The organism is Alienimonas sp. DA493 (assembly GCF_043951915.1).
GTDB lineage: Bacteria > Planctomycetota > Planctomycetia > Planctomycetales > Planctomycetaceae > Alienimonas.
The window spans coordinates 1-43,258 of record NZ_JBINJD010000029.1; the positions used below are offsets into that span (position 1 = coordinate 1).

32 protein-coding genes are annotated in these 43,258 nt (G+C 72.5%); 14 read left to right on the plus strand and 18 right to left on the minus strand.

What is annotated here, in order from left to right; all coding sequences use genetic code 11:
• Window positions 1-404 precede the first annotated feature (404 nt).
• From ACG2DA_RS06630 to mntR, 10 genes are all read left to right on the plus strand, one after another.
• Window positions 405-1,538 (plus strand): NAD-dependent epimerase/dehydratase family protein, encoded by a 1,134-nt coding sequence (locus tag ACG2DA_RS06630; RefSeq protein ID WP_395254707.1) that lies wholly within the window; start codon window positions 405-407, stop codon window positions 1,536-1,538.
• 55 nt (window positions 1,539-1,593) lie between these two features.
• Window positions 1,594-2,763, plus strand: a complete 1,170-nt coding sequence (locus ACG2DA_RS06635; RefSeq protein WP_395254708.1) for an NAD-dependent epimerase/dehydratase family protein — start codon at window positions 1,594-1,596, stop codon at window positions 2,761-2,763.
• Window positions 2,760-3,761, plus strand: coding sequence for a zinc-binding dehydrogenase (locus tag ACG2DA_RS06640; RefSeq protein ID WP_395254709.1), 1,002 nt, complete (start codon window positions 2,760-2,762; stop codon window positions 3,759-3,761). The genes ACG2DA_RS06635 and ACG2DA_RS06640 overlap by 4 nt, the downstream gene beginning before the upstream one ends.
• On the plus strand, window positions 3,761-4,957 hold the full coding sequence (locus tag ACG2DA_RS06645) for a glycosyltransferase family 4 protein (protein WP_395254710.1): 1,197 nt from the start codon (window positions 3,761-3,763) through the stop codon (window positions 4,955-4,957). Before ACG2DA_RS06640 ends, ACG2DA_RS06645 begins: the two co-directional genes overlap by 1 nt.
• Window positions 4,957-6,075: a glycosyltransferase gene (locus tag ACG2DA_RS06650; RefSeq protein ID WP_395254711.1), complete on the plus strand. Its 1,119-nt coding sequence runs from the start codon at window positions 4,957-4,959 to the stop codon at window positions 6,073-6,075. The genes ACG2DA_RS06645 and ACG2DA_RS06650 overlap by 1 nt, the downstream gene beginning before the upstream one ends.
• Window positions 6,076-6,098: 23 nt before the next feature.
• Window positions 6,099-7,211: a glycosyltransferase gene (locus ACG2DA_RS06655; protein WP_395254712.1), complete on the plus strand. Its 1,113-nt coding sequence runs from the start codon at window positions 6,099-6,101 to the stop codon at window positions 7,209-7,211.
• Window positions 7,211-8,296: a glycosyltransferase gene (locus ACG2DA_RS06660; protein ID WP_395254713.1), complete on the plus strand. Its 1,086-nt coding sequence runs from the start codon at window positions 7,211-7,213 to the stop codon at window positions 8,294-8,296. The genes ACG2DA_RS06655 and ACG2DA_RS06660 overlap by 1 nt, the downstream gene beginning before the upstream one ends.
• Before the next feature lie 27 nt (window positions 8,297-8,323).
• Complete coding sequence (locus tag ACG2DA_RS06665) at window positions 8,324-9,172, plus strand: DUF1698 domain-containing protein (protein ID WP_395254714.1); 849 nt, start codon at window positions 8,324-8,326, stop codon at window positions 9,170-9,172.
• 143 nt (window positions 9,173-9,315) lie between these two features.
• The gene (locus ACG2DA_RS06670) at window positions 9,316-9,810 is read left to right on the plus strand and encodes a hypothetical protein (protein ID WP_395254715.1); all 495 of its coding nucleotides are present in this window, start codon (window positions 9,316-9,318) and stop codon (window positions 9,808-9,810) included.
• Window positions 9,811-9,856: 46 nt separating this feature from the next.
• The gene (gene mntR / locus ACG2DA_RS06675) at window positions 9,857-10,306 is read left to right on the plus strand and encodes a manganese-binding transcriptional regulator MntR (protein WP_395254716.1); all 450 of its coding nucleotides are present in this window, start codon (window positions 9,857-9,859) and stop codon (window positions 10,304-10,306) included.
• Window positions 10,307-10,333: 27 nt separating this feature from the next.
• Here mntR and ACG2DA_RS06680 read toward each other — a convergent pair whose 3' ends face one another.
• The 7 genes from ACG2DA_RS06680 to ACG2DA_RS06710 all read right to left on the minus strand — a co-directional run bounded on the left by ACG2DA_RS06680 (window position 10,334) and on the right by ACG2DA_RS06710 (window position 21,188).
• Window positions 10,334-11,668 (minus strand): metal ABC transporter permease, encoded by a 1,335-nt coding sequence (locus ACG2DA_RS06680; protein ID WP_395254717.1) that lies wholly within the window; start codon window positions 11,666-11,668, stop codon window positions 10,334-10,336.
• Window positions 11,665-13,125 (minus strand): iron chelate uptake ABC transporter family permease subunit, encoded by a 1,461-nt coding sequence (locus ACG2DA_RS06685; RefSeq protein ID WP_395254718.1) that lies wholly within the window; start codon window positions 13,123-13,125, stop codon window positions 11,665-11,667. Before ACG2DA_RS06685 ends, ACG2DA_RS06680 begins: the two co-directional genes overlap by 4 nt.
• Complete coding sequence (locus ACG2DA_RS06690) at window positions 13,122-13,931, minus strand: metal ABC transporter ATP-binding protein (RefSeq protein WP_395254719.1); 810 nt, start codon at window positions 13,929-13,931, stop codon at window positions 13,122-13,124. The genes ACG2DA_RS06685 and ACG2DA_RS06690 overlap by 4 nt, the downstream gene beginning before the upstream one ends.
• The gene (locus ACG2DA_RS06695; protein WP_395254737.1) at window positions 13,928-14,932 is read right to left on the minus strand and encodes a metal ABC transporter solute-binding protein, Zn/Mn family; all 1,005 of its coding nucleotides are present in this window, start codon (window positions 14,930-14,932) and stop codon (window positions 13,928-13,930) included. Before ACG2DA_RS06695 ends, ACG2DA_RS06690 begins: the two co-directional genes overlap by 4 nt.
• Window positions 14,933-15,097: 165 nt before the next feature.
• Window positions 15,098-17,173 (minus strand): TolC family protein, encoded by a 2,076-nt coding sequence (locus ACG2DA_RS06700; protein WP_395254720.1) that lies wholly within the window; start codon window positions 17,171-17,173, stop codon window positions 15,098-15,100.
• A gap of 97 nt (window positions 17,174-17,270) precedes the next feature.
• On the minus strand, window positions 17,271-18,746 hold the full coding sequence (locus ACG2DA_RS06705; RefSeq protein WP_395254721.1) for an HlyD family secretion protein: 1,476 nt from the start codon (window positions 18,744-18,746) through the stop codon (window positions 17,271-17,273).
• A gap of 150 nt (window positions 18,747-18,896) precedes the next feature.
• Entirely contained in the window at window positions 18,897-21,188 is a 2,292-nt protein-coding gene (locus tag ACG2DA_RS06710) for an ATP-binding cassette domain-containing protein (protein WP_395254722.1), read from the minus strand.
• 203 nt (window positions 21,189-21,391) lie between these two features.
• Between ACG2DA_RS06710 and ACG2DA_RS06715 the strand changes: the two genes are divergently transcribed.
• The gene (locus ACG2DA_RS06715; RefSeq protein WP_395254723.1) at window positions 21,392-22,789 is read left to right on the plus strand and encodes a hypothetical protein; all 1,398 of its coding nucleotides are present in this window, start codon (window positions 21,392-21,394) and stop codon (window positions 22,787-22,789) included.
• 15 nt (window positions 22,790-22,804) lie between these two features.
• On the opposite strand, the gene ACG2DA_RS06720 is transcribed toward ACG2DA_RS06715, so the two are convergent.
• From ACG2DA_RS06720 to ACG2DA_RS06770, 11 genes are all read right to left on the minus strand, one after another.
• Window positions 22,805-23,935: a hypothetical protein gene (locus tag ACG2DA_RS06720; RefSeq protein ID WP_395254724.1), complete on the minus strand. Its 1,131-nt coding sequence runs from the start codon at window positions 23,933-23,935 to the stop codon at window positions 22,805-22,807.
• Between the two features lie 57 nt (window positions 23,936-23,992).
• Entirely contained in the window at window positions 23,993-25,090 is a 1,098-nt protein-coding gene (locus ACG2DA_RS06725; protein ID WP_395254725.1) for a hypothetical protein, read from the minus strand.
• Between the two features lie 86 nt (window positions 25,091-25,176).
• Window positions 25,177-26,217, minus strand: coding sequence for a DUF1559 domain-containing protein (locus tag ACG2DA_RS06730; protein ID WP_395254726.1), 1,041 nt, complete (start codon window positions 26,215-26,217; stop codon window positions 25,177-25,179).
• Window positions 26,218-26,548: 331 nt separating this feature from the next.
• Entirely contained in the window at window positions 26,549-27,820 is a 1,272-nt protein-coding gene (locus ACG2DA_RS06735; protein WP_395254727.1) for a DUF1552 domain-containing protein, read from the minus strand.
• 50 nt (window positions 27,821-27,870) lie between these two features.
• Complete coding sequence (locus ACG2DA_RS06740; protein WP_395254728.1) at window positions 27,871-30,294, minus strand: DUF1592 domain-containing protein; 2,424 nt, start codon at window positions 30,292-30,294, stop codon at window positions 27,871-27,873.
• A 96-nt stretch (window positions 30,295-30,390) separates the two neighbouring features.
• Complete coding sequence (locus ACG2DA_RS06745; RefSeq protein ID WP_395254729.1) at window positions 30,391-31,656, minus strand: polysaccharide pyruvyl transferase family protein; 1,266 nt, start codon at window positions 31,654-31,656, stop codon at window positions 30,391-30,393.
• 89 nt (window positions 31,657-31,745) lie between these two features.
• Entirely contained in the window at window positions 31,746-32,582 is an 837-nt protein-coding gene (locus tag ACG2DA_RS06750; RefSeq protein WP_395254738.1) for an ion transporter, read from the minus strand.
• 137 nt (window positions 32,583-32,719) lie between these two features.
• Complete coding sequence (locus tag ACG2DA_RS06755; RefSeq protein ID WP_395254730.1) at window positions 32,720-34,348, minus strand: DNA-directed RNA polymerase subunit alpha C-terminal domain-containing protein; 1,629 nt, start codon at window positions 34,346-34,348, stop codon at window positions 32,720-32,722.
• A gap of 216 nt (window positions 34,349-34,564) precedes the next feature.
• The gene (locus ACG2DA_RS06760; protein ID WP_395254731.1) at window positions 34,565-35,185 is read right to left on the minus strand and encodes a hypothetical protein; all 621 of its coding nucleotides are present in this window, start codon (window positions 35,183-35,185) and stop codon (window positions 34,565-34,567) included.
• Window positions 35,182-35,481 (minus strand): hypothetical protein, encoded by a 300-nt coding sequence (locus tag ACG2DA_RS06765; RefSeq protein ID WP_395254732.1) that lies wholly within the window; start codon window positions 35,479-35,481, stop codon window positions 35,182-35,184. Before ACG2DA_RS06765 ends, ACG2DA_RS06760 begins: the two co-directional genes overlap by 4 nt.
• A gap of 129 nt (window positions 35,482-35,610) precedes the next feature.
• Entirely contained in the window at window positions 35,611-37,248 is a 1,638-nt protein-coding gene (locus tag ACG2DA_RS06770; protein WP_395254733.1) for a TROVE domain-containing protein, read from the minus strand.
• A 681-nt stretch (window positions 37,249-37,929) separates the two neighbouring features.
• Here ACG2DA_RS06770 and ACG2DA_RS06775 point away from each other — a divergent pair.
• From ACG2DA_RS06775 to ACG2DA_RS06785, 3 genes are all read left to right on the plus strand, one after another.
• The gene (locus ACG2DA_RS06775) at window positions 37,930-38,796 is read left to right on the plus strand and encodes an HAD family hydrolase (protein WP_395254734.1); all 867 of its coding nucleotides are present in this window, start codon (window positions 37,930-37,932) and stop codon (window positions 38,794-38,796) included.
• A gap of 114 nt (window positions 38,797-38,910) precedes the next feature.
• Complete coding sequence (gene dapA, locus ACG2DA_RS06780) at window positions 38,911-39,798, plus strand: 4-hydroxy-tetrahydrodipicolinate synthase (RefSeq protein WP_395254735.1); 888 nt, start codon at window positions 38,911-38,913, stop codon at window positions 39,796-39,798.
• A 316-nt stretch (window positions 39,799-40,114) separates the two neighbouring features.
• A complete protein-coding gene (locus tag ACG2DA_RS06785; RefSeq protein ID WP_395254736.1) occupies window positions 40,115-43,216 on the plus strand; it encodes an autotransporter domain-containing protein in 3,102 nt (1,033 codons plus the stop codon).
• Window positions 43,217-43,258: the final 42 nt, after the last annotated feature.

Here is a 43,258-nt window from a genome sequence, read left to right on the forward strand (position 1 = left end):
CCTGCTGCACCTGCTGGGCTTGGACGACAACCGCCTGACCTATTTCCACGCCGGCCGCCACAAGCAGCTCAGCCAGTTCGGCGGCGAGGTGATCCGGGACCTGCTGGCCTAACGCCTGTGAGGAACGGTCGCGGAGAACGCGGCCGGGCAGGAGGCCGGCGCAGGCCAGCCGGCGGAACCGGCCCGATCGGCATCAGGCCCCCGCCCGACCGCGACGCCGACGGGCCGCAGGTCGGTCCGCTGATCCACCATGGCGGCGCAGGCGAGCGGCACGGTGCTCCCCCCTATCGACCGCACGTGATACCCCCTGCTCTGAATCCTCTCCCGGGGGCTAGCCTTCTCGTTCGGCGTCTGCTGCTGCGGCCGTCGTCGTTCGATTCGCTACTTCCCCGAGGAGCCCCCCCTTGCCAGTCCGCACGTTGATCACCGGGGGGGGCGGGTTCATCGGGTCCCACCTCTGCGACCAGTTGTTGGCGGAGGGGCAGGAAGTCCGGGTCCTCGACAATCTCGACCCGCAGGTGCACGGCGAGGGGGCCGCCGAGCGGCGGCGCCGGCCGGACTACCTGGACGACCGCGTCGAACTCCGCGTCGGCGACGTCCGCGATCGGGCCGCCGTGGACGAGGCCCTGAAGGACTGCGATCGCGTGGTGCACCTCGCCGCGGCGGTGGGCGTCGGGCAGAGCATGTACGAGGTCGCCCGCTACACCGAGGTGAACAACCTCGGCACGGCCGTGCTGATGGAGGCGCTGATCGAGCGCCCGGTCGAGTCGCTCGTGGTCGCCAGCAGCATGAGCGTCTACGGCGAAGGCGCCGTGCGGACCGCGGACGGGCGACCGGCCCAGGCGTCGCCGCGGTCGGTCGAGCAACTGCGGGCCGGGGAGTGGGAACTGCACGACGCGGACGGCCGCCCGCTCACGCCGATCCCGACGGACGAACGCACCCCCACGGAGGCGACCAGCGTCTACGCCCTCTCGAAATATGACCAGGAGCGGCTCGGGCTGATCCTCGGGGCGGCCTACGACATCCCGACGGTCGCCCTGCGGTTCTTCAACGTCTACGGCCCGCGGCAGGCCCTGTCGAACCCGTACACGGGCGTGCTGGCGATCTTCGCCTCGCGGCTGCTCTCCGGCCGCCCGCCGGTGATTTTCGAAGACGGGGAGCAGCGGCGGGACTTCGTGTCCGTGCACGACGTCGCCGCCGCCTGCCGGCTGGCCAGCGAGCAGGCGCCGGACTGCCCGGGCGCCGTGCTGAACGTCGGCAGCGGGCGGAGCGTCACGATCAACCAGATCGCCGCCGCCCTCGCCGAGATCCTCGGCCGCACCGATCTGGCGCCGGAGGTTTCCCGCCGCTACCGGGTGGGGGACATTCGCCACTGTTTCGCGGACATCTCCGCCGCCCGCGAAACTCTGGGCTTCGAGCCGTCGACGGAGTTCGGCGAGGGGCTGCGGGAACTGGCCGAGTGGCTCCGGGGGCAAACCGCGGAGGACCGCGTCGACCACGCCCGCGGGCAGTTGGAAGCCCGAGGTCTGGTCGTTTAATCGATCCCGCCGACGCGTCCCCCATTGCATTGCCCCTCCGTGAATCGCCCCTCTGATGATTGATCGCACTTCCCTCGCCGCCGACGGGCCGGTTTTGCTGACCGGCGGGGCCGGGTTCGTGGGGTGCAACGTCGCGGAGGCGTTCCTCGCGGCGGGCGCGCCCGTGCGGGTCCTGGACGACCTGTCCCGGCCGGGCGTGGAGCAGAACCTCCGCTGGTTGCGTCGGACGTACGGGTCCGGGCTGGAGTTCGTCCGGGCCGACGTGCGGGACGCCGAGGCCGTCCGCTCGGCCGTCCGCGGGTGCCGCAGGGTCTATCACTTCGCCGCCCAGGTCGCGGTGACCACGAGCCTCACCGGCCCGGTCGCCGATTTCGAAACCAACGCCCGCGGCACCCTGAACGTGCTGGAGGCCGTGCGGGCCGAGCAGGACCGCGGCCGGGCCGTGCCGCTGCTGTTCACCAGCACGAACAAGGTCTACGGCGACCTCGGCGGGGTCGAAACCCGGCGGGAGGGGGACCGCTACCGCCCGGCCGACCCGGACCTCGCCCGACGCGGGGTCAGCGAGGGACAGCCGCTCGACTTCCACAGCCCCTACGGGTGCAGCAAGGGGGCCGCCGACCAGTACGTGCTGGACTACGCCCGCACCTACGGGCTGCCGGCGACCGTGTTCCGCATGAGCTGCATCTACGGCCCCCACCAGTTCGGCACGGAGGATCAGGGGTGGGTCGCCCATTTCGCCCGCACGGCACTGCGGGGGGAGACGATCACCTTCTACGGCGACGGACGGCAGGTGCGGGACCTGCTCCACGTCTCCGACCTGGCCCGGGCGATGAGGGCGGCGCTGGACGAGCCGGAGCGGACCGCCGGGCGGGCGTTCAACGTCGGCGGGGGACCGGCGAACGCCGTCAGTCTGCGGCAGGTCGTCGCGCGGCTGGGCGACCTGGCCGGCGAGGAGACGCCGACCGCCGCCGACGCCTGGCGGACCGGCGACCAACGGTGGTACGTCTCCGATACGACGGCGTTGCGGGAGGCCCTCGGGTGGGCGCCGCGCGTCGAATGGCGGGACGGCCTGGCCGACCTGTACCGCTGGCTGGGCGAGCACGTGGAAACGGACCGTCGCCCCGCCGCCGAAGCCCCGCCGCGGACCGCGGCGACCGCCCGGCGTCCCGACGCGGCCGCCCACGTTCCCGCGGCGACCGCCGTGCCGGCCGGGGCGGCGTCGTGAGGGCGGCCGTCATCTCCTCCCCCGGCAGGATCGAACACGCCGACGTCCCCACGCCCGATCCCGCCGCCGGCGAGGTGCGCGTGCGGCTGGAAGGATGCGGCGTCTGCCATTCGAACCTTCCGGTGTTCGAGGGCCGCGACTGGTTCGATTACCCCCGGCCCCCCGGCAGCCCCGGGCACGAGGGCTGGGGCGTGATCGACGCGATCGGCCCGGGCGTCGTCGACCGGGCGGTCGGCGACCGCGTCGGCTTCCTCTCCGAGGCGGCGTACGCGGAGTACGACGTCGCCCCCGCCGACCAGACGACGCTGCTGCCCGCCGACGATCTCGGCCCCCGGCGGCCCTTTCCCGCCGAGCCGCTCGCCTGTGCGGCGAACGTCTTCGCCCGCTCCGGCGTGGAGCGCGGGGCGAAGGTCGTGGTGGTCGGCGTCGGCTTTCTGGGCGCCGCCCTCGTCCGGCTGGCGACGGACGCCGGGGCGGAGGTCGTCGCCGTGAGTCGGCGGGACTTCTCGCTCGAAATCGCCAAGGGTCAGGGGGCGACGCACGTCGTCCCGCTCCGCGAGGCGCAGCCGACGATCGCCGCGGTCCGCGAACTCATCGGGCCGGAGGGGGCGGACGTCGTCCTCGAATGCACCGGCCTGCAGGGGCCGCTGGACGTGGCCGCCGAACTGGTCCGCGTCCGCGGCCGGCTGGTGATCGCCGGCTTTCACCAGGACGGCCTGCGGACGATCAACCTGCAAAGCTGGAACTGGCGGGGCATCGACGTGGTGAACGCCCACGAGCGGGACCCCGCGCTCTATGTCCAGGGGATGGAACGGGCCGCGGCGCTGGTCGCCGAGGGCGTGCTCGACCCGGCGCCGCTGCTGACCCACCGGTTCGCCTTCGCGGACATCGCCGACGCCTTCGCCGCCCTGCGGGACCGCCCGGACGGCTTCCTGAAGGGCTGGCTGGACTTCGGCCCCGCCCCCATCGCTGCCGCCCCCAACGACGGGGGCCGGTGATGCGCGTGCTCATGACGGCCGACACCTGTGGCGGGGTCTGGACGCAGGCGGTCGAACTCTGCCGCGGGCTTAGCGAGCGGGGCCACGCCGTCGCGCTGGCGACCTCCGGCGGCCTGCCGACCGACGATCAGCGGGCGGCGGTCGCGGCACTCCCCCGGGTCGCGCTCCGCCCGACGAACTTCAAACTGGAATGGATGCCCGACGCCGCCGCGGAGGTGCGGGCGTTCGGCGAGACGCTGCTCCGACTGTGCGAGGCGACGGCGCCGGACGTGGTGCACCTCAACGAGTTCTCCCACGGGGCCCTCGACTTTCGCGCCGGCGGCCGCCGGGTTCCGACGCTCGTCGTCGGCCACAGCGACGTGCTGAGCTGGCACGCCGCGGTCCGGGGAAGCGACGCCGGGCCGGAGTGGGACGGCTACCGCCGCGCGGTGCGGGCGGGGCTGGCGGGGGCGGACCTCGTCGCCGCCCCGACCGCGTGGATGCTGGACGAACTGAAAGCCCGCTTCGGCCCGTTCGCGGCCTCGACCGTGCTGACAAACGGGCTGGGCGCGGCGCCGGAGGTGCGGACGTCCGAAGCTCCGGCCGACGCCGATCGCGAGCCGTTCGTCTTCTCCGCCGGACGGTACTGGGACGAGGGGAAGAACGTGGCGGCACTCGGGGCGGTCGCGGAGCGGCTGGACTGGCCGGTGCGGCTCGCCGGGTTGCCGGCGCCGGACGGCGAGGCGACCCCGCCGGCGGGCGTGCGGTTCCTCGGCCGTCTGTCCTCCGACGAGATCGCCGCCCAGTACGCCATCGCCGGGCTGTACTGCCTGCCGGCGAAGTACGAACCGTTCGGGCTGACCCCGCTGGAGGCCGCCCGCGGCGGGTGCCCGCTCGTGCTGGGGGACTGCGCCAGTCTGCGGGAGGTGTGGGGCGACGCCGCCGCGTTCGTGCCGCCGGACGATCGAGAGGCGCTGGCCCGCACGCTGAACCGCCTGATCCGCGACCCCGCCGCCCGCCGCGACCTCGCCGCCCGGGCCGCCCGCCGGGCCGCCCGCCTCACCCGGACCGCCATGACCGACGCCTACCTCGCGGCCTACCGCACGCTGACGGACGGACCGTCCGACGGAACCGAACCCCTCCGGCCGCCGCGGGCGGTCGGCCGGACGGTCAATCAGGCGCCCGCACCGAGCCGCGAACCGGCGGGGGTCGCCTGATGCGGCTCGTCGTGTTCACGCACTCCGTGGCGTCCGACTGGAACCACGGCAACGCCCACTTTCTGCGGGGCGTGGCCCGGGCGCTGCACGCCCGCGGCCACGCGGTCGAGACGTTCGAGCCGAGCGACGGCTGGAGCCTGCAAAATCTGCTGACCGACCACGGCCTCGCCCCGCTCAGCGAGTACCGCGAGGTCTTCCCGGACCTGCCGGCGAAGTTCTACGACCCGGAGGCCCGGCGGTTCGACGGCGAGCCGCTGGACGCCGTGCTGGACCGGGCGGACGCGGTCCTGGTGCACGAGTGGAACGCCCCGGAGTTCGTCGCCCGCCTCGGCAAGCGGCGGCGGGAGCGCGGCGGGTTTCGCCTGCTGTTCCACGACACGCACCACCGGGCCGCCTCCGCCCCGGAAGCGATGCGGAAATTCGACCTGTCCGGCTACGACGGCGTGCTGGCGTTCGGGGAGGTGATCCGCGAACTTTACCTGCGGAACGGCTGGACGGACCGGGCCTGGACCTGGCACGAGGCCGCCGACACGACGCTGTTCAACCCGCCCGCCGAGCCGACGGAACCGGAACGCGATCTGGTGTGGGTCGGCAACTGGGGCGACGGGGAACGCACCGCCGAACTGCGGGAGTTCCTGCTCGAACCGATCGGCCGGCTGGGGCTGTCCGCCCGGGTGCACGGCGTCCGCTATCCCGCCGCGGCCCGCGAGGCCCTCGCCGAGGCCGGCGCCGAGTACGCCGGCTGGCTGCCGAACCACCGCGTCCCCGCCGCCTTCGCCCAGGCCCGGGCGACGGTGCACGTGCCCCGCCGGCCATACGTCGAGGCGCTGCCGGGCGTGCCCACCATCCGGCCGTTCGAGGCGCTGGCCTGCGGCCTGCCCCTGGTGTGCAGCCCGTGGGAGGACGCCGAGGGCCTGTTCAGGCCGGGCCGGGACTACCTCCTCGCCCGGGACGGCGAGGAGATGCAACGCCACCTGCGGGCCGTGCTGGAGGACGACGCCCTCGCCGCGAACCTCCGCGAACACGGCCGCGAAACGATCCTCGCCCGGCACACCTGCGGGCATCGGGCGGACGAACTGCTGACGATTCTCGACGAACTGGGGACCGGCGGACTGTGACGCGCTCCACAAATCACGCCGGATTGAACGTCGCGTTCTTCGGGTCGTCGCTCGTTTCAGCCTACTGGAACGGGGCGGCGACGTATTACCGCGGCATCATCCGGGCGCTCGCCGAGCGCGGGCACCGGGTGACGTTCTACGAGCCGGACGCCTTCGGCCGGCAGCAGCGCCGGGACATGCCGGACCCGCCCTGGGCGACGGTCGTGGTGTATTCGGCCGACGGCGAGGACGACGTGCGGCGGCAGTTGGACGCCGCGGCGTCGGCGGACGTGATCGTGAAGGCCAGCGGGGTGGGGGTGTTCGACGAACTGCTCGAAGCCGCCGTGCCGGAATTGGGCGGGCCGCGGACGCTGCGGATCTTCTGGGACGTCGACGCCCCCGCGACCCTCGCCCGCGTTCGGGGGCGGGAGGGCTCCGCGGAGGGGCCGGACCCGTTCGGCCGGCAGATCCCGCGGTACGACGCCGTGTTCACCTACGGCGGCGGCCCGCCGGTGGTGCGGGCCTACGAGGCCCTCGGCGCCCGCCGCTGCGAGCCGATCTACAACGCCCTCGATCCCAGCACCCACCACCCGGCGCCGCCGGACCCGCGGTTCGCGGCGGACCTCACGTTCCTCGGCAACCGCCTGCCGGACCGCGAGGCCCGGGTCGCGGAGTTCTTCCTGAACGCCGCCCGGGCCCTGCCGGAGCGCCGCTTCCTGCTGGGCGGCAGCGGCTGGGAGGAGGGGATCGACCTGCCGCCGAACGTCGCGCCGCTGGGCCACGTGTCCACCAACGACCACAACGCCCTGAACCGCACGCCGTTGGCGGTGCTGAACGTCTCCCGCGAGAGCATGGCGGCCACCGGCTACAGCCCGGCGACGCGGGTGTTCGAGGCCGCGGGGGCCTCCGCCTGCCTCGTCACCGACGCCTGGGAGGGGATCGAACTGTTCCTCGAACCGGACCGCGAAGTCCTCGTCGCCGACAGCGGCGAGGCGGTTGCGGAACACCTGCGCTCGCTGACCCCGCAGCGGTCCCGGGAGATCGGCGAGGCGGCGCTGCGGCGGGTGCTCGCCGAGCACACCTACGACCGCCGCGCCGTGCGGGTGGAGGAGTTGTTGACGGGGGAACTCGCCCGCCGCGGAACGGGGGATCGGTAATGCGCATCGTCGTCTTCGGCCTGTCGATCACCTCCAGTTGGGGCAACGGCCACGCGACCACCTTCCGGGCGCTGACGAAGGCCCTGCACGCGGCGGGGCACTCCGTCCTGTTCGCGGAGCGGGACGTGCCCTGGTACGCGAGCCACCGCGATCTGCCGGACCCGCCGTTTTGCGAACTGGCGCTGTACGGCTCGGTCGGCGAGGCCCGGGAGCGGTTCGCCGCGGACGTGCGGGACGCGGACGCGGTCGTCGTCGGCAGCTACGTGCCGGACGGCGTGGCGATCGGGGAGTGGGCGACCGAAACCGCCGGCGGAACGACCGCCTTCTACGACATCGATACCCCCGTGACGCTGGCCAAGCTGGCCGCGGGCGATCACGAGTACCTCGCCCCGGCGCTGATCCCGAAGTACGACGTCTATCTGTCCTTCACCGGCGGGCCGACGCTGACGCGGTTGGAGCGGGAATTCGGCTCCCCCGCGGCCCGGCCGCTGTATTGCAGCGTCGATCCCGACCTCTACCGTCCCGACGACGGCGTGCCGCGGGATCTGGACCTCGGCTATCTGGGCACCTGGTCGGCGGACCGCCAGCCGACGGTGGATCGCTTCCTGATCGAAACCGCCCGCGCCTTGCCGGAGCGCCGCTTCGCCGTCGCCGGCCCGCAGTACCCGGAGTCGATCGACTGGCCGGCGAACGTGGACCGGACCGACCACCTGCCGCCCGCCGAGCACGCCCGGTTCTACAACCGCCAGCGGTTCACGCTGAACGTCACCCGGGCGGACATGATCGCGGCCGGCTACGCCCCCAGCGTGCGGCTGTTCGAGGCCGCCGCCTGCGGCACGCCGGTCATCTCCGACCGCTGGGCCGGCCTGGACGAACTGCTGACGCCCGGGGAGGAGATCCTCATCGCCGATTCCCCCGCCGACGTGCGGCGCTGGCTGACGGAGGTGTCGGAGGAGGAACGCGCCGCGATCGGCGCCGCGGCCCGCCGCCGGGTCCTCGCCGAACACACCGCCGAGCGTCGGGCCGCCGAACTCGTCGCTCACCTGTCGGAGCGGCCGGCGCCGCCCGCCGGCCCGTCCCGCTGACCGCTTCCTGCCGCGCCCGTTTTCTTCATGACGCTCCAGTCCTCCGCCGCGCACCTCCCGCCGGAAGCCCCGGCCGGCCCGTGGTTCCATAACCTCACGCTGCCCGGGGCCGACGGGAAGCCGTTGCAGACGGCCCCGGACCACCCGCTGGGCGATTTTCCCCGCTTCAAATGGGAGGCGATCGCCCGGCACGTGCCGGAGGACCTCACCGGCGTGCGAGCGCTGGACGTCGGCTGCAACGCGGGCTTCTACAGCTTCGAACTGGCGAAGCGGGGGGCGACCGTGCTGGGCATCGACCACGACCCCCGCTATCTGGAGCAGGCCCGCTGGGCCGCCGAACGGCTCGCCCTGCCGAACCCGCCGACCTTCCGCCCCGGCAGCGTGTACGATCTGTCGCGCGTCGCCCCCGGCGAGCCGGAACGCTTCGAATTGGTGTGGTTTATGGGCGTCCTGTACCATTTGCGATACCCTTTGTTGGCGCTGGATCTGTTGGCGGAACGGACGGCCCCCGGCGGAACGCTCCTGTTCCAAACGCTGACCCTGCCCGGCGGGGAGGGGCCGCGTGGGGGGGCGGCGGATCCGGACAACGTCCGCCTCCACGAGCGCCCGGCCCTGCGGACCCCCGGCTGGCCGACGCTGGCGTTGATCGAGGACCGATTCGAAGACGATCCGACCAACTGGTTCCTGGCCGACGCCCCCGCCTGCCGGGCGATGCTGCGTACGGCCGGGTTTGAAATCGACGCCGAAATCCCCGATCAGGAGGTGTTCGTCTGCCGCCGACGGACCGACGAAGGAGAGCGGGACGCCCGGCGTCGCGCCGAACTCCGGGCCGCCGTGGGAGCCCTCCCCGCCGCAGCGGCGCCCCTTCAAGACTGATTTCCCTCGGAAAGGAGCGATCGCAGGTGTTCCCGAACGACGCCTCCTGTGAGACAGACGCCCCGGATCGCGCAGAGCCCCGTTCGAGGACGTTTCGCTGGCCCTCGTGCGAACTGTCGTACGACGCCCGGACGGGCGTCGTGATGACCCGCTACCGCGACGGCAAAACCAGCGGTTGCGGCCCGATCCCGGACGACGTCGTTCACGCGGACCGCCTGGGCATCACGCCGGCGCATCACCGTCTCGTGCACGAGTTGACGCACCACATCGTCGGGTTCCGCTACTACCGGGACCCGAACGGTTCGAAGGTGATCTGGCGGGACGCCCACGGCACCTGGTCGGAGACCCCGCAGGTGAAGCCCGGCTGGAACGAGAACGCCCAGGAAGAGTGGTTCGTGCAGGCCGTCGCCTACGCGGCGCTCGACAGGCTGCCGGAGGGGGACGCCGACGCCGACAACCTCCGATGGGCGCTGGTGGACCTGTCGGAACGGGCCGACCCCGACGCCGTGATCGGGGAGGTGCGAGACCTGCTCGGCCGCGAGGGTCCCGTCGTCGAATGCGAGGGCGTCCGCCCGCCCGCCCGCCCGGGAGGGGCGGGACGCGGCCCCTCGTCCGTGACGGCCGCGGGGAGGACGTAGCCGCGACTACGGGAGCGACGGGGGTTCGGCCGGTAGATTCTCGGGGATGTCCGAGCGCCCCGCCCCCGCCCCGCCGCGCCCGCCGGGGGCGGCGCCGCACCGCCATCGGCGGACGCGGAAGGATCACGCCACGGAGGTCGCGGAGGACTACGTCGAGGCGATCGCCGAACTCATCAGCAAACGCGGGGAATGCCGGGTGTCGCACCTGGCGGAGCGGTTCTCCGTCAGCCACGTAACCGTCACCCGCACCGTCGGCCGGCTGGTGCGGGACGGCCTCGCGGAGACCACGCCCCGGGCGCCCATCACCCTCACCCCGGCCGGGGCCGAACTGGCCGCGGCCTGCCGCGATCGGCACGCCGCGGTCCTGCGGTTCCTGCTCGCCCTCGGCGTGCCGGAGGCCGTCGCCCAGGTCGACGCGGAGGGCATCGAACACCACGTCAGCCCGGAAACCCTGGCCGCGATGCGGGGTTTCACGGCGGCGAAGCCGGACGCCTGACGCGGGCCCCCGACGGGTCGCGGAGCGTTACCGCGACGAAGGCGGCTCCGGCGGGATCGGGGCGCCGTGGGGGTCGGTGGCGGGGGCGTCGGTGGCGGCGTCGAGGGCGTCCCGCAGGCGGCGGTCGGTGAAGTGCTCCAGCCGGTGGGCGGTCGCGTGGACCTCCTCCGGGGGCCGGTCGGCGTGGGTGGCGAGGTACTCCTCCCACAGCCGGTGGGACCGCACCACCCCGCCGGCGAGCTCCGCCCCCGCGGGGGTGAGCGTCACGCCGGCGGCGGTCTTTCGGATCAGCCGCCGCCGCCGCAGATCCCGAAGCGTGCGGGGGAACGCGACCCGGCTCGCCCCCAGGATCTTCCGCAGCGTGCGGGGGTCGGCGGGGCCGGGCTCCTCCCCTTCGTCCGCCCGCTCCCGCAGGCGGTAGAGCAGCGCCAGCACGTCGTCGGCGACCACGCGGCGGGAGAGCCGCCGCCGCCGCCAGGCCCGCGTCAGCAGGCCGTGGCGGGGGCTGAAGATCAGGCAGAGAACCAGCAGCGCCCCCGCGGCGACGGCCATCATGCCCGCCGTCGTGGCGCTGCGGAGGCCGAACCAGCCGGGGACCTCCAACGCCGCCACGTGCCCCAGCCCCGCCGAGAGGACGGCCAGCAGCACGCTGAGGCCCACCATCACGGCCAGCCGGTCCGTCAGCAGATACGCCGCGGCCGGCGGGACGACGAACATCGCCACCACCAGGACGCTGCCGACGCTCTCGAAGCTGGCCACGGCCGTCACCGCCACCAACACCATCAGGGCCAGGTGCATGACCCCCGCCGGGAAGCCGGCGGTCGTGGAGAGCGCCGGGTCGAACGAACTGATCTTCAGCTCCTTGAAGAACGACAGCACGAACGCCGCGTTGACCAGCGTCACGGCGCCGAGCGTCGCGACGGCCCGCGGGACTTCGATCCCCAGCACGGCGATCGGGTCGTAGGGCGTCAGTTCGATCGCCCCGTACAGCACGCAGTCCGCGTCGAGGTCCACCCGGTCCGCCGCCCGCACGATCATCACCAGGCCCAGGGCGAACAACGACGTGAACACCACCCCCATCGAGGCCCCCTCGTCCACCCGGCCGTAACGGCGGATCCACTCCGTGAACACGGTCGTCAGCGCCCCGGCGACGACGGCGCCCACGAACATCGGCAGGCTGCTGCGGGACTCGCTGAGAAAGAAGGCGATCGCCAGCCCGGGCAACACGGCGTGGGTGATCGCGTCGCCCAGCAGCGTCATCCGGCGGAGCACGAGGAAGTTGCCCAGCAGGGCCGACGCCGCCGCGCACAACGCCCCGGCGAGCACGATCCAGCCGTCGAGGAACCAGTCCCAGTTGCTCATCGCCCGGCCCCCGCGGCCCCGGGCTGGGGCGTCAGGTCCGGCGCCGCGTCCGGGGCGTGGGAGGCGGCGCCGTCGAGGAGGGACTCCAGTTCGGCGACGACCTCCGGCTCCAGCACGTCGCCGATCGCGTCGGCGGCCCGGTCGACGCGGCCGGGGGCGGCGTCGGCGTAGGTTTCGAGGTACAGCTCCCAGAGCCGGCGCTGGCGGAGCGCGCGGGCGGCCTCGGCCCGGCCCGGTTCGGTCAGCCGCACACGGCCGTCGGTCCGGTCAAGCAGGCCCGCCGCCGACGCCCGGCGGAGCGCCCGCCCCAACCGGCCGGCGGTCCAGTCGAGGTTCCGTTCCAATTCGTCCTCCCCCGCCCCGCCGGCGCCGGCCTCGGACAGGGCGAACAGCAGGCGTTGGCGGTCCACGGAGCGGTTCAGCGCCCGCCGCTTGCGAACCCGCACCAGCGCCCCGCGGGAGGCCCCGAACACCAGGCTGAGCAGGAAGATCGCCGCCCCGGTCAGCACGATCATCGGCCCGGACGGCAGCCGGGAGAACAGGGCGCTGACCACCGCCCCCAGCCCGCCGCTGACCGCCCCGATCGCCGCGGAGACGGCGAACATCGGGCCCAGCCGGTTCGTCCAGAACCGGGCCGCCGCCGGCGGGGTGATTAGCAGGGCGACCATTAAGATGAGCCCCACGGCCTGCAGGCCGACGATCGTGACCACCACGACCGCCGCCATCAAAATCATGTCTAAAACCGCCACCGGATAGCCCCGCGCCCCGGCGAAGCCGTCGTCGAAGCAGAGCAGCTTGAACTCTTTGAACAGCGCCAGGCAGGCGACCGCGCAGAGGGCCCCGGCGGCGGCGATAAATTGCACGTCGGCCCGGCCCATGGAGGCGGTTTTGCCGTAGATGAAGGACTCCAGCCCGGCCGCGTTGCCGCCGCCGGTCTGCTGGGCGACGCTCAGCAGGGCGACGCCGGCGCCGAAGAAAACGCTCAGCACGATGCACAGGGCGGCGTCCTCCTTCAGCCGGGTGACGCGGACGAGCAGCAGAATCCCGCCGACCCCCAGCAGCCCGCTGACGGTCGCCCCGGCCAGCAGCACGGCCAGCGACTTCCCCTCCCCGCCCCACGCCGCCGCGGCGAGGAACGCCGCCGCGATGCCCGGCAGGGCGGCGTGGCTGAGGGCGTCGCCCAACAACGCCCGCTTCCGCAGCAGGGTGAAGCTGCCGACCATCCCCGCGGCCAGGCCCAACAGCGTCGCCCCGAGGACCACCACGCGGACGTTGTAGTCCTCCAACAGCATCACCCGCCGGACCGTCTCCCACGACGGCCACGTCGGCGCCCGCCCGGCCAGCGACCCCCGCATCGGTTCCCCCGGCGCCGCCGCGACCGCCGCCGACGGGGCGAGCAGCGCCGCGAGCAGGACGCTCAGCGCCCAGCGCCCGAGGCGGGATCGGCCGGCGCTCACAGCGAGCCCTCCCGGCGTCGCATGGTCGCGGCGACGTCGTCCAGCAGGGTCAGCCGTCCGCCGTAGGTCTTCTGCAGGTTCTCCGGGGTGAAGACCGACGCGACCGGCCCCTGGGCGACCACCCGCATGTTTAACAGCACGACGTGATCGAAATACTCCGGCACCGTTTGCAGGTCGTGGTGCACGGCGACGACGGTGCGGCCGCGGGCCTTCATCTCGTTGAGTAATTCGACGACGGCCCGCTCCGTGGCGGCGTCGACGGCGGCGAAGGGTTCGTCCATCAGGTACAGCTCCGCGTCCTGCACCAGCGCCCGGGCCAGGAAGGTCCGCTGCTGTTGGCCGCCGGAGAGCTGGCTGATCTGCCGGTCGGCGAGCTCCCCGATGCCCACCCGCTCCAGCGCCGCCCGGGCCCGCTCCCGGTGCTTTTTTCGGACCGGCAGGCACCAGCCGATCTCGCGGTACAGCCCCATCGTCACCACATCTAACGCGTTGACGGGAAAGTCCCAGTCGACGCTCTCCCGCTGCGGCACGTAGCCGACGCGGCCGCGGACTTTGCGATAGGGCTGCCCGAAGAACTCGACCCGGCCGGAGGCCCGCGGGATCAGGCCCATCGCCGCTTTTAATAACGTGCTCTTGCCGGCGCCGTTGGGGCCGACGATCGCCACCAGCGAGCCGGCCGGGGCCTCCATCCGCACGTCCCAGATCACCGGTCGGCGGTCGTAGGCGACGGTCAGATCGCGGACCGACAGCGGCGCCGGGCCGCCGCCGGGGGGGGCGCCGTTTTGGAGAGCAGCGGGAGCGGTCATTCCGACAGCTCGCCGCCGAACCCGCCGGCCGGGGCCTCGCCGCCGAGGGCCCGGGCGACGGTCGTGAGGTTGTGGTCCAGCATGCCGATATAAGTGCCCTCGTACGTCCCCGCCGGGCCGGTGGCGTCGGAGAACAGCTCTCCGCCGACGGTCACCTCGTGGCCCCGGGCCCGGGCGCCCTCCACCAGCGAGTCCACGCTTTTGCGGGGCACGCTGCTCTCCACGAACACCGCCCGCACGTTTTTCTCGACCAGCAGGTCGACCAGTTCGGAGACCCGCTGCAGCCCGGCTTCGGACTCCGTGGAGATCCCCTGCACCCCCTGGACGTTCAGCCCGTAGGCCCGGCCCATGTAGTTGAAGGCGTCGTGCGAGGTGACCAGCACGCGGCCGCCCTCGGGGATCGAACCGATCACCCGTTTGCCGTAGGCGTCCAGTTCCGCGAGCCGTTGTCGATAGGCGGCGGCGTTGGCGGCGTAGTCGGCGGCGTGCTCCGGGTCGTGCTCCGCCAGGGCGGCGGCGACGACGCCCACGCACTGCGACCAGGCGGCGACGTCCATCCAGACGTGGGGGTCGGCGTGCCCGGCGAGGTCGTCCGGCTCCAGCAGGTAAGATTCGTCGATCGCCTCCGTCACGGCCACGACCGGCCGGGAGCGGGCCATTCGCACCAGCACGTCGGTCATTTTTCCCTCCAGCAATAAACCGGAGTAGAAGACCACGTCCGCCGAGCCCAGCAGCCGCACGTCGTCCCGCGTGGGTTTATAGAGGTGCGGGTCGACGCCGGCGCCGAACAGCTGCGTGACCTCGACGTGCTCCCCGCCGACGTTCCGCACGAGGTCGGCGACCATCCCCGTCGTCGCCACCGCCCGCACCGGCCCGTCGCCGGCGGCCCGGTCGCCGGACGCGTCGCCGCTTGCGGCGTCGGTGCACCCGACCGCCGTCAGGGCGACGACGGCCGCGAGGGCGAGGGGGGCGATCGGGAACGACAGCGGGAACGACGCGATCACCGGCGGCGGGTGTGGACAGCGGGGGCGGACAGGAACGGCGGGCGCATTGTAGCGATGGCTACATCGCCGGGCCAGAGCGCCGCGCCGTCCATCTTGCCGCAGGGAGCCCTGACAGCCCGGGACGCGAGCCGGCGTGCCCCGCGGGCGGCCGCCGGGGGAACGTCAGTCTTCGACTGGGAGCGGGACGGGCATCGGGGCCGGTTGGGGCGCCGGGGCGGGCGCCGGGGGCGGCTCCAGCAACTCCTCGGGCCGGGCCGCGGGGGTGGCGGCGGTGGCGGCGGTGGCGGCGGCGAGCTCGGCGACCGCGATCCAGTAGCCGTGCCGGGCCGCGGCCAGCGACTCGGCGGCGGCGGCCGCGGCGGCCTCCCGCAGGTTCAGGATCAGCAGGTCGCTCTCGCCCAGCTCGAAGGCCCGCACCTCCGCCTCCCGCAGCCGCTCGGCCAGCTCGACGCCGATCTCCGCCTGCTCGATCTGCCGGCGGGCGGCCTCCAGGGCGGCGAACGCCAGTTGCACCTCCACCGCCGCCTTGTCCGCGGCGAACCGCTGCTTGACGGTCAGCTGGGCGATCTTCGCCTCCACCTGGGCCGCCTTGCCGCGGGCCTTGCGGCGCTGGAGCGGCACGCTGAACACCACCGCGGTGTCCAGTTCCAGCGGCTGCTTGTCCCCCTTGGAACTGCTCAGTTCGCCCACGTCCTGGCTGACGATCAGGCCGGCGTCCAGTTCGGGCAGCAGGTCGTTGCGGGCCTCGGCGAGGGCGACGCCCTGCTGGTCCCGGGCCAGCCGCAGGGACGCCAGTTCCGGCCGCCGCGACAGCGCCTCGGAGATCAGCGCCTCCACCGGCGGGAGGGCACCGGCGGGGTCGGGGAAGCGGCCGGGCAGCAGGTCGTCCTCCGGCGCCAGCGGGACGCCCCCGGGGCCGCGGAGGTACAGCGAGAGCTTGGCGGCGGCCTGCCGGAACTTCCGCTCGGCGTCGATCACCTTGCTGCGGCGGGCGGCGATCAAGCGGTCGTTGTCCTGCAACGTGATCGGGGCCTTCTCGCCGGCCCGCACCTGGGCCTCCAGCCCCTCGGTGCGGTCCAGGGAGAGGTCCAGCAGCCGCTCGGAGACGGCGAGCAGCCGCCCGGCCAGCACCCAGTCCCAGTAGGCCACGGAGCCGTTCAGCACCGCGTCGAGCTGGGCGGCGGCGACGGCCGGGTCGGCGGCGGCCCGCTCCAGGGCGGCGGTCCGCACGGCGGCCCGCCGGGCGTCGATGCGGCGATCCTGCAACAGCGGGACGGTGAAGCCCGCTTTGAACTCGCCGCCGTCGTTCGTCTGCCGTTCCTTGTACCACGGCTCGAAGGCGCCGCGCCCGATCCGGTAGCCGGCGAACACGTCGCCCCCGCCCAGCAGCGGCTGCTCGACGCCGACGGCGTGTTGGTAGTTTTCGTAGTACCCCAGCGGGGCGAGCTCCTGCGACGCTTTGAGCTTGGTGTCGAACGCCCCCTCCGCCTCGACGACCAGTCCGGCGGCCAGCCGCCGATTGAGGGCGGTCTCCTCCAACACCGGGTAGGTCGCCAGCACGGACGCCGTCACGTCTTCGAGCCGCAACTCCGGCCCGGGCTCGGGCGAGGGACGGTCGAGGTCCGGCGGGTTGGCGCCGGCAGTGCCGGCGTCGCCCCGGCGGCGCCCGCCGAGCAGCGGGGTCGGCAGGACGGCGTCCGGGTCGAGGTCCGGCGTGCCGCGGGGGCGGTTCACTCCGCCGCCGGCGTCGCCGGCGCCCGTGCCGGCGCCGGGGGCGGCGCCGAGGTCGCCCGGCTCCTGACCGACCTCGCCGGGGTCCGCCGGTTCGAGAGGCCCGGCGGAGGGGGCGTCGCCGACGCCGGTCTGCAGCGGACCGGCCGACGGGGAGTCGCCGGTTTCGGTCTGCAACGGCCCGGCGGAGGGCGCAGCGGAGGGGTCGGCGGCGGCCTCGCCGGCGGCGGTCCCGCCGGCCCCGAACTCCTGTCGGGCGAAGGCGGCGGGGGCGACGCGGCCGGCGGACCCGCCCGCGTCGGCCTGGGCGAGGGCCGGGCGGACCGCATCGCGACCGGCGGCGGGGACCGCCGGGCCGGCAAGCGCCGGTCGCGGGGTCGGGTTCCCCCCGTCGTACGTCGTGAACAGCCGCCCGCCGCCGCAGCCGGCGGCGAAGCCGGAGGCTCCCAGCAGGGCCAGGGCGACCCCGCGGTGCAGACGACGGGCGGCGGGGGACAAGGCGTTCACCCCGTCCGGTTCGGCCGCGACGGCCGGGCGGCGACACCCGGCCCGCCCCCGCACGCCGGGTCGCCCGCCGTTCGCCCCCCTTACCGAGCCCCCCCGGTCACTTCCCCTTGCCCAAATCCACGGGCTTCATCCCGCCCTTCGCCTCCTTCCCGCCGGCCCCGTCGCCGGGGGCGTCGGTGAGCACCGGGGGGAAGCCGTTCATGCGACGCCAGAGTTCGTAGCCGAGGGCGACCTCGTTCAGCAGCACCCAGCCGTTGGCCCGCACGCCCTGGCGGAGGAAGCGGTCGTCCGGCCAGGGATCGTCGTCCGGGTCGGGGACGACCAGGGTGCGGAACCGGCCCTTACCGTCGTCGACGGCGTCGACGCTGGCGACTTCCCCGCCGAAGGTGCCCACCGCCACGCTGGGCCAGCCGGCGAACTGCACCGCCGGCCAGCCCTCGAACTGCAGCCGCACCTTCCGGCCGGGGGTGACCAAGGGGGCGTCGTTGCCGTCGAGCCAGATCTGCACGGCCCGGTCCGCGTCCTCGGGGACGAGCACGAACAGCGGATCGCCCTTCTTCACCAAGGCGCTGCCGCCGTCGGCGAACAGCTGGGTAATGATCCCGGCCTGCGGAGCGACGACTCGTTGGGTTTGCTGTTTGGCGAGTTTCGACTCCGCGTCCAGCAGGTAGGTTTCCGCCTTCGCGACCTCCGCTCCCGCCTTCTGCAGTTCGCTTTCGGCCTTGGCGACGTCGGAGAGGCTTTTTTCGACCTTGGCCTTCACCTCGTCGATCTTGGCCTGCAACTCCCGCTCCTTGGCGGGGCGGAGGCTCCGTTTGGCCTGTACGACGAGCTTGGCGTCCTCGAGGTACGCCTCGTGCTTGGCGACGTCCGCGGCGGCCCCGCGAAACTTCTGCTCCGCCTCCTGGAACTTCGCCTCCGCCGCGAAGCCCTGCTTGAACAATTCGAGTTGTCGCTCGTAATCGGCCTCGGCCTGCACCAGCGCGGCCCGGGCCTTGGCGAGGGCCTGCTCCTCGGCCCGCACCTTCTGTTCGGCGCCCTCGATTTCCCGGTCTAAGGCGTCGAGGGTGTCCCGCAGCGCGTCCTGAAGGAACGTCAATTGGCTGCGGTTGCTCTCCACAACGCTCTGCGAGGCGGCAACGCCCCGCCGGGCCGCCTCCCGGGCGGACTCGGCCAAGTTCACCTGATTGGCCGCCTGGTCCCGCTGCTGGGCGAGCCGGCTGAGCAGTTCGGGATCGACGTCGACCACCTCCACGATGAATTCGCCCTCCTCCACCCGGACGTTCTCGCGGATGCCCTCGGCCCAGCGCTCGATCACCCCTTCGATCCGGGCCTGCACGACCTGCTGACGGCCCTGCGGGTCGTAGGCCACCACCGACCCGCTGCCGGCGACCGTCTGGATCCACGGGGCCATGAGCATCGCCACGAAGGCCAGGACCAGCCCGCCCAGCAGGAACTTGCCGAACAGCCGCACCCGCCGGCTGGAGCGGGCCAGCCGCAATCCGGGCAGGGCGCGGTCCCGGTGATCGGGATCGCCAAGGTGGAAGGCGGAATGAGTGCGGTCTTCGAGCATGAACGAACCGTCGAGAATAAACGGACGCTGGACGGCGGGAGACGGGGGAACGCCGTACCGCCGTCAGGGGGCGCTCAACGTCAGGGCGCCCCGCATAATACGCGACACAGATGTCGTGCGTTGGGGACGTTCGCCGCGGAGAGAAAAATCCTACGGCTCCGCGGCGACGGGCGAGCCGTCCGGGCGGAGCGCCCGGTCGCAGGCGGCGGCGACCTCCGCCCGCCGGGTGAGCACCAGCGTGGCGTGGCCGCGGCCCCCGACCGGCCCGGCGGCGGCGGCGAGCAACTCCGCCGCCGTCTCGGAGGCGCAGCCGTCCAGCAGCGAGTCGATGACCAACAGACGCGGCCGGCCGGCGAGGGCCCGGGCCAGCATCAGCCGGCGGGCGTGGATCTCGCCCAGCGGCGCCCCGCCGTACCCCAGCGACGCGTCCACCCCGCCCGGCAGGGCGTCGACCCGCTCCGCCAGACCGACGCGCTTCAGCACGGCCCGCACGTCGGCGGCGGTCACGTCCGGCCGGCCGAGGTGCACGTTCTCCGCGACGGAGCCGGCGAACACCTCCGCCCCGCCGCCGGCCGACGCCCCCGCCAGCGCCACCCGCCGCCGCAGCGCGTCCGGTCGGTAGTCGGCCGGCGCCAACCCGTCCACTTCGACCCGCCCGCCGGCCGGGGCCCGGCGGCCGAACAGCGCCTCGGCCAGCGCCGTCTTCCCCGCCCCCGGCGGGGCCAGCACGCCGACGCACTCGCCGACCCGCAGCTCCAGGTTGAACCGCGCCCCGCCGCGGACGGTCACGTCCTCCAACCAGAGGATCGGCTCCTCGGCGCCCCGTCCGTCCTCGGCGCCCGCCGCGTCGCCCCGCCGGTCGACGCCGGTCAGGGCGCCGTCGGTGCGTTCGGTCGGCAGGGCGAACAGCACGCCCAGCTTGTCGCCGGCGGCGACGAGGTCGTACCACGCTTCCAGGTGCTTGCCGAGCTTCGAGAAGGAGCTGAGCACCAGCGTGACGATCAGCTCCGCGGCGACCAGCTGCCCCAGCGTGAGCCGCTGGTTGATGACCAGCCAGCCGCCCAGGCTCAGCAGGGCGGTCGCCGCGACCGCCTGGAGCCCCAGCGCGAAGGCCACCTGCCGGACCAGCACCCGGAAGTGATTGCGGCGGGCCTTGAGGTAATCCGCGGCGAGCCCGTCGGCCCGGTCGACGGCGAACCCGACCCCGTCGCCGTGCCGGAACGCCGTCTGGTTGGCCGCCAGTTCCTCCAGCCAGGCCGCCGTCCGGTACTTCTGCTTGGACTCATAGATCGCCGTCTTCACCGCCCCGCGGCCCAGCATGTAGGTGACGACCGTCATCAGCGTCAGCAGAACCAGGTCGAAGCCCAGCAGGTAGGGGTGATAGAAGGCGAGGATCCCCAGCCCGATGATCGCCCCCAGCACGAGGTTCAGCCCGTCCAGCAGCAGACCGGCGGCGACCTTCTGCACGGTCACCACGTCGAAGAAGCGGTTCACCAACTCCGGCGGGCTGTGCCCCGCCATGCCGTCGGCGGTCACCCGCGGCAGCCGCCGGGCGAGGTCCCCGGCGACCCGCACGAAGGTTCGCCGCTGGATCAGTTCCGCCACCCAGACCTGCAACAACCGCAACGCCGCCTGGAAGGCAAGGAAGCCGAACAGCACCGTCGCCAGCACGATGATCGGCTGGAGCAACCGCCCGAACGCCACCGTGCCGACGAGGCTTTCGACCGCGATCGGCGTGGCGAGGTTCAGCACGGCCACGAACAGGGCGAACACCGCGATCGCCCGGATGTCCCCCCGCTCCGGCCAGAACAGCGCCCGCAGCGTGGCGTAGGGCGAGAGATGCCCGCCGGCCTCCAGGCGTTGGGTGAGGTCCGCCCCGGCCCGGCCGGCGACAACCCACCGCACCGTCCCGCCCCGCCCCTCCCCGCGGCCGACCGACTCCGCGGCGGCGATCAGCCGCCTCAGGGGCCGCTCCTCCGTGTTCCCGTTGGAGAGCCGCAGCGTGCGTTTCCCGTCGGCCCCGGCGACCCACCAAGCGCCGCCGTCGTCGTCCACCTCGCCCCCTGCTCGGCCGGCGTCGGCGTCGTGCGGGAGGAACGTCATGGCGGCTCCGCCGTCGCGGACCAGCCCGGCGACCTCCGCCGGCTTAGCGTCGACGACCCGCACCGGCAGGTCCCGCGTCCGGGCCGCCTCCCGCGCCCAGCGCCACCAGGTCCGCGAGGCCCGTCCCGGGATCGCCCGCACCGCCTCGGCGGCGGCCCGCCGGGCCGACGCGGCGTCGTAGTCCCGGCCGCACAGTTCGGCGAACGACGCCAGCGCCTGCCCGCAGTTCGCCGACGCCACGGACGCCGCATCCGGACCGCCCGCCCAGAAATCCTCCTCCGCCTCGCTCTCCGACGGAACGGCGGTCGCCTCGAACACGGCCGACATCGGGGCGGACACTCCGGCGGGGGCGGCGAACAGCGGGGAACGGGGCGAGCCGGGCGGAAGTCTAACCCGAAACCGTTTTCGCGACAGGGCGACCGCCCGACGCGGCCCCGACCCCGATGCGGCCCCGGCCCCGATGCGGCCTCCCGCGACGACGCCGCCGCCGAACGGTAGGGTCGGGCGTTCCGCCGTTCGCCCCGGACCTTCGCCCCAGAACGATGCTCCGTCTCGCCGCCGCCGCCCTCGCCCTCCCGATCCCGGCGACGCTGCTCGCCGCCGCCCTCGCCCCGGCGGCCGAGCCGGCCGGGAAACCGGCCGACGCCCCGGCGGCCTGGGTCGTCGACTCGCCGGAGCAGTGGGAACGGGCCGCGGGGGAGGCGACGGCGGTCACCCTCGCCGACGGCCTGGCGACCTCCGCGGCGCCGGAGAGCCGCTTCTCCAGCGCCCTGAAGACGTACGAATCTCCGAGAAAGCCGGGGACGCTGACGTTCACGCAGTCCCCCGCCTGGGACGACTGGCGGGAGGTTCCCAACGTCGGCACGCCGGAGATGGCCGACGCCCCGGTGTTCGTCCCCGTCCAACCCGGCGACTACTGGCTGCTCGCCCGGCACAAGGACTTTAACGGGCCGGACGACGGCGGCTATCACGCCTGGCACAGCGAGGATATGAAAACCTGGACGCACCACGGCCCCGTCTGCGGCAAGCGGGAACGCTGGGTGACGACCGCCGAGTACGTCGACGGCGCGTTCTATATCTATTACGACTTCCCCAACGACGAGGACCCGCACCTGATCGTCGACCGCGATCTCCGCGACGGCAAGATGGGCGAGGACCGCGGGATGGCCTTCAACGACCCCTCGCACGGCTCCGACGCCGGCGTGCTCCGCGAGGAGGACGGGACCTTCCACCTGTTCTACGAGAACTGGGACCCGATCAACGCCAAGGCGCACTCCTGGGACTCCCCGCTGGCCGGCCGGGCCGTCAGCCCGGACGGCGTGCAGCCGTTCGAGCACGCCAACGTCGTCGTCGACGAACGCACGAACCCGACCGGCAAGACGGGCAAATACCGCCACCCCCACGGCACGTATCAATACGAGATCCACGAACCGGAGCAGAACGCCTACGGCGACTGGACGGCCATCAAAATCGGCGACCGCTACTACCTGTTCTGCGACTTCGATCCGGTCGGGGAGCACATCCGCGTCGGCCGCTGGACCAGCGACGCGTTGGATAAAAAGTTCGACTTCTGCGGCTCCTTCGGCGACGGCCACCCGGACCCGACCGTCGGCTTCGCCGAGGGGCAGTTCTACCTCATTCAGCAGCGGGCCGACGTGGACTTCGTCAGCCCCGGCCCGTGGGTCGGCGGCGTGCAGGCCCGGGCCGGCGTGGACGTCGACGGCGACGGCGCCGTCGATCAATGGACCGACTGGCAGGAGGTCCGCGAGACCTATCGCCAGAAGCCCGGCTTCGTGCGGTTGATCGAAAAGACCCCGGCGACGCTGGACCTCACGGCCCTGCCCGCCGGCGTGGGTTTTCAATTCGAATACCGCACGGCCGGCGAGGCCGGCCGGACCGCCCGCCCGGCGATGGACCGGGTGGAGTGGACGTTCGAGTGAGGCCCCAGCCGGCGCTCAGCCGGCGGCCCGGGACAGGAGGGCGGACAGGTCTTCCAGCGGCACCGGCTCCTCGCCGAACGCCCCCACCGCCCCGCCGAGGCCGGCGCCCTCCGCGGCGGCCTTGAACTCCGCGGGGGTGACGGCGCCGTCCCCGTTCGCGTCCACGCCCGCCAGCCGCAGGCAGCGGGCGAGCGACGCAACCCGGCCCGCCACCTCGTTCGCGGCCGCGGCCTCCAGTTCCTCGGCGGACAGCGCCCCGTCGCCGTCGGCGTCGGCCCGGCTGAACTGACGACGCGTCCCCCGGCCGACCGCGGCGGGCTCGGTGTCCGGCCCGGCCCCGGCCGGTTCGGCGGCGTACTCCTCCAGGGAGAGGGCCCCGTCGCCGTTCGCGTCTTTGGCCAAGTCCGCCTCGACCGCGGCCTGCAGGGCCGCCGCGATCGCCCCGGGCAGTTCGGCGGCGGTCAGGACGCGGTCGCGGTCGGCGTCCAGGGCGACCAGAAACGCCGCCTCCGCCGACGGGTCCGCCGTCGGCCCCCCGCCCCCGCGGTTGCCCCCGCCCCGGTTCCCGCCGCCGGCCGTCCCGCCGCCGTGGTTGTGACCACCGCCGCGGTTCCCGCCGCCGTGGCTGTGACCGCCGTGGCCGCCGCCGTGGCCCATGCCGCCGCCGGTCCGCATCTGTTCGAACAGGGCGAGGAACTCGTCCTTCGTGAGCGAGCCGTCGGCGGCGAGGTCGCTTTGGCGGTGCCGGTCGTTCAGTTCGGCGCCGGTCAGGGCGCCGTCGCCGTCGGCGTCGAGCTGAGCGAACCGCGCGACCGGGTCGAAGCCCCCACCGCGTCCCCCGCGGGCGCCGCCGCCCTGCCCCCCACGGCCCTGTCCCCCGCGGCGCTGCCCGCCGCGGCCGCGGGCGCCGTAATCGTCGCTCCCCGCCCGCGGCGCCCCGTAGCCGAGCGGCCGCACCGCTTTGATCACCGACACCAGCCGCACGCCCGCGCCCCGCTCCGCCCCCGGCAGCGTCTCCAGAGCGGCGGCTAATTCATCCCCGAGCCGCGCGGCGACCGCCTCGTTCGATTCGCCCTCCGGCGGCGCCGCGTCGGCGGGAGGGGCGACGACCAGCAGCGCCGCGGGGAGCAGGGAGACGAACGTCATCGCGGAGGAATCGGTCAGAAGAAGCGAATTGAAGACGCCAGCGGGACGCGCCGGGAATTACCGTCCGCCGCGGCCGCCGGCGAGGGCGAACTCGGCGTGCATCTCCACGGCGAGGTAGGCGCTGAACAGCACGGCCAGCACCAGCAGGGCCGCCCCCACCGTGCGGGTGCGTTTCACCTGCCACCACATGAACAGACCTGACACGCCCCAAAACACCATCGAGACGAACATCGCGTCCACCACCACCGCCCAAATCCACCGCGTGTCCTTCTGCGGCGTATAGCCCCGGGCGAGGTGCAGGCGTTGGAGGAACCGTTTGTAGTCGGTCGGCCCGGCGTCGGCGTCGTCGGCCTTCGCGGAGACCGCCCCGCTGCCGAGGGCGTACGTCACGGTGATCGGCGCGCCGTCCGCGGTTGCGGAGAAGGAGAGCGACGGCGTGCGACGGCCGGCGGTCGTCGGGCCGGAAGTCTCCAGCCCCAGCTCCCCCAACGCCGCCGGCGCCGCGGCCTCGGCGACGGTCAGGGCGTCGGCGCCGGGCCGCAGTTGAACGAAGGCGATGCCTCCCAGCGGGTCCGCCGGCGGTTCGCCGCCGGCGGGGTCGGCCGGCAACGTGGTGCGGACCTCGCCGGAGCCGCGGATCGGGTCGATCTGCATGCTGTGCGACGTGCCGTCCTCCGCCGCGGCGCCGAGCGTGATTGCCCGGTTGTAGGTCGGCCGGCGGGCGTCGGTGCGGGCGAACTCCGGGCCGCCGAACAGGAAGCCCTGCACGTTCAGCTCCTCGATCACCGCGTCCGCGGTCTCCTCCGGCGTGGGCAGTTCGGCCAGGGCGCGGGCCTCGCTGGACTCGAACTCGGCGGCGGCGAAGGTGCGGACCTCGTCGCCGGTGAACAGCCGCGGGTGATTGAAAAACCAGCCGGTGAATCCGTACAGCAGCACGAACGGGAACATAAAGATCCCGCTGAAGAGGTGGATCCGCCGCACCAGCTTCATCGCCCCCGCGGCGAGCTTCTGCCCCCGGGTCTTCGTCGCCCCCATGCGGCGGCCCTCCGCCGGGTCGACCGGCGCCGCGGACCGGGCCGCGGCCAGCACGTCCGCGGTCGAGCGGGTGACGGCCAGCGGCGGGGCGGGCGGTTCCTCAATCATCGAATCAGGCACGGTCGTGACCGCCGGGGGGCGTCGGGAAAGGGCGACGGGGAACTCGCGGCGGGAGCGATACGCCGGGGGAACGCGGGGCGGAGGGCTCAGAACGGCGAGTCGAGCACTTCGCCGTCGTTGCGGCTGAACAGGTTCTGGTTCAGCTCCGGCGCGACGCTTTCGGAGAGGAACTGCACGCTGCCGTCGACCAGCGCCACGTTCACCCCGCCGACGTGATTGCTGCGGGCCCCGGCGGCGAGAAACGCCCGGATCGACAGGTCCGGGTAGGGGCTGTTGGGCGGGTACCAGCCGTTGATCGACGCCCCGCCGCTGCCGAACCCGCTGATCCAGACCGAGCCCCGCGTGCCCTGCCAACTGCCGATGGAGGCGACGAACTCCTCCGGGGACTCCGTGAGGGTCCGGTCGCGGAAGGCCTGCATGGCCGCGAGGTCCCGCCCGCTGCCCTTGGCGAAGTACCGAACGGCGTCCCGCGGCTCCAGCGTCCCGTCGCGGTCCTGTCCCGGCCCCATCAGAGTCTCGGCGAAGGCGACGGTCTGGGTGGCGCCGTCCCGCACGTCCCGAAAGCTGACCGCCCCGCCGCTCCAGGCGACGCCGTCGGTCGGATCGCCGTAGCTCACGTAATCCCCGGTGCCGCTGCCGACGTTGATCGGATAGTTCAGCCCGGCGAACTCGAAGGTGCCGGAGCTCCGCCCGCGGCTGAAGGTCACGTCCTTCTTGGCGGGGACCGTTTCGCTGGGACAGGTGAAGAACGGCACGGCGAACCGGGCGGCCTCGCTGTTCGGAGCGTTGAACCCGCTGTCCGGCCGGCCGAGGTCGACGCGGTAGTCGATCAGGTCGTGCAGGGCCGCGTTGTCGCAGTACGGCAGCAGCTTGGCCTGGGCGCTGAACCCGGTGCTGATGGACGAATCCCCAATCTCCGCCCCCACCGAGGGGAACTTGCCCCGGGCGCTCTGGAAGTTGTGCATCGCCAGCACGACCTGCTTCAGGTTGTTCTTGCACTGGGCCCGCCGGGCCGCCTCCCGGGCCTGCTGCACGGCCGGGAGGAGCAGGGACACCAAAATCGCGATGATCGCGATGACGACCAGCAGTTCGATCAGCGTGAAGCCGCGGCGGGCGGCGAAACGCACGGGGCGCGGCTGAGAAGCGGGGAGCATCGGGCGGCCCGAAAAAGCACAGGACGGCGGGGACGTTCGCTGGCTTTGATCCGGCGCGGACGGCCGATCGGTCGCTGGCGGGGCCGACGCGGCGGCCCGAGGTGAGATTGCGTCTCAACTTCAGGCGAGAATATCGACAGGGTGATCTGCGTCAACCCGCGGCTCGGAGTTTTCCCGTGCCAGAAAAGAAGCCCCGCCCGCACGGGCGGGAGCGGCGGGGCGAACGCCGCCCCGGCTCCTTCGCCGGCGACGGGAGACCTGCGGGGGCCCGCGACGACCGGTCCGCTCGGACGGCCGCTCACGTTCAGGCGTGCAGGCCGGTGAGCGTGCTCGTGCCGCTGGAGAACTCGTCCACTTCCAATTGAAGATGCTGGAGCATCGAGACCAGCAGGTTGCACAGCGGCGGCGGGCTGTCCGGGTCGAACGCCAGGTGCTGGCCGTGCCGGAACCGCCCGCCGGCGAGGACCACCGGCAGATTCGTGTTGTTGTGGCTCGACGCGTTGCCCAGGCTGGAGCCCATCAGGACGGCCGTCTGATCCAGCACCGTGCGGTCGCCGTCCTGATAGGAGTCCAGCTGTTTGAGGAACTCGCCGAACAGCCGCATCTCCTCTTTTTCAATAATCGCCAGCTGTTCAATTTTCTCCTCGGAGCGGCCGTGGTGGCTGAGGTTGTGCCAACCGTCCTCCACCCCCTTGAGATCCACCACCTCGGCCCCGCCGGGGCCCATCAGGGTGATGAGCCGGGTGGAGTCGGTTTGCAAAGCCAGGGCGATCAGATCGAGCAGTAGTTGAAAGCGCCCGCTGAAGTTCGCCCGGTCGTCGATATCCTCCGGCGGGCCGCCCTCCACGGTCGGCTTCGGCCGCTTCGCCCACTCCTCGGCCCGCACGAGGCGCTGCTCCAATTCGCGCACGCTGGTGAAGTATTGATCCAGCGTCTCCACGTCCTCCCGCCCGCTGCGGCGCTGGATCGCCCGCGTCTGGGCGCCGACGAGGTCGAGAATGCTCTGCCCGTCCTTCACCCGCCGCAGTTGGGCGGCCTTCTCGTCCTCCGAGCCCTCCATAAAGAGCTGTTGGAAGACGCGGGAGGGCCGGGACTCAGCGGGAATTAACACGCCGCTGCGGGTGTAGGACATCCCGCCGTTGCCGCCGGTCAGCGACAGCGAGGGGAACCGGGTCAGGTGGCCGATCCGCTCCGCCGCGAATTGATCGACGGAGATCGTGTTGCGGAAGCTCGGCTGCCCCGGGTGGGCGGCGCCGGTGAGAAAACTTTTTTCCGCGGCGTGCCCGCCGTCCACCATCGGGTGGTTCAGGCCAGAAATGACCGTGAACTTGTCGCGGACCTCCTGCAACGGCTCCAGGTAGGGCGTCGTTTGATAATCCGTCCCCGCCTGCTCCGGGAACAGGTGCGGCGTGTGGATGCCCAGCGGGGCGCAGATGGCGACCATCCGGCGGGCCTCCCGCTCCGCGGCCGGGGCGGCGCCGGCGAACCGCGGCAACATGCCGTGCAACAACGGCAGCCCCAACGCCACGCCGGAGGACCGGAGGAACGTGCGGCGGGGAATCGGCGTGCGGGGCATCGGAGCGGTCCGGGGGAGGCGGGGCGGCGGGGAGGTCGGGAGCCGGACGGTCAGGGGCGGTGGAACAGTTCGCTGTCCACGACCGCGTGGATCATCGATTTCAGGCCGAAGTCGTCGTCGCGAGCGCCCTCCACGACCGCATCGACCGAGGCCCGCTCCGCCGGCCCGACCGGGCGGCCGCAGCCGTACACGAGCAGCTTCTCGGCCAGCGCCCGGGCGATCGCGTCCGGGTCTTCGAGCAGCCGTTGGCGGAACTCCACGAAGCCGCCGAACGTCCGCCCGCCGGGCAGTTCGCCGTCGCTCTCCACCGGGCGGCCCTCGTAATAATTCGTCTTCTCAACCTTCCGCTGCCGCGGTTCGAGCTTCTCCACGGAACGGTACGCCGCCCGGTGTCCGCCGATCACGTCGAATTCCTCCAGGGCGAAGCCCGGCGGGTCGATCCGCACGTGACAGCGGTTGCAGGAGGGGTTCTCGCGGTGCCTGGCGAGCTGCTCGCGGATGGTCTCGGCGCCGCGGATGTCCGGTTCCACGGCCGGCACCCCGGGCGGCGGCGGCGGGGCCGGCCGGCCGAGCAGCTTGTCCAACACCCACTGACCCCGCAGCACCGGCGAGGTCGTCGTACCGTTCGCCGTCACCTTCATCACGCTGGCCTGGGCCAACACCCCGCCGCGGACGCTGTCGCTCGGCAGAGTGACGAGGCGGAACTCCTCGTGTCCCCGCACCCCGGGGACGCCGTAGTGCTCCGCCAGCCGCTGGTTGAGCACGGCGAAGTCCGAATCGACGAAGTTCAGAACGCTGAGGTCCTCTTTTAACACGTGCCGGAAGAACCCGCGGGTCTCCGCGAGCATCGACCGCAGCAATAATTCGTCGTATTCCGGGTAGAACTGCTTGTCGGGGGTCGTGAATTCGATCTCCCGCAGGTCCAGCCATTGGCCGGTGAAGTGGTCCACGAAACGTTCGCTCTTCGGGTCGGCGAGCATCCGCTCGACTTGGGCGTGCAGCGTCTTCGGCGCGCTCAGCCGGCCCTCGGCGGCCAATTCGAGCAGTTCCTCGTCCGGCATCGAGGACCAGAGGAAATACGACAGCCGCGAGGCCAGCGTGTACTCGTCGATCGTCTCCCCCGCCGCCTCCGGCCGGTCCGGGGCGTTCAGCAACAGAAAATGCGGCGAGCAGAGCACGGCGGACACCCCCGCCCGCACGGCCTGTTCGAACGTGGCGCCCTGCTCCAACCGGGAGAGGGCGAAGTGCACGAATTGGTTCGTCAACTCCTCCTCGACCGGCCGCCGGAACGCCCGCGGCACGAAGTTTCGCAGGATCCGCTCCACGTCCGCCGGCGGGTCGCTGGAGTCGACGTGATGCCGCTTCACCCCCTTGCGGTGCCGCATCCAGATCGATTCCCCCTCCTCGAAACGCAACGTCTCCGACTCGCCGAACAATTTTTGATGGGCCTCCGAGGGAAACGCCTGATCCAGCGGGCCGTGGGTCTCCGCCCAGAGGATCGCGACGCCGGGGCGCTCCTCGTGTTTATCCCGCCAAGTGACGTGCTCCGGATAAATCCAGGGCAGAATGTGCAGGGCGTCGCCCTCGGCCATGCGGGTTTCGAATTCAATAATTCGCGGTTCCTCCGGCGTGCCGGTGACGTCGAACAGGCCCTGAAAATGGCGGTCGCCGGGGCCGAACAGCGGGCCGGTGAAGACGGCGACGCTCAGCGTGCGGTCCGGCCCCGGTTCGTGCGGCCAGACGGCGATCCGGCAGCGATAGACGCCCGGCTCGATGGGATGAGCCGCGTCCACCCGGGCCGGCGGCCAGCCGGGGGTGAAGTCCACGAAGGCCCCGTGCGACTCGATCACCCCGCCCTTCTTCCCCTTCACGCTGGCGATGTTTTCCTTGGACTCCATCAGCACGGCCCGGCGGGTCTCCGGCGGGGAGGGTTCGATTCGGCGGATCGCGGCGTCGAAGGCCGTGTCCGCGGCCTCTAAATACCGTTCCATCAAAATGGCGGAGATGCCCAGCCCGCCGGCGACGTTGTCGAAGCCCTGCGACCGCCCGTCCTCCGGCAGCAGCGAGGCCAGCGGGGCGTCGATCCCCAATAAATCGTGCACGGTGTGCTCGTATTCCGTGCGGTTCATCCGCCGCACCGCCGGGACCGGCTCGGCAAGGCGGGCCAGGTCGTGACGGATCGACGCCAGCACATTACGCTTCTGAGCGGCGTCCGGCCGGGGTTGCGGCTCCGGCGGCATCTCGCCGGCCTCAACGAGGTCCGCGATCAACGCCCAGATCTCCGCGGCGCCCGGGCCGGGCGGCGGGAGTCGATCGAGCCGCAGGTCCGCCTCCTGCAGATCCGGCCCGTGGCACTCCACGCAGTGCTGATGAAAGAAGGCCGACGTCGCATCCGCGTCCGCCGCGGCGGCGACGCCCCGGCCGGTCAGCAGCGCGAGCAGGGCGAGAACGTGCGCGGCGGAGCGGGTGAGCATGTACGGCGCAGCGGGCGGCGGGGGCGGACGCAACGCCGTTTAGACTAGTCGTCCCCGATACGTCGAACAACGGCCTCCCCGCGGCCGGCGACCGGGTCAAGCGGGGAGCTTCTCTTTCAGCACGGCCATCGTCTCCCGCTGGCGCTGCTCCACGAACGCCCGGGCTTCGACGACGCGGCGCCGGGCGGCCTGCGGGTTCTGCGCCATGTCCAGCACCGCGGGGACGATCTTGTCGTGGTCCTCCGGCACGTCCAGATTGAACAGCCACTCGCCCAGACCGATGTCCCGCCACATATACCCCTTGCTGGTCTGCTCCTCGAACCGGCAGACGATCGCCGGGACGCCGTTGCCGACGGCCATGATGGGCGAGTGCATCTCGCTGCCGAACAGCCCGGCGCTGCGGACGTAGACGCTGAGGGCCTCGTCGGTCAGCCAGAAGTTCTCTCGCCAGACGACGCGGTCCTTTACGTCGGCCGGCAGCTTGTCAAAAAGCATCTCCCTGCCGACGGCCATCTGCGTCATGTCCTCCGGGCAGAGCAGCACCTTGAGATCCGTCTCCCGCACCACGGCAACGATCGCCGCCCGCAGCGCGGCGTGATCGTGCTCCTTCATCGCCTCGTTGCGGGCGTGCTTTGCGGGGTCGATCTCCCGCTTCTTGGAAGGAATCGTCCAGTAGGGCGTGTGCCGCAGCCGGGACAGGCAGCAAAGGAATTGCCCGTCCTCCAGACCGTTCGTTTTTAAGAACGCTTCCGCGGAGGCGTCGTCCCGCAGATCGCAGGCGAAGGCGCCGTCGGGGCCGAACTCCATGATCGGGCAGTCGATCCCCTGCTTTTTGGCGAACTCCAGGGAGACGCTGTCGCGGAAATAAATGAACTCCGCCCCGCTGAGCAACTCTTTGCGGTCCTGATCGAAATAGGAGCCGTAGGTGATGCCGTAGACGCCGAACGGCTTGCCCGTGTGCTCCGCCCAGGCGGCGACGTCCCGGGCGGCGACCAGCGAGGGGCCGCTGCCGTGCAGCAGGAAGTCCGCCCAGTCGACGGCCCCGCCGAGGGCCGAGTTGGAGGCGTTGCCCTTCGAGTCGATCCGGCCCTTGACGATCCGTAATCGCGGGAAGCGTTCGTGCTCCATCGCGGCGACCTCCTCGGTGAGGTCGCCGGAGGCCCAGAGGATCACCTCGGCGTCGGGAATGTGCTTTTCAATGAGCGCCAATACGCCCGGCGTGTGGGCGACGTCCCCGATATTGACCACCTGCCAGGAGGACCGCAGCAGGATGCGGGGCGCCCGCGTCTCCGCCCCCCGGGCGCCCTTCGCCGCCGCGACCGCGGCGATCAGGGATTGAACGAACGTGCGGCGGGTCAACATCGGCGCTTCTGACGTCTGGCGGTGCGGGCGGCCCGCGCAGCGGACATTGGCCGCCGCCGATGGGTCCGCCGGGCCGGGCATCATGGCCGCTACAGTTTGCCGCCGCAATGTTTGCAGTAGTTCGGCGGGGGCTCCGGCGGAGCGGGCGGCGCGGGGCCGGCGGCGCCGGACGCGCCCGGGGCCGGCTTGTCCGGGTGCGGGCGGGACATCTCCGCGGTGACGATGCCGGTGGGCACCGCGAGGATGGAGTAGCCCAGCAGCATGATCGCCGCCGCGAGGAACTGGCCGAGGTTCGTCCGCGGGGAGATGTCCCCGTAGCCCACTGTCGTGAGGGTGACGATCGCCCAATACACGCTGCGGGGGATGCTGGTGAAGCCGTTCTCCTCCCCCTCGATGAGGTACATCATCGAGCCCAGAATCACCACGAGCGTCAGCACGCAGACGGTGAACACCTCGATCTTCCGCCGGCTGGCGATCAACGCCCGGCTCAGCTCCGTCGTCTCCGACATATAGACCGCGAGCTTCAACACGCGGAACACCCGCAACACGCGCAGCAACCGCACCACCGTGAGGTAGCGGGCCCCCGGGAACATCAGCGCCGCGTACCCCGGCAGGACGGCCAATAAATCCACGACGCCGAAGAAGCTGAAGACGTATCGTCTTTTATAACCGACGCAATACAGCCGCAGCAGATACTCGATCGTGAACAGCCCGGTGAAGAGCCATTCCGCGGCGCGGAGCTGCTCCCCGTAGCGAAGGTTGATCGGCTGAACGCTCTCGGCCATCACGACCGCGACGCTGGCGAGGATCACCGCCATCAGACCGACGTCGAACGCTTTGCCGGCCGGCGTGTCGCTTTCAAAGATAATTTCGTACAGCCGCAGCCGCACGCCGCGGAGCCGCGACTTGCCGAAATAGTCGTCCACCGCGAGGGAGAACGGCGAGTCGGCGGCGGGCTTCGTCAAAATTCCAAGACCAAGAAATCAAGAACCAAAACGAGTCGTCGAACCGTCCCTTGGTTCTTGATTTCTTGTTCCTTGGAGCTTCCCGACCAAATCGGACCCTAGTCGTTCCGCAGCTTCAATTCGAAGTCGGCCAGCTTCTGGCGGATTTCGTTGAGGCTGGTGACGCCGAAGTTGCGGACGCTCATCAGGTCGTCGGGGGTCCGGCTGACGAGTTCGCCCAGGGTAACGATGCCGAGCCGCGTCAGGCACTTGCGGGCCCGGACGGAGAGGTTCAGATCGCTGACCGGGCGCTCCAGCTTGGCGCGTTCGGCCGGGGAGATGTCGTCGGAGACGAACGGCGAGAGCTTCGGCTGGCCCGGGCCGCCGCCGCCGGTCGGGGCGACCGAGGCCAGCGGGGAGGGCTGGCCGGGCTGCGGGGGATGCGCCATGCCGGCGCTGGCGCCGTAGCCGCCGGGGGCGCCGCCGTAGCCGGGGCTGTAGCCGTAGCCGGCGCTCTCGGCGGTGTCCTGTTCGACGAGTTGGCCGATCCGGAGGCCGCGGCCCTCGAGAATCTCGCGGATCTCGTTCAGGCTGGTGTCGCCGAAGTTCTTGGCGGCCAGCAGTTCCGCCTCGGTGGTGCGGCAGAGGTCGCCCAGGGTGGCGATGCCGGCCCGCTCCAGCCCGTTGCGGCTGCGGGCGGTCAGTTCGAAGTCGGTGATGGGGATGCGCATCTGCTGTTCCAGCTCGCGCTGGCGCCGCATCGCCTCCTCGTCGTAGTACATGCTCGTGGCGGCGGCCACGTCCTTGAGGAACAGCAGGGCCCGCTCGTGGTTCGGGTAGACCTGCAGCACCCGGCGGAAGCAGTAGGCGGCGGCGGGGTAGTTCTCCGCGTCCTCGTAGAGCAGGCCGAGGTTCATCAGCGCCCCCAGGAACAGCGGCGGCTTGCTGAGGGACTGCTCGTAGAGGCGGATCGCCTCCTTGTCTTCGCCCAGCAGGTCCATCAGGCCGGCGAGGCGGAACATCGCCTTGCTGTGGCGGGCGTCCATGTCGACGGCCCGCTCGAAGTACTCGATCGCCCCGAGGGTGTCCCCCCGGTCGGCCATCACGCAGCCCTTCTGGTAGCTGTACTCGGCGCGGGTGGCGGCCTTGCGGGAGACGGCGGTCAGCAGTTCGTCGGCCTTCTCCGGGTCGCCGGCCTGCCGGACGACGCCGGCCTTCTCCAGTTCGCACTGGACCTCGTCGTAGCCGTTGGCGGCGGCGGTCTGGAGGGCGTCGATCGCGCCGTCCCAGTCCTTCAGGCTCATCAGGGCCTGGGCGAGGTAGTAGTCGGCGAGGGCGTCGCCGTCGACCTCGTTGAGGCGTTCGGCGGCCTGCTCGTGCTCGCCCAGCAGGTAGTGGGTGACGCCGGCGGCGGCGTTCTGGCGGTTGTCGCCGCCCTCGCCGATTTCGTTTTCGAGTTCCTGGAGGTGCTGGCGGACCTCGGCGGGCTGGGTGCCGGCGACGGCCTTTTCAAGGAGTTTGACCTGCTCCGCCCCGAACGGCCCGTCGCCGCGGAGGATGCCGGCGACGTCCACCTGGTCGGCCTGCTCGGCGCTGGTGCCGCCGCCGGGCAGGAAGGCGGGGGCGCCGCCGCGACGGCCCATGCCGGCGGGCGGGGCGGTCATGCCGGCCGCGGTGTACTCCCCGGTGGTGACCCCATCGGGGGTGCGGGCGGGCTGAAGATCGGCGAGGGGGCTGCCGGCGCTCATCGAGGGGGGGACTCCGCAAACGCGAACTGGGGGGAACCGGCGACCGACGCGGCGGACGCGGGGGCGGCGTGGGAAACGCCGACACGCCGGCGGGCAGACCGGGGGCCGTCCCTGCCGCCGGCGCAAGCCCCCCACTGTACGAGCCCGCGCCGCCCGATCAACCGTGAGCCCGACCGGCCCCCCTCCGCCGCCGCGTCCCGCCCGTCGGTGCGCCCGCTAATCCAGCGGCGGGATCGACGCGGCGATCTCGCGGTACAGGTCCAGCGTCCCGTGCTCCGCCGCCCAGCGTTCGATGTAGGGCAGGTCGAGTTTGCCCCGTTGTGCGAATAGGACCGTCTCCAAGTCTTCGCGGTCCTTCGGGCGGCGTGCGTCCTTCGCCCAACGCAACTTCGCGACGATCAGGTCCTCCGCAGTGGCCGCCCACGCTTCGCGGCCGTCGCCGAGATCCTTCCGGACGCGCCGGGCGAACCGCTCGGCATCGTGCGGGTCGTCGCCCATCAGGAAGAACTCAAACTCGAATCCGGAGTTCTGAAGGGCCACGCGGATGCGCCGCAGGCCGGTCACGCTCTCGAAGCCGATCTGCGGGTCCGGCACGAACTCCGGCCCCAGCGAACGGGCCGCCGCCGTCAGGTCTGCGACCTGCGCGGCGACGAGGAAGTCCGCGTCCGCGGTCGAACGATCGACACCGTACAGGTTGGAGGAGAACGAACCGACGACCATGTAATCGACGCCCGCATCCTCCAGCGCAGCGACGAGTCGGAGCGTGGCGTCGAACGGGTCGGGGCCGTCGTCGGGCGCTTCGGATTCGCCCCCGCCCGGCACCGGGGAGGTCGTCATACCTCGACCCCGCGCTCACGGCAGAAGGCGATCCAATCGGCGTCCGGCGGGGCGGGTCGGTAGATGTGCCGCTCGCGGAAGTCCCGAACCGAACGCAAGCGGTCGGCAAGCCGGCGGTCGAGTTCGGCGGGCGAATCGTCCGGAAACTCCGCCCGCAGACCGGCCCGCATTCGCCGCCGCACGCCCCGCCACAGTCGCACCGCCGACCGCACCCGGCTGCCCCCGGCCGCTGCCGCGCGTTCAGCCCGCTCCCGCGTCATCGCAGACGGGGTGACGGTCGGGGCGGCGTCGCTCATCGCCTCATTCTATCGGCACCGCCGGGTCGTCCGAAACTCCGTCCCTACCGGACGCCGCGCACGGAACGACCCGGACGCTTGAAGCGTCCGGGTCGTTCGCTTTCCCCTTCAGCTTAATTCACCCGCCGCTCAGAACGCCCCGGCGGCGAACTGGGACAGCACCGTCGGCGTGGCGGTGTCGAAGCCGACCAGGTCCAGCATCCCCGGGTCCTTGGGGTCGGCGATGCTGAAGCCGGTGGAGGTCAGCCCGACGACCGCCAGCTTCGCATCGAGGCCGGTCGCCTTGCGGTACCGCCGCAGGGCCTCGGCGGGATGCACCGGGCCGCACCAGGTTTCGTTGTCCGTGAGGACGACGAACACGTCCACGGCCAGCCGCCGGTCCAGGGCGTACCGCATCGGCAGGGCGCAGTCGGTCGGGCCGAACGGCAAGTTCGACACGGCCGCGACCGCCTCGACGAGGCTCGCCTCGGCGTTCAGCGCCGGCAGCGGGGCGACGGCGGGGGAGCCGAGGCCCCACCGCGTGCCGCCCTCGCCGGTGAAGCCGACGACGTGGCACTTCCGCTCCGTCGCCGCCGTCACCAGCGCCAGCGCCGCGGCCGCCTCCCGGCAACTCAGCGGCGTCCCGGACAGCGGCATGCCCATCGAACCGGACACGTCCAGACCGATCAGGAACCGCTTGCCGGTCGGCTCGACGGCGTCGAACGCCGCCCGGAAGGCGCCGTCCAGCGCGGCGGTCACCCGGCCGCTCGGCTCCCAGGTCCCCTTCCCCCGCACGCCCCGCCCGGACCGGTACACGGCCTGGGCGAGGAGGACGGACAGCGGGTGCACCCGGGCCTTCTTGAGCGCCGCGGCGTCGGACAGCCGGTCGATCACCGCGTCCTCGGCGGGCGACAGCGGCGGGAGGGCCCCGACGCGGGTCATGTTGCCGAGGTTCCGCAGCAGCGCCGTCGCCCCGAGGTGCGGCAGCATCGCCCGCCACACCGCCGGGTCCGCGTTCGCCCAGGTCGGCAGCGCCTCCCACGGGAGCCGGTGGCGCTCGATCAGGGAGACCAGGCTCTTGCGGGGCGAGGCGGCCATCGCCTCCAAGTGGGCCCGCACGATCGCCGGCAGCCGGCTCTCGTCAGGGACGGAGCCGTTCGCCAGCCAGCGGTACAGCACGTCCCGGTCGGCGACGTCCTCCCCCGCCCCGTCGGCCGGGTTCGGGTGGGAGAGCCGGATCAGCCGGGCGTGATCGAAGTCGTACCGCGACCGGTACTTCACGCCCTGAAGGGCCAGCCCGTCGACGGACTTCGCCGCGTACCAACCGGCGACGGCCCGCTTCAACCCCCGCCCCCACCCCCGACCGAGGCCGGTCGCGGCGTTCACGAAGGCGAACAGGTGCGACGCCGTCCGGCAGACCCGCGGCACAGCCGCCAGCGCGGCGGACCGGGCGTTCGGGTCGGCGTGGTTGGCCCCGACGGCCAGGGCGAAGAGCGCCGGGTCGTTCTTGGGCGCCCGGCCGCCCTCGCTGACGGCGGCGATCGTCTCCGCGGTCCGGGCCGGGTTCAGGGCGAAGCAGGCCGTGAGGTTCTCGTGGTTCTGCTTCGTCAGGTCCCGGGCGGTCGCGTAATAGGTGGGGGCGTCCGAACCGAGGATCAGGAACCGATCCAGCCGGACCCAGCGGTCCAGTTCGTAGACGTACCCGCCGGCGGAGTTCTTCACCTGCCGCGGGTCCGCCGGGGCGGACTGCGGGGCGTTGCGGGGGTTCGTGAAGAACGGGTACTTCATCGGGGGTCCTCCCGGATCGGGGGACGAGGGACAAACGCCCAAGCCGGACGCATGCGTCCGGCTTGGGCGGAGAAAGAACACGGGACCGAGCGAACGGGCGGACTCGGCGACAGGAATCGAACCTGTGGAACCAGAGAACCGACGTCCGGGGGCTCGGCCCCGAAACCCGCCGGCGGGGTCGTCCCCCGCCGACGCGTGCAGTTGCGAACGACTCGCCGGCGCCCCCGGTTCGCCGTCGCCGATCGGCGACGCGCGTCCTGGGGGAACGCGGAATGAACGAAGCGGGACCGAACGAACGGGCGGCGATCGGCGTACGCGCTCTAACCGATTGAGCTACGCCGGGCATGCAAGGGCCCGGCGGCGGGACTCGAACCCGCAACCTCGCCTTCCTGAAAGGTAACCGACCGCCTGGGGCTCGGTCCCGCGGGGAACCGGACCCGCCCGCCGCCGCCGCGGTTCGGGGGAATCCGAGAAGAAACGGCGACCGGGCAGGAGCCGGCGGCCCGCGGGGCGAGCCGGCGGGTTCCGGGCGGATGTCGGGTTCGGCCCCATGACAGGTCGGCCCGCCGCACCTACACTCCCCGACCGCCGTTTCTACGAATCCGTCGCCCGCCGCCGAAGTTCCGAGACGTTTCGACTCCGGTTCCGATCTCGCGGCCCCACCCACGGAGGCCCCCCCTCATGCCGAACACTCCCGACGACACGACCGGCCAGCTCGCCACGAGCACCGCCCGCCCCGGCCGTCATACCTCCGCGTCCGCGTCCGACGCGGCGAACGATCAAGACGACACGTCGAAATCGAACGCCGGCTCCAGCGGCGCCCCGATCGAGGGCGAGCCGGAGGACACCCCCAGCCCGGCGACCGTCGTCTATAACCCGCCGGACGCCGACCCCGTCTGCGTGATCTGGGATGTGGACGGCGTGCTGGTCGACAACTACCGGCCGCACCTGGAAAGCTGGCAGAAGACCGCGGAGAAGTTCGGCGTCTCCTACACCGAGGACGACTTCAAAAGCGGCTTCGGCAAAACCAGCCGGGAGCACCTGAAGGAGAACTTCGGCGCCAGCATGACCGACGATCAGATCGCCGAGGTCGAGGGCGATAAGGAAGCCCTCTACCGCGACCTGGTCGCCGAGGACTTCCCCGCGATGCCCGGCGCCCGGGAGTTGGTGCAGGCCCTCAAGGACGCGGACTTCAAGATCGCCCTGGCCACCAGCGGCCCGGCGGCGAACCTGATGCTCGCCGTCCGCCTGATGAAGCTCCAGCCGTTCCTCAGCGCCGTGGTCAGCGGCCACGAGGTGACCAAGGGCAAGCCGGACCCGGAGATCTTCCTGACCGCCGCCAAGAACTGCGGCGTGAAGCCGGAGCGGTGCGTGGTGATCGAGGACAGCCGCTTCGGCGTCGAGGCCGCCAAGGCCGCCGGCATGGGCTGCCTGGGCCTGCAGTCCACCGGCCACGACGCCGACGAGTTGAAGCAGGCCGACCGCGTGGTCGAAACCCTCGAAGGCCTCACCGCCGACGACGTTCGGGCCCTGCTGCCGACGGCGTAACCGCCCGCGTCGCCCGCCGGCCCCGCCGAACCCCGGCCGGACGCATGCGTCCGGCCGGGGCCGGGGCTACCCTGCCGCCCCCGATTCGCTCTCCCTCCCCCCGCTTTCTTCGCTATGTCCCGCAAAGGCGAACAGTTCGCCGGCCTGACGGTCGCTCTCGTCACCCCCTTCCGCGACGGGGCGGTCGACGAGGGCCGGTTGAAGGCGAACGTCGATTGGCAGGTGGAGGAAGGCACCGCCGGCGTGGCCCCCTGCGGCACCACCGGCGAATCGCCCACGCTCTCGCACGACGAGCACGAGCGCGTCATCGACCTGGTCTGCGCCCAGGCCGCGGGCCGGATGAAGGTGATTGCCGGCACCGGCTCCAACAGTACCGCCGAGGCCGTCCGCCTGACGAAAAGCGCCCAGCGGAGCGGGGCCGACGCCGCCCTGATGGTCGCGCCCTACTACAACAAGCCCACGCAGGAGGGCTTCTATCGGCACTTCGCCGCCGTCGCCGACGCCTGCGACCTGCCGATCGTCCTCTATAACATCCCCGGCCGCACCGGGAAGAACATCGAACCGGACACGATCTGCCGGCTTGCCGAACTGACCACGATCGTCGCGGTCAAGGAATCCACCGGAGACCTCGACCAGGCCAGCGCGATCGCCGTCGGCAGCGACCTGACGATCCTCTCCGGCGACGACAGCCTGACGCTGCCGATCCTCTCCGTGGGCGGGTCCGGGGCGGTCAGCGTGGCGGGGAACCTGGTGCCCGCGGACCTGACGGCGATGATCGACGCCTACCGGGCCGGCGACCCGGCCGCGGCGCTGGAGTGGCACGCCAAGCTGTTCCCCCTCTGCCGGACCCTGCTGAGCCTCTCCAGCAACCCGATCCCGCTGAAGGCCGCGATGGCCCGCCTCGGCCGCGACACCGGCGAGGTCCGCCTGCCGCTGGTCGAACTCGACGCCGCCCTGAAGCCGCGCCTCGAACAGGCCCTCGCCGACTACGGCCTGCTGTAGAACGGCCTGCTGTCGAGCTGTAAAAAGGCCTGTTGTCGAAAACGGTCGTTCCCGGCCGCCCGCGCTCCGGGTCGGTTTGCGGCGGGCGGGCGACGTCGGACGCGGCCCGCCCCGCACGCTCCGCCGGTGCATCCCGGGAAGAGAGTTGCGAGGCGTCGACGCCGCGCCGTCGGGGAGGGGGATTCTCTTGAGGCGACGGACCTGCTATTGACCGTCCGTCCGAGGCCGCGGACGAATCAGGGTCCGTGGAGCGCCCGCAGAATACTCCCACCGGAAGGCGTCACGGATGACGTCCCCCAGAGACGCCAGAGCGGCCGTGGGCCGTCCCGCCCCACGCCCCGGCCGCCCCCCCGGGAGTCGCCGGGGTCGCCGGGCGCTGCCCTGGCTGCCGGCGGCGGCGTTCGCCCTCGGCGCCCTGCCGACAGTCGCGGTCGGTCAGGACCGCACGGTCAGCGCCCCGCTCTCGGTGACCGCCGAGGAGTCGACCGCCCAGGACACCCAGGTCGCCGCCGGCGGCTCGGTGACCGTCACGGGGACCGGCTGGCTGAAGGCGGAGGACTTCGTCACCAATCAGAACGTTTCGGTCGAGGCCGGCGGTCTGCTGACCACGCAGGCCGGCGGGGCGGCCGGGGGGGCGTTCACCGGCAACGGCAACTACGCCGTCACCGGCGGCACGACCGCGGTCGGAGGCCGACTGTTCGTCGGTTCGACGCGCGACCTGTCCGGCGCCGGCGCGACCCCGCCCGCCAACCCCGCCGACGGCCCGACCGGGACGCTGGTCGTCTCCGGCGGGGCGGCGAACGTGTCGACCGGCGGGACGATCTCCGCCGGCGGGCTGACGCAGACGGGCGGCCCCGTCACGGCGGACGGCGGACGAATCGACCTGTTCGGCGCCGCGACCGTCGACGGCGGCGTCTCCGACCTGACCGCTGAGAACGGCGGGACGATCACCGGCACGACGCTGGCGGTCACGAACGGCGGCGACGTGCAATCGACCGGCGGGGGATCGACGCTCACCCTGTCCGGCGTCGCGACCGTCGACGGAGCGGGGTCTCTCCTGGTCGCCGACGGCGGGGGGGCGTTCTCCGGAACCGCCCTCGGTCTGACCGGCGGCGGCGCCGCGGTCGCCGACGGCGCCGGCTCGCGCTTCGCCCTCACCGGGGCGGCGACCGTCGACGGCGAGCGCTCCGACCTGTTCGCTCAAAACGGCGGCGCCTTCGAGGGAACCACCCTCGCCCTCTCCGACAAGGGCGACGCCGTCGTCACCGGCGTCGGCTCGACGTTCGTCCTCTCCGGCGCCGCGACCGTCGAAGGGGTCGATTCCGACCTGATCTCGCAGGCCGGAGGCGACTTCGACGGCGTCACCCTCGCCCTCGCCGATCGGGGCGACGCCCGCGTCACCGGCGCCGGCTCGACCTTCACCCTGACCGGCGGCGCCACCGTCGACAGCTTCGGTTCCCTGCTGACTTCGGAGAACGGCGGCGCCTTCGAGGGAACCACGCTCGACCTCACGAACGCCGGCCACGCCTTCGTCACCGGCGCCGGCTCGACGTTCGCCCTCTCCGGCGCCGCGACCGTGGACGGGGCCGGCTCCCTGCTGACCTCGGGAAACGGCGGCGCTTTCGGGGGGACCGCACTCGCCCTCACCGACGGCGGCCGCGCCCGCGTCCTCGGCAGCGGCTCGACGTTCGCCCTCTCCGGCGCCGCGACCGTGGACGGGGCCGGCTCCGCCTTGATCGCCGAGGACGGCGGCGCCCTCACCGCAGACTCGGCGACGCAGACCGACGGCTTCCTCGTCGTCCGGAGCGGCTCTTCGATGACCTTCGCGAACGACCTGACGGTCGACGGCGGGGAAACGTACGTCGACGGCTCGCTGACCGCCGCCCACCTGCTGCTCAACAGCGGCGGCCTGCTGACCGGCGCCGGTACGATCACCGGCGACCTAATCGCCAGCGGGCGCATCGCCGTCGGCAACAGCCCCGGCGCGATGGTCGTCAACGGGAACTACGTCGGCGCCGGCCAGACGTTCGACGTCGAGGTCCGGGACGCCGCCGCGCCGGTCGCGGGAACGGACTACGACCAACTCGCCGTCACCGGGACCGCGACGGTCGACGGCGGCACGGTGAACGTGGCGCCGTTCGGCTCCCACGGCCTCGCCGTCGGGACGCGGTACGACTTTCTCACCGCCGCCGGCGGGCTGACGGTCGTGACCCCGGTGACCGTCAACGAGAACCTCCCGGCCGCCCGGTTCGTCCAACTGATCAGGCCGAACTCCTACGCGTTGGTCGTCGCCCGGGCCGACACCCGAACCGTCGCCGAGACTTTCAATCAGCGGGCCGTCGCCGGGGCGCTGGTCGGCGGCGCTCCGGCCCTCGTCACGCTGCGGGACGCGTTGGACACCCTCGGCGACGCGGAGGCCCGGGCCGCCCTCGACGGCCTCTCCGGCGAACTGTACGGCACGCAGCTGACCGCCCTGAACCGCAGCAACCTGCAGTTCCTGGACGTGGTGAGCCGCGGCGGGGCCTTCCCCTCGGACTGCGGGACCTGCGGCGCGGACCGATCCGGCTGGATCGGGACGCAGGGGTGGGCGAAGGCCTTCGGAGCCGGCGGCCGGGTGGAGAGCGACGGCAACGCCGCCGAGGCCGATCTGGGCAATGCCGGCCTGACGGTCGGCGTGGGACAGGTCTTCGGCGGACCCGACGCCTGCCTGGCGGCCGACCTCTTCTATGGCTACGAGTCGATCACCGTCCGCGTGCCGGACGTCCGCTCCTCGGCGACCGACGAGATCCACCGCGTCGGCGGGTCGCTGCGGGCCAGCGCCGGCAACACCTACGCCCGGCTGACCGGCTTCGCGGGCGGGAGCGACGGCGAGGCCCGCCGCGCCTTCGCCGTGGACAACCCGCTGTTCCCGCTCTCCGACCGCACGACCGCCGACGTCAGCGGCTCCCTGGCCGCCGGCGACGCGGAACTGGGACAGGCGTTCGGCTCGCCGGCGGCGTACCTCTCCCCGGTCGTCGGTCTGCGATACGTGCGGGTCGACCGCGACGGCTTCACGGAGAACGGCGGCGTCACGGCGCTGAGGGTGGAGGACTCCACGCTCGAAGAGTTCCGGGCCCGCATCGGCCTGCGGGCCGGCCGGCGACTGGCGACGGGGCTGCCGGCGACCGGCACCTTCGAAGCGTTCTACAGCCGGGAGCTACTTGCGGGGACCGTGGGCGATTATCGGGCCGCGTTCGCCGCGGCGCCGGCCGCCGTCTTCGAGGCCCGCGGCACGGACTTCGACGCCGACCGCCTCACGCTGGCGCCGGGCCTGTCGATCGGCGAGGGGCCGGTGCGCCTGTCCGGCCAGTACCGCGCCGGGCTGAGCGAGACCGCCGTCCTGCACGGCGGGGAGGTGCGGCTGGAACTCTGCTTCTGAACCGCGGCGCCGCGAACCGTCGACGCGCCGAGCGGCCGTCCC

Excerpts from the sequence above, each read along its gene's own strand:
- ACG2DA_RS06635 (WP_395254708.1), top strand. The coding sequence starts at position 1,594 with ATGATTGATCGCACTTCCCTCGCCGCCGACGGGCCGGTTTTGCTGACC.
- ACG2DA_RS06645 (WP_395254710.1), top strand. The coding sequence starts at position 3,761 with ATGCGCGTGCTCATGACGGCCGACACCTGTGGCGGGGTCTGGACGCAG.
- ACG2DA_RS06650 (WP_395254711.1), top strand. The coding sequence starts at position 4,957 with ATGCGGCTCGTCGTGTTCACGCACTCCGTGGCGTCCGACTGGAACCAC.
- ACG2DA_RS06660 (WP_395254713.1), top strand. The coding sequence starts at position 7,211 with ATGCGCATCGTCGTCTTCGGCCTGTCGATCACCTCCAGTTGGGGCAAC.
- ACG2DA_RS06665 (WP_395254714.1), top strand. The coding sequence starts at position 8,324 with ATGACGCTCCAGTCCTCCGCCGCGCACCTCCCGCCGGAAGCCCCGGCC.
- ACG2DA_RS06670 (WP_395254715.1), top strand. The coding sequence starts at position 9,316 with ATGACCCGCTACCGCGACGGCAAAACCAGCGGTTGCGGCCCGATCCCG.
- mntR (WP_395254716.1), top strand. The coding sequence starts at position 9,857 with ATGTCCGAGCGCCCCGCCCCCGCCCCGCCGCGCCCGCCGGGGGCGGCG.
- ACG2DA_RS06680 (WP_395254717.1), bottom strand. The coding sequence starts at position 11,668 with ATGAGCAACTGGGACTGGTTCCTCGACGGCTGGATCGTGCTCGCCGGG.
- ACG2DA_RS06690 (WP_395254719.1), bottom strand. The coding sequence starts at position 13,931 with ATGACCGCTCCCGCTGCTCTCCAAAACGGCGCCCCCCCCGGCGGCGGC.
- ACG2DA_RS06705 (WP_395254721.1), bottom strand. The coding sequence starts at position 18,746 with ATGCTCGAAGACCGCACTCATTCCGCCTTCCACCTTGGCGATCCCGAT.
- ACG2DA_RS06715 (WP_395254723.1), top strand. The coding sequence starts at position 21,392 with ATGCTCCGTCTCGCCGCCGCCGCCCTCGCCCTCCCGATCCCGGCGACG.
- ACG2DA_RS06720 (WP_395254724.1), bottom strand. The coding sequence starts at position 23,935 with ATGACGTTCGTCTCCCTGCTCCCCGCGGCGCTGCTGGTCGTCGCCCCT.
- ACG2DA_RS06735 (WP_395254727.1), bottom strand. The coding sequence starts at position 27,820 with ATGCCCCGCACGCCGATTCCCCGCCGCACGTTCCTCCGGTCCTCCGGC.
- ACG2DA_RS06740 (WP_395254728.1), bottom strand. The coding sequence starts at position 30,294 with ATGCTCACCCGCTCCGCCGCGCACGTTCTCGCCCTGCTCGCGCTGCTG.
- ACG2DA_RS06745 (WP_395254729.1), bottom strand. The coding sequence starts at position 31,656 with ATGTTGACCCGCCGCACGTTCGTTCAATCCCTGATCGCCGCGGTCGCG.
- ACG2DA_RS06755 (WP_395254730.1), bottom strand. The coding sequence starts at position 34,348 with ATGAGCGCCGGCAGCCCCCTCGCCGATCTTCAGCCCGCCCGCACCCCC.
- ACG2DA_RS06760 (WP_395254731.1), bottom strand. The coding sequence starts at position 35,185 with ATGACGACCTCCCCGGTGCCGGGCGGGGGCGAATCCGAAGCGCCCGAC.
- ACG2DA_RS06765 (WP_395254732.1), bottom strand. The coding sequence starts at position 35,481 with ATGAGCGACGCCGCCCCGACCGTCACCCCGTCTGCGATGACGCGGGAG.
- ACG2DA_RS06770 (WP_395254733.1), bottom strand. The coding sequence starts at position 37,248 with ATGAAGTACCCGTTCTTCACGAACCCCCGCAACGCCCCGCAGTCCGCC.
- ACG2DA_RS06775 (WP_395254734.1), top strand. The coding sequence starts at position 37,930 with ATGCCGAACACTCCCGACGACACGACCGGCCAGCTCGCCACGAGCACC.
- dapA (WP_395254735.1), top strand. The coding sequence starts at position 38,911 with ATGTCCCGCAAAGGCGAACAGTTCGCCGGCCTGACGGTCGCTCTCGTC.